Here is a 57,671-nt window from a genome sequence, read left to right as displayed (position 1 = left end):
TGTCGTCGGGAGAAGTCGGACTGAGTTACCGCGAGTTGGACGAGCGGTCGAACCGGCTGGCGCACCGGCTGCGCGAACTCGGCGTCGGCGCCGAGTCGCCGGTCGCGGTGCTGATGGAACGGTCCGTGGACCTGGTGGTGGCGATTCTGGCCGTCCTCAAGGCCGGCGGATGCTACCTCCCGCTGCACAGCGCGTACCCGCTGCAGCGCAAGCAGTGGATTCTGGAGCACTGCGCGGCGCCGGTACTGCTGGCCGACGAGGCGATGCGCGGCCGGGGTCTGCCCGAGGGCGCCGAGGTGGTCGTCGTCGAGGGCGAGAAGGGACTGTCCGACTACCCCTCGCACAGCCCGGCCGTCGACGACGACCCCGCCCGGCTCGCCTACGTGATCCACACCTCCGGGTCGACCGGAGTGCCGAAGGGCGTCGCGATCACCCACCGGGACGTGCTGGGCCTCGCGTTGGACTCGATCTGGGCGGACGGCCGGCACCAGCGCGTGCTGATGGTGGCGCCCTACGCCTTCAACGTCTCCACCTACGAGCTCTGGGTGCCGCTGCTGCACGGCGGGCGGATCGTGGTGGGCCCGGCCGGGGACCTCGACGTGCACACCCTGCACCGGCTCATCGCCGAGGAGCGGATCACCGGCATCCACCTCACCGCCGGACTCTTCCGGGTGCTGGCGGAGGAGGACCCGGGCTGTCTCGCCGGGGTGCGCGAGGTGCTCACCGGCGGCGACGTGATCGCGCCCGCCGCCGTCCAGCGGGTGCTGGAGCACAATCCCGGCCTGGTGGTCCGGGCGATGTACGGCGCGACCGAGGCGACGCTGTTCAGCACCAGCGCGCCGATGACCGCCCCCTACCGGGCGGCCGGACCGGTGGCGGTGGGGCGCCCGATGGACGGCGTCCGGCTGCACGTCCTGGACGCCGACCTGCGGCCCGTGCGGGCCGGGGCGCCGGGCGAGCTCTACCTCTCCGGACGCGGCCTGGCCCGCGGGTACTTCGGCCGGCCGGACCTCACCGCCGAGCGCTTCGTCGCCGACCCGTTCGGTGCGCCGGGCGAGCGGATGTACCGCACCGGGGACCTGGTCCGCACGGGCCAGGACGGCGGACTGGAGTACCTCGGCAGGGCCAACGACCAGCTCAAGGTGATGGGCTTCCGGGTGGAGCCGGCCGAGGTGGAGGCGGCGCTGGCGCAGTACCCGGGCCTGGCCCATGTCGCCGTGGTGGCACGGGAGTCGGAGGCCGGGGAGAAGCGCCTGGTGGCGTACTACGTCCCGGAGTCCGGCGAGGTCGAGGCGGGCGCCCTGCGTGCGCACGCCGTGGAGCTGCTCCCCGCGTACATGGTGCCGACGGCCTTCGTGGCCGTCCCGGCGCTGCCGCTGACCCCCAACGGCAAGCTGGACCGGCGGGCGCTGCCCGAGCCGGTGGCGGGCTCGACCCGCCGGGCGCCGCTGACCGAGCGGCAGCGGACGCTCCGGGCGCTGTTCGTCGAGGTGCTGGAGACACCCGAGATCGGCATCGACGACAGCTTCTTCGAGCTCGGCGGCCAGTCCCTGGCGGCGATGCGGCTGGTCAGCCGGATCCGGACGCTGATGGACGTCGACCTGACGATCACCCACTTCTTCGACGCCCCGACGGTGGCGGGCCTCGACGGCCTGCTGGGCCGGCTGGAGGGAGAGCAGGGATGACCAACCCCTTCGACACCGCGGACGCGGCGTTCTCGGTCCTGGAGAACGCGGCCGGCCAGTTCTCGCTCTGGCCGGCCACCGCCGAGGTACCGGCGGGCTGGACGGCCGTCCACGGCCCGTCCGACCGCGACACGGCCCTCGGCTACGTGAACGAGCACTGGACCGACCTGCGGCCGGGCGGCCGCGCCGGGCGCCGGCCGAGGCAACCGGACAACTGACGGCACTGACGGTACGTCAAGAGAGGAGAATCGGCATGGGCCAGGAGACCTTCGACGGGATGATCGTCGACCACATCGCCTGCTACGTCGCCGATCTGGCGGCCACCACCGCGTGGCTGGTCCACGGCTACGGCCTGGAGGTGTACGCCGGATCGCCGCCGAAGGCGCCGGACCTGCGCTCGGTGGCACTGGGCCGCAACGGCATCCGGGTGCTGCTCAGCCAGCCGCTGGTCGGCGACCACCCGGGGGCGGCGTACGTCGACAAGCACGGCGACGGCGTGGCCGACATCGCACTGCGGGTCCCGGACGCCCGGGCCGCCTTCGCCGAGGCGGTGCGGCGCGGCGCCCGGCCCGTCACGCGCCCGGCCGAGCACGGTGAGCTGGTCACCGCGACCGTCATGGGAGTCGGCGACATCGCCCACACCTTCGTCCAGCGGCCGGCCCGGGCGGACGAGCGGCTGCTTCCCGGCCTGGCCCCGATCCAGGCCGGCCCGGCCGGGGAGGACTGCGGCCTCCAGGAGGTCGACCACTTCGCGATCTGCGTCGAGCCCGGGCAGATCGACGCGACGGTCGCCTTCTACCGGGAGGTCCTCGACTTCGAACTGGTCTTCACGGAGCGGGTCGAGGCCAACGGGCAGGCGATGATCACCAAGGTGGTCCAGAACGGCGCGGTCATCCTCACGCTGATCGAGCCGGACCAGGCCGAGGTCAGCGGGCACCTGGACGAGTTCCTCAAGGACCACGGCGGGCCCGGGGTGCAGCACATCGCCCTCACCACGCCCGACATCGTCGCCTCGGTGGGCGCGGTGGCCGGCCGGGGCGTGGAGTTCCTGACGACCCCGGAGGCGTACTACCGGCTGCTCTCCAACCGGCTCACCCCGCTGCGGCACTCGGAGCCGGAGCTGGAACGGCTGAACATCCTGATCGACGAGGACCACGACGGGCAGCTGTTCCAGATCTTCGCCCGGTCCGTGCACCCGCGCAACACCCTGTTCCTGGAGATCATCGAGCGGCGGGGCGCCCGTTCGTTCGGCAGCGGCAACATCAAGGCGCTCTACCAGGCCATCGAGCACCAGAAGGGCAGGGGGCCGGCCGATGACGCGTGACGCGGTCTCCGACGAGCGGTTCCGGGCGGCGGTGGAGCGGCTGCGGGTGCCCGGCATGGGCACCGAGGTGGTGGCGCCGACCCTCGCCCACCTGATCCACCTGACCCGGCCCCGCCGGGTGCTGGAGGTCGGGATGGGCTACACCACGCCGTTCCTGGCGAAGGCGCTGGCCGAGACCGAGGCGCTGGCCGAGTCCGAGGCCGCGGCCCTGGCCCGCAAGACCCTGCCGTACCTCGCGGACGGCCGGGAGCTCGACGAGGCGTGGATCGACAGCGAGCCCGCCCTGCTGCTGCCGGCCGCCTACCGCGAGCCCTACCGGCCCCGGCTGGTGGCGATCGACGACCTCTCCGACACCGGCTCCTCGGCGGCCGAGGTCGGGAAGGTGCTGGCCGAGCTCGGCCTCGACGGACGCGTCTCCGTCGTCAACTCCGACATGCGCGGCGCCGTCGGCCGCCTCCCGGAGGAGTTCCGGCCGATCGACTTCGCCTGGGTGGACGCCTGGGACTGCCTCTACTTCTTCGAGAACTTCTGGGAGCTGATCGACCCCGACGGCGGGATCGTCGTCATGCACTACCTGATGACCTACCCGGAGGGCGAGGCGATCCTCCAGTACATCGCCGACACCCAGCGGCTGCGGCCCGGCGAGTTCGAGCTGCTGAACCTGCTGGAGAGCCGGAAGCTGCGGCAGAACAGCATCACCGTGCTGCGCCGCACCAGCGGCACCGCACCCCGGCGGTACTCCGACACCGGCCAGCGGCCCCGGATCGGCGACCAGGTGCGTGCGGACGCCGCCGCGCTGGCCCGGTCGCTCGGCGAGTCCGGCCCGGCCTGAACCGGGCGGGAGCTTGAGGACGGACCCCGGGTCGCGGCCGTCCGCCGCGGTCCCGGAAATCCGGGCCCGGCGGGGCCGCGGCACTTCGAGCCCGGCGGTGCCGGTGAAACGCCTGGGCAATATGGAAGATGACGGGCCGTCAGTGCCTGGATAGATTGAAAATCATCCGCTGCGAGCCTTTTGCGATCAGAGGGGATCCACCGAATGGGAACACTCTCCGAGGACCCGGACGTCGTCAAGTTCGTCTACTGGGAAAACCTCACCTACGCGCCGCCCGGATCGCGCCGACCGGAGGAGTGGGACCCGAAGCTCGGGGCCCGGCTCTACGAGAGCTACCTCGACCACTGCGTCGAGGCGGAGGAGCTCGGCTACGCCGGCCTCAGCGTGCCGGAGCACTTCGGCCCGTCGTCGATCTCCCCGCACCCGAACATCATGTTGGCCGCGCTCGCCGTGCGGACGACCAGGGCGCGGATCGTCTCCGGGGTGAACCTCGCCCTGCTGCACCACCCCCTGCACCTCGCCGAACAGTTCGCCATGGTCGACGTGCTCTCCGGCGGCCGGCTGGAGGTCGGCGTCGGGCGCCGCGGGGACCGCGCCGCGTTCGAGCACGCCGTCGACCTCATCGAGGGCGGCCTCAACCGGATCGACCACCCGGTGGCGAAGGCCGACCTCACCCCGACCTCGGCGGGCTTCCTCCAGGACGTCGAGACCGCGAAGGTCACGGTGTGGCCCCGGCCGGTCCAGGAGCGCGTACCGGTGTGGGTGGCGGCGGAGTCGGACGGCTCCCTCGCCACCGCGGCGCGTCGCGGCTGGGACGTGTTCACCGGGCTGAACCTCGACCCGGCGGCCGGGGGCATGTCCAAGGTCAGCGTCGAGGAGATGGTCGCGCGGCTGCGGCGCTATCAGGAGATCGGTGCGGAGAACGGGCACGAACTTTCGATGGCGAATGTCGCCGCGAGCTGTTTCACCGTCGTCGCCGACACCGATCGGGAGGCCGCCGAGATCGTTCGCAAGGGCTTTGTCTCGCACATCGAATCGGCTTCGGGATATCTGGCGCGGATGGCCGGGGCCGTTCCCGGCGACACCCCGCTGGAGGAGCTGGCGAAGGACGGCAGCACCGGTGTGCAGGGCGTGTTCGACGCGACGGCCGAGTCCTACCTCAGGAACCCGTTCGCCCTGGTCGGCTCGGTCGAGACCGTCAAGGCGAAGCTGGACGCGCTGGTGACGGCCGGATTCCGGCGGTTCGTGCTGCTCTGCGGCGGCGTCGGCAACGCGCACGAGGTCGGCTGGCAATCGGCGACGGCCATGGCCCACGACGTGGCACCCGAGCTGTTCGCCGCCGGGAAGGCCGGCCTGTAGGGGCCGTCCGGTCGACGGTCGCGCCAGGGGGGCGCAAGGGGGATGTCCGGCGGCGGTGCCGGACCGGGCGGCGGGCGGCTCTGAAGCCGGCCGCCGCCTCCCGCTTGGGGGCGGCGGTGTCGCCCCGCCCGCCCTCCGGGGCGGCCGACCACACCGCAATCCACGAGATGTGGCGCTCGGCCGGGCCATGCGAAGGTCTGGTGCGGCAGAGGCCCCAGGAGGGACGAACGAGCATGGCTGACACGAGCGTTGATTCGACCGGGCCGGTGGTGATCAGGCCCGGGGACCGGCGGTACGAGAACCTCGTCCAGGGCTACAACCACCGCTTCGTCGGACAACCCGGCCAGGTCCGTGTGGTGACCACCACCGAGGAGGTGGTGGCCGCCGTCGACGCGGCGGTGGCGGCGGGCCTGCGGATCGCGGTCCGCAGCGGCGGGCACTGCTTCGAGGACTTCACCGCCTCACCCGACATCGAGGTGCTGCTGGACCTGTCCCAGCTCGACGGCATCTCCCACGATCCCGGGCTGCGCGCGATCGGGGTCGGCCCCGGCGCCCTGCTCGGCGACGTCTACGGCACCCTGTTCAAGCGCTGGGGCGTGACCGTCCCCGGCGGCACCTGCCTCGACGTCGGCGCCGGCGGCCACATCGCGGGCGGCGGCTACGGCCCCCTCTCGCGCCGTGACGGCCTGGTCGTCGACCACCTGTACGCCGTCGAGGTCGTGGTGGTCGACGAGTCCGGCCGGGCCCGCGCCGTCGTGGCGACCTCCGACGCCGACGATCCGCACCGCGAGCTCTGGTGGGCCCACACCGGTGGCGGCGGCGGCAACTTCGGTGTGGTGACCAGGTACTGGCTGCGCACCCCGGGTGCGGACTCCGAAGACCCCGCCGACCTGCTGCCCAGGGCGCCGGCCCGGGTGTGGAAGCGGACGGTCATGTGGCCCTGGGCCGCGATGACCGAGCAGTCCCTCGGCACGCTGCTGCGCAACTACGGCACCTGGTACGAGAACAACGACGACGCCGACGCACCGGCCGCCGGCCTGTGGAGCAACCTCATCGTCACCCACCGCAGCTCCGAGCTGTTCGGGATGACCGTGGTCATCGACCACGAAGGGCCGGACGCCGAGAAGGTGTTCGCCGAGCACTACGAGTCCGTCACCGCCGGGGTCGGGGTGGAGCCCGCGGTGCACACCGCCGAGGTCGTCCCCTGGTACAGCTCCTGGCTGCCCTCGTACAGCTTCCCGAACGATCCGAAGGGGCGCTACAAGGACAAGGCGGGCTACCTGCGGAGGGGCTTCTCCGCTCACCAGCTCGGCGTGATCTGGGAGTACCTGAGCGACCCGGAGCACACCAACCCGATGTCGTGCCTGGTGCTGGCCGGCTTCGGCGGGAGGGTCAACACCGTCGCCCCCGACGCCACCGCCACGGTCCAGCGGGACTCGGTCCTCAAGGCCCTCTACTGCGCCGGCCTCTGGCAGTCCGCGGACCAGGACGAGGCGAGCATCGCCTGGGTCCGGGACTTCTACCGCGACGTGTACGCCGGGAGCGGCGGGGTGCCCGTCCCCGGTGACGCCGCCGACGGCACCTACATCGGCTACCCCGACAGCGACCTGGCCGACCCCGCCCGGAACACCTCGGGGGTGCCCTGGTCGACGCTCTACTACGGCGCCAACTACCCGCGCCTGCAGCAGGTCAAGCAGGCGTACGACCCGCGGAACGTGTTCCGCCACGCACTGTCGATCGAACTTCCGCACGGTCACAACGATTCGATGGAGGCTCAGGATGCTTGAGAACAAGGTCGTCGTGGTCTCGGGGGCGGGCCCCGGCCTCGGGCGGGCGGTCGCCCTGCGCTCCGCGCAGTCGGGGGCGGACGTGGTGCTCGCCGCCCGGACCGAGTCCCGGCTCGCGGAGATCGCCGCGGAGGTCGAGCGGACCGGGCGGCGGGCACTGGTGGTGCCGACCGACATCACCGACGACGCCTCGGCCGCCGCCCTGGTCAAGGCCGCGACGGACACCTTCGGCCGGGTGGACGCGCTGGTCAACAACGCCTTCGCGGTGCCCCCGATGGTCGAGCTCGGCGAGGTCGACTTCGCGGCCGTGCGGGCCGGCTTCGAGACCGACGTGTTCGCCGCACTGCGGCTCACCCGGCTGTTCACGCCCGCGCTGGCGGAGAGCCAGGGATCCGTCGTCATGGTCAACTCGGCGGTGCTGCACCACTCCAGGCGGCCGTTCGGCGCCTACAAGATGAGCAAGACCGCCCTGCTGTCGCTGGCGCAGAGCCTGGCCACCGAGCTCGGCCCGCAGGGCATCCGGGTGAACACCGTGGCCCCGAACTACATCTGGGCGGACGCACTGCGCGAGGGCTTCGGCCACTGGGCCGCGCAGCGCGGAGTCACCGTCCAGGACATCTACGACGAGATCGCGGCCGGCCTCGACCTCGGCCGGCTGCCCGAGCCGGACGAGGTGGCCGACACGGTGCTCTTCCTCGTCTCCCCGCTGGCCCGCGCCGTCACCGGGCACTGCCTGGACGTCAACGCCGGTGAATACCACCACTGAACCTACTGCGAAACGAAAGTCGAGGATCAGCGGGTGACAGAGAACACGGACCGGTCCGGTGGCGTGACCACCGGACCGAGGCGCACCGAACCCGGTACCAAGGCGACCGCGAGCGCACCGAGCTGGTGGCAGAGCCCATGGGTGACAGCACTGGCCGTCATCGTCGTCTTCAATCTGGTGTACGCCTTCCCACGCTACCTGACAGGAGATCAGCACCAGGCCCGTATCCCGCTCGACCCGGGCTTCCCGGCGCACTACGCGGTCCTCGTGGCGCACGTCGTGTTCGGCAACATCTCGCTGGTGACGGTCTTCCTCCAGGTGCTGCCGTGGATCCGCCGGCACTACCCGGCGGTGCACCGGATGAGCGGCCGGGTGTACATCTACGCCGGAGTGCTTCCCGGCGGCCTGCTGGCCCTGGTGCTGCTGCCCTACTCCACCGCCCCGTTCGGCCAGATGGGCCTGGCCATGATGGGACTGCTCTGGCTGGTCACCACCGCACTCGGGTTCCGGGCCGCGCTCCAGCGGCGGTACGTCGACCACCGCCGCTGGATGGTCTACAGCTTCGCGATGGCCCTCGGCACCACCTGGGGCCGGGTGATGAGCGAGCTGATGCAGGCCTACCCCGGCCTGGGGATCGACGTCATGGCGCTCGTCGAGGTGGCCAACTGGACCGGGTGGGTGATCAACCTGCTGGCCGCCCACTGGTGGCTGGAGCGGACCGCCCCGCGGGCCGCCCAACTCGTCCGCTGACAACGTCGACCGAGCGGCCGGCCGTGGAACCCCACGGCCGGCCGCTTCCGTTCGCCCTCCTCGCCCGTGCGCCCTCCAGTCCTGAGCCGGACCGGACCGGCCCGGCCCGGCCCGGCCCGGCCCGGCCCGGCCCGGCCGGCCGGCGGCAATTCCCGGAAATCCGCGGCCGGGGATGTCGAGAACGGGTCGCCGACTCCGACGTCTCCTGTGCAGGGCCCCGAGCTGCCCCGGGGCCTCACGGCCGCAAGGAGTAGGAATCATGAAGTACATGCTGGTCATGCACATGAACCCGGTGCTCTGGAACGGCCTGTCCGAGGACGAGCAGCTGGCGGTCCACTCCGGCCACAACGACTACACGAAGCTGCTCAGGGAGTCGGGCGAGCTGGTCACCACCCAGGCGCTGGCGGAGCCGGCGAGGAGCACGACCGTCAAGGTGCGCGACGGCGCCCCGGTGCTGAGCGGCGGTCCGTACCTGGAGAGCAAGGAGTTCGTCTGCGGCTTCTACCTGGTGGACGTCGAGACCAGGGAGCGGGCGATCGAACTGGCCGCGCTGCTCCCGGACGCCAGGCACACCGGGGTCGAGGTCCGGCAGGTGATGTTCGAGCAGGGGCTGGAGATGTGACCGTGCAGGCCGCCACGGACGCAGCGGCGGTGGGCCGGGCTGGAGGACAGCCCGACCCACCGCCGTGTGGGGGTGATCAGCCGGCGAGCGCCGCAGGCCGGAGCACTGCGGCCGGGGTGACGTCAGGCATAGCTGACGACCGCACGGAACCGCGCCTCACCCCGGTCGACCCGGTCGAACGCCTCGTCGACCCGCTCCTTGGGATAGGTCTCGACCAGCGGTGTGACGGCACCGGAGGCGACCAGGTCCAGCGCCTCGGTGAGCCGGTCGAGGCCGTTGTGGGTGGCGCCGACGACCTGCTGGCGCTGTGCCCAGAACGGGCTGCCGGGCGGGATGGTGAAGGAGTTGACCGGGTCGATCGAGGCCAGCACGATCCGGCCGTGCGGACGCAGGCCCTGCAGGGTCTCGCCGGCCGCCCGGTAGGAGGTGCCGGTCACCAGGATGACGTCGGCGCCGCCGGCCGCGAGCAACTGCTCGCCGTCGGCGACCACCTCGTCCGCACCGAGGCTCCGGGCCAGCGGGTGCTTGTCCGGCGAGCGGGTGACGGCGACGGTCTCGAAGCCGCCGGCGTGGGAGAACTGCAGCGCCAGGTGGCCGAGTCCGCCGATGCCGAGGACGGCCACCCGCTCGTGCGGCTTGGGATCGGCCGCCCGCAGCGCGCTCCACGCGGTGTACCCGGCGCACAGCACCGGGGCGGCGAGCTCGTACGGGAGGGAGTCCGGCAGCAGCACCGTGCTCCCGGCCGCCACCGCGACGTACTCCGCGTGACCGCCCTGGGCGGTGAGGCCGGTCATCACCGACTCCGGGCAGTTCATCCCGGACTGCCCGGTGAGCGGGAGGTTGAGCCGGCAGTACGCGCACCGGCCGCAGGTCGACTGCACCCAGGTGGTGCCCACCCGGTCGCCGACCCGGCGGCTGGTCACCCCGGGACCGACCTCGACGACCTCGCCGGCGGCCTCGTGCCCGAGTACCACCGGGTCGAGCGGTGGGAAGGGGAAGACGCCCTGGCTGACCCAGAGGTCGTTGTGGCACAGCCCGCAGGCGTGGACCCGGACCAGCACCTGGCCGGGGCCGGCCGTCGGGGTGGGGATCTCGCTCAGCTCCCAGCGGGCCTTCACCGAGGGGACGACTGCTGCCTTCATCCGCGGAACCACCCTCTCCACTCAGCCGGCCTGCGGCGTCAGCCGCACCGGCAGGGTCTGGACGCCGTTCATGATGAAGGTCACCTGCGGTGCCAACTCCTCGGCCGACACGGCGAGTGCGAGGTCGGGGAACCGCTCGAACAGCGCCGAGAGGGTGACCTCGGCCTCCATCCGGGCCAGCGGCATGCCGATGCAGCGGTAGATGCCGTGGCCGAAGGAGAGGTGCTCCTTGTTCGGCCGGGCGGCGTCGAAGGAGTCCGCGCTCTCGCCGTGGACGGTGCGGTCGCGGCCCGCCGCCGCGAAGTTGATCAGGACCGGATCGCCCTTGGCGATGGTGACCCCGCCCATCTCGATGTCCTCCACCGCGAACCGGAACGGGAGATGGGCGACGGGGGCCTCGGCGCGCAGCGTCTCCTCGATCACGTCCGACCAGGAGACCGCGCCGCTCCGGACCAGGGCGAGCTGGGTGGGGTGGGTGAGCAGCGCCCGGATGGCGTTGCCGAGCAGGTTCATCACCGGCTCCGTCCCGGTGGCGAGCAACAGGTGCAGGGTGCCGACCAGTTCGGAGTCGGTCAGCCGGGAGCCGTCCTCCTCCTGGGCCTGGACCAGGTCGCTGGTGAGGTCGTCCCCGGGGCTGCGGCGCTTGGCGTCGACGAACTCCTCCATCTCCCGGTGCCACTGCGCGACGTTGGCGGCCGACTCCTCCGGGGTGATGGTGGTGTCGATGTTCACCTCGCCACCGCGCAGCAGCTGGGCTCGCTCCTCGGCCGGCACCCCGAACAGGTCGCAGATCACCCGGGCCGGGACGGGACGGGCGAACCGCGTCTTGAGGTCCACCACCTCGCCGGGCTCGCAGGTGTCGAGCTCGTCCAGCAGGTCGGCGACGGCCTTCTCGACGAGGGTCCGCATGGCCTCGACCCGGCGCGGGGTGAAGGCGCTGGAGGTCAGCCGGCGCAGCCGGGTGTGGTCGGCTCCGAAACTGGTGGTCAGGTTGTCCATCAGGACCCAGCCGATGAGCGGGAAGTCCTCGCCGATGCGGCCCTCGGCGAAGTCGGTCCAGTGCTTGCGCGGGTCCTTGGAGAAGCGGTGGTCGGCCAGGGCCTGCCGGGCGAGCGCGTGGTCGGTGATCGACCAGGCGAGAGTGCCGCCGGGCAGTTCGATCCGGGACACCGGGCCGTTCGCCCGGATCCGGGCGGCCTCGGCGTGGATGTCGCATCCAGCGCGGTCGATGACGACAGGGGCATGGGGTTCCACGGGTGTCCTCCGGGGGTCGGTCGGGAGCGGGAGTGGGAGCTGGTTCGGGAGCGGGCAGGCGGGTGGGCAGGGCCGACGGGGGTGCGACCCTGCCCACACAGGTGCCCTCTACAGGTAGAGCGTGTTGGGTTCGAGCCCGCAGGCGATCCGCCCGTAGAGCTCCAGGTTGGTGTTCGGGTGCAGGATGGAGTGCAGGTTGAGCGTCTGGACGTCCCGCTCGATGCGCTGGATCGGCACCGTGGTGTAGACGGAGGAGCCGCCGCTGGCGGTGTTGAGGATGTCCACCGCCTCCTTGGTGCGCTGGCAGACCGCGCCGAGGTCGAGCCGGATCCGGGCGCGCTCCTCCAGCGTCCAGGCCTCGCCGGTCGGGCCCTTGGTGTCGAGCAGGGCGGCCGCGCGGTGGGCGTGGAACTCCGCCTCGTCGATCCTGGTCACGGCGTCGGCCACCTGGAGGTGCGTCAGCGGCGCCTCGGCCTGGCTCTCGTAGGAGGTGTAGCTGATCTTCCGGCCGGGGAGGCGCTCGAAGAACGCCTGCTTGGCGGCCTTCGCCAGCCCGAGGGCCGGAGCGCTGATGGTGGCGCACGCGGTGGGCATGAACGGCGCCCGGTAGATGGGGGAGTCGGCGTTCGCGACGGAGCGGTGCTGCCCCATCAGGACGGGCACCATCGGCAGCACCCGCGGCTCGGGGACGAACAGGTCGGCGGCGACGGTCGTCACGCTCCCGGAGCCGCGAAGGCCGGTGGTGTGCCAGTCGTCGATGATCTCCAGGTCGGCCAGCGGGACGGCCACCATGATCGGCTGCGGCCCGTCCGGCGTCATCAGCACCGCCGCGTTGGTGTTCCAGGAGCTCTGCAGAGCACCGGAGTTGAAGGACCACTTGCCGTTCAGCACGACGCCGCCCTCGGTGGGGACGGCGACCGCGGTCGGGCTCAGGATGCCGCTCACCCGCACGTTGGGGGCGGCGAAGATCTCGTCCTGCACCGCGTCCGGGAACAGGCCGGCCATCCAGGAACTGATCGCCCAGACCGCCATGACCCAGGCCGTGGATCCGTCGCCACGGCCCAGTTCGGCGATCACGTCGACCACCGTGCGCATGTCGGACTCGTAACCGCCGTAGCGGGTGGGGACCCGGAGCTTGAGCAGTCCGGACTCCTCCAGTGCCGCTACGGTCTCCGGGGACAGTCGGCGGTGCCGCTCGTGCCAGTGCGCGTTCTTCTCCAGAACCGGCACCAACTCGACGGCCCGGTTGACGAGTTCTTCCCTCGACGGGGATTCCTTGGACGTCATCGGGGCTCCTCGGGAACGGGTGGCCCGGCAGCGCGGCCGACCGTCCGGGCCGCAGTCATTGATCGGCCCTGTCGAGGCTGGCAGTCGTGCGCGGTGCCCGCATCTCCGGGATTGCGGCGTGGCCCGGCCGCCCGGCCAGGCGGCCCGCCCAGCGCAATCGGGGAGATGCAGGGTGCGGGGGGCCGGTGTGAGGCTGAGCGTCACCTGGCCACTGCCATCCGCGGCCGTGGACCGTCGGAGAAGGAGAAAGCCATGTCCGCCACTCCCTCGTCCCCCTCGTCTCCCTCGCCGAGCACCGTCGAAGCCCTGCGAGCCGTCCCCGAACTCATCGTCGCCGCCTGGGCGGAGCACGATGCCGACCGGTTCGCCCAGACCTTCACCGAGGACGGGACGCTGATCCTCCCCGGGGACGTCTTCCTCACCGGCCGCGAGGAGATCCGCGCCTTCATGGCCCGCGCGTTCGCCGGCCCCTTCAAGGGGACCAGGGTCACCGGTCGGCCGGTCTCGCTGCGGTCGCTGGCCGACGGCGTGGCCGTGGTGGTCACCCGGGGCGGCGTGCTGGCCCCCGGCGACACCGAAGTGACGGCCGAGCGGGCGATCCGGGCGACCTGGGTGCTGGCCAAGGAGGGGGCCGACTGGCGGATCGCCTCCTACCAGAACACCCCCATAGCCGCCTGATCCCGAGCCACGAGAGGAGGTGCCGGCGATGGGTACCCACGTCGGAGACCGTGCGGTCGTCCTCGGCGGCAGCATGGCGGGGCTGCTGGCCGCCACCGTGCTCGCCGAGTCGTTCCCGGAGGTCCTGGTCGTCGACCGGGACGAACTGAGCGGAGTCGCCGGCCCCCGGCGCGGCGTCCCGCACGGTCGGCACGCGCACGGCCTGGTGGCCCGCGGCCAGCAGGTCATGGAGGGCCTCTACCCCGGTCTGACCGAGGAGTTGAGGGCGGCGGGCGTCCGGCCGGGCGACTTCAGCAGCGACATCCGCTGGTACTTCAACGGCTACCGGCTCGCCTCCGGGCACACCGGGCTGCTGTCCGTGCCGGCGACCCGCCCGGTGCTGGAGTACCACGTCCGCCGCCGGGTCCAGGCGATACCCGGGATCACCTTCCTGGAGCAGCACGACATCCTCGGGCTGGAGACCACCGCCGACCGGCGCCGGGTGACCGGCGCCCGGGTCCAGCGCCAGGGCTCCGGCTCGCCCGAGGTGCTGCACGCGGACCTGGTGCTCGACATCACCGGCCGCGGCTCGCGCACCCCGGTCTGGCTGGAGGAACTGGGCTACCAGCGCCCGGAGGAGACCCGGGTCAGGATCGACCTGGCCTACACCACCCGGCACTTCCAGCTGGACACCGACCCGTTCGGCGACGATCTGGCGATCATCCCGGTGGCCACCCCCGCACACCCGCGCGGGGCGTTCTTCTACCGGCTGCCCGGAGAGGACAACCGGGTCGAGCTGTCGCTCACCGGCGTCCTCGGCGACCACCCGCCCACCGACCCCGAAGGCTTCCTGGCCTACGCGAAGTCGCTTCCGGTCCCCGACATCCACCGGGCGATCCGGGACGCCGAGCCCATCGACGACGCGGTGATGTTCAAGTACCCGGCCAGCGTGCGGCGCCACTACGAGCGGCTGCCCCGGTTCCCCGAGGGGTTCCTGGTGCTGGGCGACGCGGTGTGCAGCTTCAACCCGGTGTACGGGCAGGGGATGACCGTCGCCGGGCTCGAAGCGCTCGCCCTGCGCGACCGGCTGCGCCTCGGCGCGCTGCCGGACGCGCGGCAGTTCTTCACCGAGATCTCCACCGTCATCGACGCCCCCTGGGACTTCGCGGCCGGTGCCGACCTCGGCTACCGCGGGGTCGAGGGCCGCCGGACGCCCAAGGTCCGGCTGGCCAACGCCTATGTGAACCGGCTGCACCACGCGGCCACCCATGACGCCGAACTGACCGCGGCCTTCATCCGTGCCGCCGGGCTGGTCGACACCCCCGAGTCGCTGATGCGGCCGGGCACCCTGCTGCGCGTCCTGCGGCACTCCCTGCGCCGTCCGGTGGGCGCGCCGTCCGCCGTCCCGGCACCGGCCCGGTCCGGTGAACTGTCCAGCTGAGAGGAATCGCCCATGCGTCCCTTCCGTATCGATGTCCCGCAGGAAGCCCTCGACGACCTGCACCGCAGGCTCGCGGCCACCCGCTGGCCCGGCGAACTCCCCGGCACCGGCTGGCAACGCGGTGTCCCGCTGGGGTATCTCAAGGAGCTGGCGGAGTACTGGCGCACCGGGTTCGACTGGCGCAAGACCGAGGAACACCTCAACTCCTTCCCGCAGTTCCTGACCGAGATCGACGGGGTGGACATCCACTTCGTGCACGTGCGCTCACCCGAGCCGGACGCCGTGCCGTTGATCCTCACCCACGGCTGGCCGGGCTCCTTCGTCGAATTCCTCGACGTGGTCGGCCCGTTGACCGACCCGAGGGCCCACGGCGGCGACCCCGCCGACGCGTTCCACCTGGTGATCCCCTCGCTGCCGGGCTACGGGTTCTCCGGCCGCCCGCAGGAGACCGGCTGGGACACCGCCCGGGTCGCCCGCGCCTGGGCCGAGTTGATGCACCGGCTCGGCTACGGGCGGTACGTGGTGCAGGGCGGCGACTGGGGCATGCCGATCTCCCTGCAGCTCGGTCTGGCGGATCCGGCGCACGTCGCGGGCGTGCACCTCAACATGCTCGCCACCTTCCCGCCGCAGGACGAGGCCGCGCTGGCGCAGCTGGACGAGGCGGACCACGCCCGGCTGGCGTTCGCCATGCACTTCGAGCAGGACGGGGCCGGCTGGCGGAAGATCCAGTCCACCCGGCCGCAGACCCTCGCCTACGGCCTGACCGACTCGCCGGTCGGGCAACTCGCGTGGATCGTGGAGAAGTTCAAGGAGTGGACGGCGGCGGAGTCGACTCCCGAGGACGTGGTGAGCCGCGACCGGCTGCTGACCAACGTCGCGCTCTACTGGTTCACCGCCTCGGCCGGGTCCAGCGCCCAGCTCTACTACGAGTCCAACCGCCTCGACTCCGAGTTCATCCGGACCTGGGCCGGCCCCTGGCCGCTGGCCGCGCCGGTCGGGGTCGCCGTGTTCCCCGAGGACGCGGTCCGGCCGGTCCGCCGGTGGGCCGAGGGGATCCTCCCGACGCTCAGCCACTGGTCGGAGTTCGACCGCGGCGGGCACTTCGCCGCGCTGGAACAGCCCGAGCTGTTCGTCGGCGACGTCCGGTCCTTCGCCCGCCAGGTGCGCTGATTCCCGAGCCGATCCGACCTGACCGATCCGATCTGACCGGCCCGATTCGGTCCGGTCGGACCTGACGCCGATCCCGACCCGACCGGCGGGACGTCCGTGCGGTGCGCGAGCACCCCGGCGGACGCCCGCCGGCAGGCGTCGTGGCCCGGTCCGACGCCACCCTTCCCGACAGCCCGGCGCCGACCGACGGCGCAGGGCGGAAACGGAGTTGATGTGATCGTCAGCAAGTTCCCGAACGCCCGGCCGCGGGTGCGGCGCAAACGCCTCACAGCCGGCCGGATCGCGCTCACGGCGGTGGCTGTGCTCTCACTGGTGGTCGGCCCGGCCATCGCCGAGGTGCGCCCGTCGGCCGCCGAGGCCGCCGACTTCGGGCGGAACCCGCGCGACTGGGCCCTGTCCAACGGTGATCTGGCCAACACCAGGGCCACCACCCGGACTCCGATCAACTCCCACAACGTCAAGGACCTCAAGGTCAAGTGGCGGCTGCCGCTGGAGGGCAAGCCCACCTTCGCCGGCCACATGGCCTCCAACCCGATCGTGGTCGGCGACACCGTCTACCTGATCACCCTCGACTCGGCCGTCTCCGCGGTGGACAAGGAGACCGGGAAGCTCCGCTGGAAGCACGAGTTCAACAGCCCCTCGGTCGGGCCGAACGGCGTGGCCTACGCGAACGGCCTGCTCTTCGGGACGACGTTCACCGGTGCCTTCGCGCTGGACCCGAAGACCGGCCGGACGGTGTGGTCACGGGAGCTGATCGCCGCCGGCCAGGGCGGTATCGACGTCGCCCCCCAGGTCTACAACGGCACCGTCGTGGTCAGCACCGTCCCGAGCACCTTCGGCAGGTACGTGCCGGGTGCGATGGGGACGGTCTATGCGCTGGACGCCGCGACCGGCGCGCCCAAGTGGGACTTCAACACGGTCAAGGACGGCGACCTGTGGGGCCACCCGGAGATCAACAACGGCGGTGGCCTCTGGTACGCGCCGGCCGTCGACAGCCACGGCCGGATCTTCCTCTCCGTCGGCAACCCCGCGCCGATGCCCGGTACCCCCGAGTACCCCAACGGCAGCAGCCGCCCGGGCCCCAACCTCTACACCAACTGCCTGGTGGTGCTCGACAGCAGTACCGGGAAGGTGCTCTGGTACCAGGAGACGGCCCCGCACGACCTGCGTGACTACGACCTCCAGGACTCCCCGATCATCACCACCGCCAAGGTCGGCGGGGTGCGCACGGAGATCGTCCTCGTGGCGGGCAAGATGGGCAAGGCCTTCGCGTACCGGGCCGACGACGGCAAGCCGCTGTGGACCCTTTCGGTCGGCACCCACCTGAACGACGAGGGCCCGCTGCCGAACGAGCCCGTCACCGTGCTGCCGGGCGTCCTCGGCGGTGTGGAGACCCCGATGGCGCTCGCGGACGGGCGGCTCTTCGTCCCGTGGGTCGACCAGCCCAGCACGCTCAGCGCCACCGGCGGGCTGGGGTACCCCGACGTCGCCAAGGGCCGGGGCGGCCTCACCGCGGCCGACGCGACCACCGGCAAGGTGCTCTGGCAGCGCAACCTGCCGCAGATGGCCCTCGGCGCGGCCACCGTGGCCAACGACGTGGTCTTCACCGCCACCTACGACGGCCAGATCTTCGGCTTCCGCACCTCCACCGGTGAACTCCTCTGGAAGGCCACCGCGCAGGCGGGCATCAACGCCTTCCCGGCCGTGAGCGGCAACCTCCTGCTGGTCGGCGCGGGGGCTCCCGTGCTCTCGGGTACCGCGGTACCCGAGCTGATCGCCTACTCCCTCTGACCCCACCGCTCCTCCTTCCTCCCTCCGCCCTGCGCACCGGTCCCGCGACCGATCCCCGGACTGATCCCCTGGACTGATCCCCTGGGCTGATCCGGTGGACCGCTCGCGCGACCGATCCCACGACGACGGCCACCGGCCCGGCATCCCATGCCGTGCCGGTGGCCGTCGTGCGTGCGTCCCCGGGCGTTCGGTGCCGCCGGAGAATTTCCCGGGCTCCCGGCCCGGGGGGATGTCGATTCCGTGCGCTCGGCGCCGACTACCCAGTGCCGGACCGAAAAGCCGGCGTCGAGGCACCCCCGTAACCTCGACGGCTCGCGGTCGCCGGGGAGGGAGTGGATGCCCGCCCCGGCGACCGTCTGCCAACCGTCGGAGAGGAGACCGCCGGGGACTACAGAGCGTGACAGAAAAGCGGACCGGCTGAACTCCGGACCACCCGCGACGCCTGCCTCGTCGGCCGCGGGCAGCTCTGTCACGTCCCCGCCGCCGCAGCGCGCGAGCGCCTCCGGCTTCTCTCGCCGTGCGGTGTAGCCGGGCCGTTCCGTGCCCCGTCACGCGGGCTCCCCGGGGTCGATCTGCCCCGTCCGACCTGCGAGTTCATCTGCCGCCCCGGTGATCGTCCGGCCACTGTCGGAGCCCCGGGCGGTTCTTGACCATGCTTCGTGGACACTGCTACACATCCACCGTCGCCGACCGTCGCGGACGACGGACGGATTCCTGTGGGCAGTTCTGTGGAGGGGTCATGACATTATCACCGAACGTAGTGGCCGATGGGCTGGACTTTCCGACCAGCCTGGCCTTCGACGACGCGGGAGGGGTGTACCTGGCCGAGTCCGGACTGCCCTTCGGTGGCGCCGCTCCGGGCGGGCGGATCTGGCGGCTGACCCCCGGCGCCGGCACCCCGGAACGGGTACTGCTGGCCGACGGTCTGGCCGCCCCGGTGACCGGACTGCTCTGGCACCAGGGGTACCTCTACGCCTCCGAGGGCGGGGCCGGCCGGATCACCCGGATCGGCCCGGACGGGGAGCGGCGGACCATCGTCGACGGCATGCCGGGGCCCGGAAACTACCACCTCGACATGGCCGCCGCCGGCCCCGACGGCAAGCTGTACTTCGCCCAGGGGGCGATGTCCAACCTCGGGATCATCGGGCTGGACGCCTACGAGATCGGCTGGCTGGGGCGCCTCCCGCACTCGTACGACATCCCCGGCCTGGACGTGGTGCTGACCGGCGTCAACGTCACCACCGACGACCCGCTGGCCGGCACGCCCGGCGCGCGGACCACCACCGGCGCCTTCGTCCCGTTCGGCACCGCGACCACGCCCGGCCAGCAGGTGCCGGCCGGGCTGCCGTGTACCGCGGCGGTGATGCGCTGCGATCTCGACGGCGGCAACCTGGAGCTGGTGGCCTGGGGGCTGCGCAACGCGTTCGGCCTGGGATTCCTCCCGGACGGGCGGCTGCTCGCGGTCGACCAGGGCGCCGACGACCGGGGGAGCCGGCCGATCGGCAACGCCCCCGACCTGCTGTTCGAGGTCCGCCAGGGCGCCTGGTACGGGTGGCCGGACTTCGTCGGCGGTGTCCCGGTGACCGACCCGGTGTTCCGGCCCGAGCGCGGCCCGCAGCCCTCCTTCCTGCTGGCCGACCACGACCGGCTCCCGGCGCCCGAGAAGCCCGTCCTCGACTTCGAGTCCCATGTGGCGGCCACCAAGTTCGCCGTCGCGCCGCCGAGTTCGCCGCTCGCCGGGCGGCTGGTGGTCACGCTGTTCGGCGACGAGGCCCCGATGACCATGCCGTCCGGCGGCCCGCAGCTCGGACGCGACCTGCTGCTGGTCGACCCGGCCGACTGGTCCACCGACGGCCTGCCGGCCGGTCCGCAGCTGCACCGGCCGATCGACGTCGGCTTCGCGGCCGGCGACGGCGCGCTGCTGGTCCTGGACTTCGGCGAGTTCGAGATGACCGACCACGGTGTCGAGGCCAAGGCGGGCACCGGACGGCTCTGGCGCTGGGAGGGCTGGGACCGCCCGGCCACCGGCTGACACCGCCCGCCACACCACCTCTGACACGAAGGAGTTGCAGAATGGCAGGCAGAACCGGACTGTGGCTGATCGGGGCACGGGGGTCCGTCGCCACCACCGCCGTCTGCGGTCTCGCCGCCTTCCGGGCCGGGCTCGTCCCGGCCACCGGCTGCGTGAGCGAGCGGCTCGGCCTCGACGAGACGGTCTTCCCCGGCTGGTCCGACCTGGTGACCGGCGGCCACGACATCGTCGCCACCCCGCTCGCCAAGCGGGCCGAGGACCTCGCCGACGCCGGTGTGCTGCCCGGATGGCTCCCCGCGGCGGTCGCCGAGGACCTCCGGGCGGCCGACCGGGAGATCCGCCCCGGCTTCGACCCGGCCGAGGGAGCGGGCACCCAGGCCGACGCGGTCGGGCAACTCGTCTCCGACATCGAGGACTTCCGGCGCAACCGGAACCTGGAGCGGGTCGTGGTGGTCAACGTCTCGTCCACCGAGCCGCCGATCACGCCGCTGCCCGAGCACGCCGACCCGGCCGCGCTGGAGCGCGCCCTCGCCGAGCCGGGCCGACGGGTGCTCCCCGCCGGTGCGCTGGCCGCCTACGCGGCCTTCTCGGCGGGCTGTCCGTACGTCGACTTCACCCCCTCGCCCGGTCTGCGGATCCCGGCGGTCACCGAACTCGCCGACCGCCGGGGTCTGCCGTATGCGGGCTGCGACGGCAAGACCGGCGAGACCCTGCTCCGCAGCGCGCTGGCACCGATGTTCCTGTCCCGCGACCTGCGCGTCCGGTCCTGGTCCGGCACCAACCTGCTCGGCGGCGGCGACGGCGCCAACCTGGGCCGGGACGGCCGCGCCCAGGGCAAGCTGGAGTCCAAGACCCGGGGCCTGGCCGCCCTGCTCGGCACCGAGGCCACCGCGCCGCTGCACATCGACCACGTACCCGACCTCGGCGAACGCAAGGTCGCCTGGGACTACGTCTCCTTCGAGGGCTTCCTCGGCGCCCGGATGAGCCTCCAACTCACCTGGGACGGCTACGACTCGGCCCTCGCCGCGCCACTGGTCCTCGACCTGGCCCGGCTGGTGGCGGGCGCCCACCGGGCCGGGGAGTCCGGACCGCTCGGCGCACTCGCCTTCTTCTTCAAGGACCCGCTCGGCAGCGGCGAGCACCGGCTCGCCCAGCAGGAGCAGCAACTGGCCGCCTGGGCGGACCGGATCGCGGTGGCCCGATGAGTGCCGCGCCCGGCCGGGGCACCCCGGGTGCCTGGGCCGAGCTGCTCCGGGCGCCGGCCGCGCTCACCGTCCTCGGCGACACCGCGGCCGGAGCGGCGGCGGCCGGCCGGCCGCTGCGGGGCCGCCGGCTCGCCCTGCCGCTCGCCTCGGTCGCGCTGTACTGGTCCGGGATGGCCCTGAACGACTGGGCCGACCGGGCGGTCGACGCGGCCGAGCGGCCCGAGCGCCCGATCCCCTCCGGCCGGATCGCACCGGGGGCGGCCCTCACGGCCGCCGCCGCGCTCAGCGGCGCCGGGCTGGCGCTGGCCGCCCTCGCGGGCGGCTCCGACGCGCTGCGGATCGCCGTCCCGCTCGCCGGGGCGGTCTGGGCCTACAACACCGTGCTGAAGCCGACCCCGGCCGCGCCGGCCGCGATGGCGGCCTGCCGGGCCCTGGACGTGCTGCTCGGCGCCGGAGCCGGGCGCTGGACGGCGGCCCGCACACCGGCCCTCGCCCTGGGCGCGCACACCTTCGGGGTGACCGCGCTGTCCCGGGGCGAGGTGCACGGCGGACGCCGCGCCGACAGCCGGCTGGCGCTCGCCACCACCCTCGCCGCCACCACCCTGACCTGCGCGGGCCGGGCGCCCTCCGGTCTGCACCGCGCGGCGGCCGGGCTCTGCGCGCTCGGCTACGCGGGCACCACCGGCCGGGCGCAACTCGCCGCGGACGCCGAGCCGTCCACGGCCGCGGCCGTCCGCGCCGCCACCGTCGCCGGGATCCACGGCATGGTGCCGCTGCAGGCCGCCCTGTGCGCGCGGCGCGGATCGCTGGCGGCCGCCGCGCTGGTGCTGTCCGCACTGGCACCGGCCCGCCGCCTCTCCACCCGCCGGAGCCCGACATGACCGCGCCCGCCCTCGGCTACGGCACCAACGGATTCTCCAACCACCGGCTCACCGACGCGCTGCGGGTGATCGCCGACCTCGGGTACACCGCGACCGGCCTCACCCTCGACCACCACCACCTGGACCCCTACGGGCCCGACCTGGCCCGGGAGACCGAGCAGATCGGCGGGCTGCTCGCCGCGCTCGGCCTGCGCTGCGTTGTCGAGACCGGCGCGCGCTACCTGCTCGACCCGCACCGCAAGCACCACCCCACGCTGGTCTCGGAGTCGGCCCGGCCACGGATCGACTTCCTGCTGCGCGCCGTCCGGATCGCCGAGTCGCTCGGCGCCGACTGCGTGTCCTTCTGGTCGGGCAACGGCGAACCGGGCGCCGACCCGCACACCAACCGCCGCCGGATGATCGACCATCTCGACCCGGTCCTGGACGAGGCGCGGCGCCGCGGCGTCCGGCTCGGCCTCGAACCGGAACCCGGGATGGTCGTCCAGCGGCTCGACCAGGCCCTCGACCTGCGCCGGGAGCTCGGCGACCCCGACCAGCTCGGCATCACCCTGGACGTCGGGCACTGCGTCGCCGTGGAGCCGGTCGACGCCGCCGCCTGCATCCGCCGGGCGGGCCGGCTCCTGGTCAACGTCCAACTGGACGACATGCGCCCGGGCATCCACGAACACCTGGAGTTCGGGCAGGGGCAGCTCGACCTCGCGGCCACCCTGGCCGCCCTCGACGACACCGGTTACACGGGCGTCGCGGCCGTCGAACTGCCCCGGCACAGCCACGCCGCACCACAGACCGCACAGCGGGCCATGGCGGCACTGCGCCGGGCCCGGGAGACCGTTTCCGTTCAGCAGGTGCATACGGGTGCACCGCTGTCATCCACGATCGGAGACCGTTGATCATGGCGTACCGAGAGGACCACCCCTGGCTTGCCGCCGGCGCCCACGGAGGGAGCCCGGTGGCGATCGTCCACAGCCTGGAGAGCAGGTGGCTGGCCGGAGCCGAGCGGCGCATCCGGCAGCGCCCCGCCGCCATCCACGACGACTTCCCGCTGGTCGGCCGAGCGGTCGGCCGGGTACCGGTCCGGCCGGAGACCGACCCGCAGGGCCTGGTGTTCGGCACCGTCGACGACGAGGCCCGCGCCCGGCTGCTCGCGGTGCTCTCCGAGGTGCTGGTCGCCGACGCCCTGGAGGCCGAGGTCGGACGGCTCTACCGGCACGGCGACGACGCCGAACGGCGCGGCGTCCTGCGCGCGCTCCCGCTGCTGCCGGGATCCCTGGTCGACCTCGGCCTGGAGCTGGTCGCCGACGCGCTGCGCACCAACGACCCGCGTCTGATCGCCGCGGCGATGGGCCGGTTCGCGGCCGACCACCTCGACCAGGCGCAGTGGCGCCAGGGCGTGGTGAAGTGCCTGTTCACCGGTGTGACGCTGCCCGCGGTCGCCGACCTGGTCGCCCGCACCGACTCCGAACTGCTGCGGATGGCACGCGACCTGGCCGAGGAACGGCTCGCCGCGGGGCGGGAGATCACCCCCGACCTGCGCGCGCTGCTCGGCATGACGGTGCTGATGGCCCTCGTACCGCCGCGGGCCGAGGACGGCCGGCGATGAGGATCTTCGACCCGCACATCCACATGACCTCCCGGACCACCGACGACTACCGGAACATGTACGAGGCCGGCGTCCGGGCCGTCGTCGAACCCGCCTTCTGGCTCGGCCAGCCCCGCACCGGCCTGAGCTCCTTCACCGACTACTTCGACAGCCTGATCGGCTGGGAGCGCTTCCGGGCCTCCCAGTTCGGCATCAGCCACAACTGCACGATCGCCCTCAACCCCAAGGAGGCCAACGACCCCCGCTGCGCCGGGGTACTGGACGTCCTGCCGCGCTACCTCGGCAAGGACGGTGTGGTCGCGGTCGGCGAGATCGGCTACGACTCGATGACCAGGGCCGAGGACGAGGCGTTCGGACGGCAGCTGCAGCTCGCGGTGGAACACGGCCTCCCGGTGCTGGTGCACACCCCGCACCGGGACAAGAAGGCCGGCACCGCCCGCACCCTCGACGTGCTCCGGGAGTCCGGCACCGACCCCGGGACCGTCCTGGTGGACCACCTCAACGAGGTCACCGCGCCGATGGTCGCCGACGCCGGCTGCTGGCTGGGCTTCTCCATCTATCCGGACACCAAGATGGACGAACAGCGGATGGTCGCCCTGCTCAGGAAGTACGGCACGGCCCGCATCCTGGTCAACTCGGCGGCCGACTGGGGCCGTTCGGACCCGCTCAGCCCGTACCGGGTCGGCCGGGCGATGCTGGCGGCCGGCTTCACCCCGGCCGAGGTGGACACCGTGCTCTGGCAGAACCCCGTCGAGTTCTACCGCCGCAGCGGGCACCTGGTGCTCGACGAGCCCGCCCCCGCCGCCGACGCGGTCTCCGCCGCGGGCAACTCCGTCCTACGGGGCGGATCATGACCCGGCTCTGCTACTCGACCAACGTCCACCCGGCGGAGGACCTGCCCGGCATCCTCCGCCAACTGGACACCTACGCGGAGCCGATCCGCGAGCGCACCGGCTTCGACCGGCTCGGCCTCGGCCTCTGGCTGGCGGCCGGGACGGCGGCCGAGCTCGCCGCCGACCCGGCCCTGCTCCGCCGGCTGCGAGCCGAGCTGACAGCCCGGGACCTCGCCGCCCTGACCCTGAACGCCTTCCCCTACGGGGGGTTCCACCAGCCGGTGGTCAAACACGCGGTGTACCGCCCCGACTGGACCGACCCCGCCCGGGAGCGCTACACCGCCGACTGCGCCACCGTGCTGGCCGGACTGCTGCCCGACGACGCCGAGGACGGCAGCCTCTCCACCCTGCCGCTGGCCTGGCGCCGCCCCTGGTCCACCGACGCCGACCGGGCCGCCGAACAGGCGCTGCGGCGGACCGCGCAGACCCTGCGCACGGTCTCGGCGCGGGCCGGCCGGCCGATCCGCCTGGCCGTCGAGCCCGAACCGGGCTGCGTGCTCGACACCGTCGCCGACGCGGTGCGCTGGCTCGCACCCCGGGTCGACCCCGAGTACGTCGGCCTCTGCCTGGACACCTGCCACCTGGCCGTCTCCTTCGCCGACCCGGCGCGGACGGTGGCCGCGATCGAACGGGCCGGCCTCGCCGTGGTCAAGGTCCAGGCGTCGGCGGCGCTGCACGTCGACGACCCCGCCGACCCGGCCGCGCGCCGCGTGCTCGCCGACTACGCCGAACCGCGCTACCTGCACCAGGTCAGGGAGTCGGACGGCGCCGGGCAGGTGCTCGCCGCGGACGACCTGCCGCAGGCACTGGACGCGCTGCCCGCCCGCGGCCCCTGGCGGGTGCACTTCCACGTCCCGCTGCACACCGCACCGCCGGCCCCGCTGCGCGGCACGACCGACGTGCTCCGCGCGGCAGTGGCCGCCGTCCGCGACGTCCGCGACCGGACGGTGATCGAGGTGGAGACCTACACCTGGCCCGTCCTGCCCGGCGCCGAAACCGACATCGTCGCCGGAATCGCCGGGGAACTCCTCTGGGCAGAACGCGAGTTGGCGGACCAGCGCGAGCCGGCCTCCGGCCGGGCGGACAGGAAGGTGACCCGGTGAAGCCGGTGATCGTGCTGGACGTGGTCGGACTGACGCCCCGGCTGCTCCCGCACCTGCCGAACCTCTCCCGGCTGGCCCGGCGCACCGGCCACGCACCGCTGCGCACCGTCCTGCCCGCCGTCACCTGCAGCGTGCAGTCCACCCTGCTCACCGGCAGGCTGCCGGCCGAGCACGGAATCGTCGGGAACGGCTGGTACTTCCGGGAGCTCGGCGAGATCCACCTGTGGCGCCAGCACAACCGGCTGGTCACCGCGCCGAAGGTGTGGGAGACCGCCCGGGCCCGGCAGCCCGGCTACCGGACGGCCAACATCTGCTGGTGGTACGCCATGGGCGCCTCGACCGAACTCCTGGTCACCCCGCGCCCGGTGTACCACGCCGACGGCCGGAAGTCGCCCGACTGCTACACCCGGCCACCGGAGCTGCGCGACCGGCTCACCGAGGAGCTCGGACCGTTCCCGCTGTTCCAGTACTGGGGACCGACCGCCGGGATCGCCTCCAGCCGGTGGATCGTCGCCGCCGCCCGCCGGGTCCTGCGCACGGAGCGGCCCGACCTCCTGCTGGTCTACGTCCCGCACCTGGACTACGACCTGCAGCGCTTCGGCCCGGACTCCCGGCAGGCGCTGGCCGCCGCCCGGGCGGTGGATGCCGAACTGGCCCCGCTGCTGGACCAGGCCGAGGCGGAGGGCGCCACCGTGGTCGTGCTCAGCGAGTACGGCATCACCCCGGCGAGCTGGCCGGTGGACATCAACCGCGAGCTGCGCCGGGAGGGCTGGCTCGACGTGTACACCCAGGCGGGGATGGAGTACCTGGACCCGTGGGCCTCGCGGGCCTTCGCCGTCGCCGACCACCAGATCGCCCACGTCTACGTCCCCGACGAGGCGGACCTGCCGAAGGTGCGCGACCACCTGCTCCGGCTGCCGGGCGTGGACGAGGTCCTGGACCGGGCGGAGCAGGCCCGGTACGGCCTCGACCACCCGCGCTCCGGCGAACTGGTGGCCGTGGCGGAGCCCGACGCCTGGTTCACCTACTACTACTGGCTGGACGGCACGCGCGCTCCCGACTTCGCACGGTCCGTCGAGATCCACCGCAAGCCCGGCTACGACCCGGCCGAGCTGTTCTTCGACCCGGCGGACCCGCTGGCCAAGGCCAGGGCGGCGGTCGGACTGGCCCGCAAGAAGCTCGGCCTGCGCCACACCATGAACGTGGTCCCGCTGGACCCGTCCTGGGTCCGCGGTTCGCATGGCCGCCTCCCGGACTCGGCAGCCGACGGCCCCCTGCTGATCTGCAGCGATCCGGCCTGGGAGGCCGCCCTCGACGCCACCGGCGCGATCAGCGCCAGCGACGTCGCGGGGCTGCTGCTCCGACTCCAGGGGCTGGACGGCTGACGGTCCGCCACCGCACTCCCCGCCGTGCTTCGGCCCGGCCCTCCGGACAACGGCGTCCGCGAGGGACGGGCCCGCTGTCGGCACCCCGCACCCGGGACGACTTCATCGGGCTGTCATCGGCCGCTGCCACTGTCATCAGGTGAACTCGGCCGACCGCGTACGCATCGAAGGGCGCACGCGTGGGCCGACTGCGTGGGGAGAGAACGAATGCGAGCACGAAGGATCGCGGCCGCGTCAGCCGGACTCCTGCTGACGGTCGCGCTGACGGCGGCGCAGGGCGCCACGGCCCAGGGGGCCGCGGCACGCGTGACGGCCCCGTGCGAGGGCACCTACACGATCGTTGTCGGGGGCACCGGCAGCTCGTGGAACAACGACGGCTTCTACGGCAACATCCAGCAGCACGTCGGCTATCCCACCCAGATCCCCAACGGCGCGAGCGCGCGGGCGGGCGTCAACGAGCTGAACCGGCTGGTCCGGGACCAGCGCGCCGCGTGCCCGGGCCAGCACGTCAAGATGGCCGGGTACTCCCTGGGCGCCGGCGTGGTGCACATCTGGGTCACCGAGAACTGGCAGACGTTCGACAACGTCAACGCCATCCTCGTCGCGGACCCCAAGCGCCAGGGTCCTCCCGGTGCCAACGGCGGAGCCGTGCCGTTCGGCGGCATCATCGGCGCTCCGCTCGCCGGTGCCGACAGGTTCTTCGGCAACGTGCCCGTCAAGACGATCTGTCACTGGGACTACGTCTGCGACGAGTCCGCCGGGATCTGGACCTACCCGAACAACCACGTCAGGAACTACCCCGAAGACTTCAACATGGACCACCACAACGACAGCGCCAGCGAGCAGTGGTACAACGGCGCCTGGTACGCCTGGTAACCACGGGACGCCCGTCGGCGTCGGCCGAGCCGGTGCCGACCCCCTCACCACCTGTCAGCGGCCGGGACCACCCGGCCGCTGACAGGTGGTGAACCGTCTGTGCCGCACCGGCGAGCAGCTCGCGGCCGTGCCGCGCACACCCCGGCGTCCACCCCGCGTCGGGCCGGTCAACGGGCGGCTCCGGTGACACCCAGGCCGGCCTCGTCCCCGCGCAGGATCATCTGGCAGGTCTGCCGCAGCATCCGACTCGGCGGAACCCCCAGGTCGTCGGCCAGCCGGCGGCGGGCGCGGGCGAACACGGCCAGCGCGTCGGCCTGCCGGCCGCTGCGGTACAGCGCACGCATCAGCATCGCGGCCAGCAGTTCGTTCAGCGGGTGCTCCGCGGACAGGGCGAACAGCTCGGCGACCGCCTCGGAGTACTGGCCCAGCCGCAGCTGCCACTCCACCTTGCGCTGGGCGACGGCGATCCTGCGCTCGGCGAGCCGCAGCCGCTCCAACTCCGCGAGCGGGCCGGGCAGCCCGGCCAGCAGCTCCCCGCGGAACAGCTCCAGCGCCCGGGAACAGAGGCGGACCGCCTCGCCCGGGTCGCCCGCCCGGTGCGCCGTCCCGGCGTCGGTGACCAGCCCCTCCATACGCGCCAGGTCCACTTCGGCCGCACCGGGGACCAGGCGGTAGCCGCACCTGTCGTGCTCGATCACCGAGTCCGGGCTGTCCCCGATGCGCAGGGTCTTGCGGAGCCGGTAGATGTGGACCGGCACCACGTTCGTCACCGGCGGCTCCATCCCCCACACCCCGTCGAGCAGTTCCTGCTGGCTGACCGTCCGCCCCCCGTGCAGCGCCAGCGCCGCCAGCACGGCCTGCTGGCGCAGGTGCCCCAGGTCCAGGGCCCGCCCGTCCTGCCACGCCCGCAGCGGCCCGAGCACGGAGATCTGCACCTTCGGCCCGGCCGCCCGGCCGGCGGCGCCGCGCCGCACCGGGCTCGACGGCTGCGAGCGGGGGCCGCAGCCGGGGGCGACCAGCCCGCAGTCGAAGGCGTGGACGATGGCGGCGGCCCGGTCGCGCAGCCCGAGCTTCACGAGGATCCGCGCGAGGTGCCCGGCCGCGGCGTCCTCGGAGATGGCGAGGGCGGCGGCGATCTCGTCGTCCCGCAGACCGCAGCCGACCGCGTGGAGCACCTTGCGCTCCTGGTCCCCGAGCACGGCGGCGCCCGGCCGGCGGGCGGTGGCGGTCGTCGGCATCGCTGCTCCCTGGACTCCGGGCCGCCGGGTGTGGCGGACGCCGTCGACAAGGTAGTGAGGGGAGCGCGGGGCGGGGTATCCGGAACGATCCGGAGTAACCTGCGCCGGTCCCCGCCGGACCGGCGCACGCGTGCGGGTGCTCCGCCCCGGCGGCGGTCAGGGGCAGCGGAGGAGGGCGGGGCGGTCCTTGGTACGGACGGCGGGGAGCCAGGCGGTGGTGGGTCCGGGGAGGTGGACGCGGTACCAGAGGGTGGAGGTGAGGTCCTCCTCGTTGATGACGGGGAGGCCGGTGGGGAGCTGGCAGTCCGCGTCGAGGGTGTCGCCGTGCCAGACGCGGGTGGGGACGACGTTCTCGGCGACGTACGGGCGCAGCGGGTCGACGGCGAGGCCGAGGCTGCACCGGGGGTCGCGGTCGGTGCGGTCCTGGCAGCCGCGTTCGGCGTTGAAGACCCGGATGCGGAAGGGGTGTTCGGCCGGGTCGGGGTGCGGCCAGAGAGCGGTGGCGGTGGCGGTGACGGCGGCCGTGGCGCAGGTGGCGAGGGCGAGCAGGACGGTGCGCGGCCGCGGGCGGCGCGTGCGGCGGCCGGACCGGTGGACGCGGATGCGGGCGAGCAGGCTCTCGGCGCTGTGCGGGGAGCGGGCGGCGTGGGTGGGGGCGAGGCAGTCGGCGGCGAGGGCGCGCCAGAACGGGGGGACGCTGGGGGCCAGGCGCAGGGCGGCGCGGCCTTCGGCGTACTGCTGGGCGGCAGCGCTGCGGGAGGTGGGGGTGGTGCCGGGGAAGGGCGGGACGCCGGCGGTGAACACCTCGTGGATCACGATCCCGAGCGCCCAGATGTCCGCGGTGGTACGGACCTTGATGCCGTGTTCGCCGAGCGGCTCCCTCCAGCGCTCCGGCGGGAGGTAGTCGGGGGTGCCGATCGGGGCGGAGTGGCCGTGGGTGCCGGTGAGTTCGATGGCGAGCCCGAAGTCGGAGATGCGGACCTCGCCGTCCCGGCCGATCAGGACGTTCTCGGGCTTGAGGTCGGCGTGGACCCAGCCGGAGCGGTGCAGGTGGGCCAGGCCCTCGCAGATGCCGGCGATGATCCGGCCGCCCCGGGCCTCGTCGACACCGGTGGCGAGCAGGTCGCGCAGGGTGCCCTCGGCGCGTTCCATCACCAGGACGATCGCGCCGTCGAGCGCGGGGTGGTCGGGGGCGGCCAGGGTCAGGGTGTCGAACAGGCGGACCAGCCGGGGGTGCGGGGCGGTGCGGGCCAACTCGGCTTCGCGGCGGGCGGCTTCGGCGACGTGGCGGGCCTGGCGGGGGGCGAGCGCGGCGGTCGGCAGCACCTTGAGGGCGACCGTGCCGTCCACCCCGCCCGGGTGCTCCGGTCCGGCGGCGTCCCCGGTCCGGCGGGCGGCGTAGACGGTTGCCCAGCCGCCCTCGCCGATGGGCCCGGTGACGGTCCACCCGCCGACCCGGTGACCGGGCGGCAGCACCTCCTCGCCGTCCCCGCGGAGGGCCGGGTCGTGCACCATCGGCGCCCCTCCCTACCGTCCGGGCTCGCCGGCTTCGGGGCGCGGCAGGAGCGCGAGGTGCTCCTCGCGGACGATGCCGAACTTCAGCGCGAGTCCCACCACGGCCTCGCGCTTGCCGCTGCGGCGGTCCGCGCGGCCCGCGCCGTCGGGCATGTCGATCCGGAGCTTCTCGTCGGCGAGGTAGTCGAGGTGCGAGCTGACCGCGCGGGCGGTGAGCCGGGCGCAGGCGGGGTGGCCGCGCAGCCGCGCGACCACCTGGGGGGTGGTGGGCACGGCGGCGGGGGAGCGGTCGCGCAGCCACGGCTCGCAGAGCGCGACCAGGACCAGGAAGTAGGTGGCGGTCTCGTCCAGCGAGTACGCCGTCATGGTGCGGCTCTCCCAGGAGCCGGCGCCGCGGGCGTGCGGGTCCAGGTAGACGTGGTCGGGCGCGAACACCTGGAAGGACAGCGGTGTTTCGCGCCGCGAGGGCAGCACCACCCGGGAGAACTCGAACGGGATCGGCGCGCCGATCCGCCGCGGCGGCACCCGCAGGTACTCGCCGGCGCCCTCCGGGTTCTCCACCAGGTAGGTGTGGGTGTGGCTGAGGTTGCTCAACTGCCAGTGGTCGTCGGTCGCGTGGATCTCGCCGGCGAGCCGGGAGACCGTCTCGTCGCCGAGTCGGAGCTCCACCGGCGTGCCGGCGGAGCCGCGGCCGAAGCGCGCCCGCTCGCCCGGACCGAGCCGCAGCGTCACCGCGTCCTCGCCGTTCCCCTCCGGCAGGTGGACGAGAATCCCGCTCACCGTTCCCCCGTCCCGCGCACCGCTCCCCCGCTTCGCATGCCTACCCCCCGTTTCGCATGCCGACCGTTGTCGGACGGACGAACGTTACCTCTTTGCGCATGACAATAAACCGCAAGGTGGCGCAGGCCACCTGACGGGGAAACGGGGAAACGGGGGAGCGGGGAGCGGGGGAGGGGCGCGCGGTCAGATCATCGGCGCCCCCGAGCGCAGCGGCGCCACCGGGCGGTCGCCGAAGGCGGCCCACGGCCGCCAGCCGCCGCCCGGCCGGTCCTGGACCCGGGTGCGCAGCCGGCCGTCCTCGGCCACCGCGAAGACGTGCAGCCGTCCGGTGGGGTCGGCCGCGGCGGAGGGCGGCGCGGCGAGCACCAGGCCCGGTTCGCCGAAGTCCTCGCCGAGCACGCCGTCCGGGGCCCAGGCTCCGGCGGGCTCCACCTGCCAGCGGTGGGCGAGCCGCGCGCCGCCGGGGGCGAGGGTGAACGCCTCCAGCCGGCCGTCCGCGCCGGGGACCGACAGCGGGGAGCCGGTGGACCAGCCCAGCAGCGCCTGCCATTCGTCCCAGCCCCCGCTGGGCACCGACTGGCGGCGCTGGAAGGCCGCGGTGCCGGACGGGGCGATCGCGGTGACGTTCAGCCGCCCGGTGCCGTCGAGGGCCACCCGCGGCGCGGCGCCGGCGGGCGTGCCGAAACGCTCCCAGGCGGACCAGGCGCCACCGGGCGAGGTCTGCCAGCGGTGCAGCAGCGCCGCGCCGCCGGGCGCCAGCACGAACACCTCCAGCCGGCCGTCGGCGTTGGCGGCGACGACCGGCGGAGCGCCCGCCGGGCCGCTGAAGCCCGCGTCCCAGGCGTCCCAGGTGGGGGAGCCGGGCGACCGCTGGCGGCGGCGGGCGATCAGGGTGCCGCCCGGGCCGAGCGCGAACACCTCCAGGCGGCCGTCGGCGTTGCGGGCGACGGCGGGGGCGGCGCCGGCCGGGCCGCCGAACTCCTCCCACTCCGACCAGCCGCCGTCCGCCCGCTGGACGCGGTGGTGCAGGTTGGCGCCGCCGGGGGCGAGCGAGAAGACCTCCAGCCGGCCGTCGGCGTTGCGGCCCAGCGCGGGCACGGCGCCGGCCGGGCCGCCGAACTCCTCCCAGTCCGACCAGGTGTCGGCGGCCGGGTCGAGCTGGACCCGGCGCAGCATCGACCGGTCGGCCGCGTCGAGGGCGAACACGTTCAGCCGGCCCTGTGCGTCCGGGGAGGCGACCGGGTTGTCCGGGCTCTGGAAGGGCGGCGGGGTCGGCTGCCAGCTCAGCGGGGCCAGGTACAGGCCGTGCCGGAACCAGCCGGCGGCGCTCGCCCACCACTGCGGCCCGTCGGTGACCACCTCCACCGCGTGGCCCGGCACATGGCCGGCGCGGCCGTCGAGGGTGAAGCGGAACGGGTCCTGGGAGGCGAGGACGTCGGTGCCGTCGTAGCCGTTCCGCGGTCCGACGAACAGGTAGTACCAGCCGTCCCGGGCCACCACGAAGGGCGACTCGGTGACCGAGACGCCGTCCGCCGAGGTGGCCTGGTCGGTGAAGGCGGCGCCGGGAGGGCCCCAGGTCAGCAGGTCGGTGGAACGCCGGTAGCAGACCTGGTGCCGGCCGTCGACGGCGGACAGCTCGGTGTAGTACATCACCCACTCGCCGCCGATCCGCAACACCATCGGATCCCGGGCGTCGTGCCCGCGGAACAGCGGACCGGACGGCAGCCGCGTCCAGGTGAACAGGTCGGTGGAGGTGGCGGCGTTGATCGCCGCCCCGGCGAGCCCGCCCGCGGCGTAGAACATCCAGTGCACGCCGTCCGACTCGACGACGTGCGGGGCCCACAGGTGCTTCTCCCCGAAGTACGAGGTGTCGACGGTCAGCGCGTCCGGGTGGCCGGTCCACGGCCCGGACGGGTCGGGCGCCGAGGCGTGCGCGAGCGACACCTCGGCCGAACTGTCGGGGGCCTGCCCGGGCGGCGCGCTGTCGCCGACGATGCTGAACAGGTGCCAGCGCCCGCCGGCCCGGACCAGCGTGTGGTCGTTGAGGTAGCGGCGGCGCGCGGCGGACGGGTCGTAGACGTGGTCGAACGGGCCGGCGCCGACCCACAGGTGGGGCGTGGTGGCGCCGGCCGCGGCGGTGGCGGTACGGCCCGCGAGCGGGAGCACGAGTGCTCCCGCTCCGGCCGCCCGCAGCAGGCTCCGCCTGCTGATCTGGGACATGGTTGTGCTCCGTCACGGTGCTACCGGCGCGGTCAGGGGAGGGCGGGTCCGGCGGTGGTGTTGAGCCAGGCCCACTCGGACCAGGTGGAGAACCCGGTCTGCCACCTGTGGTAGACGCCGGCGCTGCTGGTGCCGAAGACCTCGATCCGGCCGTCGGCGTTGGCCGCCGCGACGATCTCGGTACCGGCGCCGCCGAAGGTGTCCCACGGGCCGTACGGCGCGTTGACGCCGCTCTGCCAGGCGTGCTGCGCCGTGCTGCCGTTGATCGCGAACACCTCCACCCGGCCGTCGGGCGAACGCTCGCTGGTGAGTTGGGAGTCGGCGGGGCCGCCGGCGGGTTCCCAGGCGGACCAGGTGGTGGGGTTGGTCTGGTAGCGGTGGAAGATGCCGACGGGGCCGGAGGCGAAGACTTCGAGGCGGCCGTCCTGGTTGTGGTCGACGGTGAGGTCGTGGCCGCCGCCGCCGAAGTCCTCCCAGGTGGACCAGTTTCCGTTGACGGCGGTCTGCCACTGGTGTTGGAAGGTGGCGTTGTTGAGGGCGAAGACCTCGAGTCGGCCGTCGGGGGCCTTGCCGAGGGCGATGGTGCTGTCGGCGGGGCCGCCGCCGGCGGATTCCCAGGGGGACCAGCCGCTGTTGGGGGCGTTCTGGTAGGTGTGGTAGACGCCGGTGGGGTTGGAGGCGAAGACTTCGAGGCGGCCGTCCTGGTTGGTGCCGACGGCGATGTCGTGGCCGCCGCCGCCGAAGGTCTCCCAGTTCGACCAGCCGCCGGAGGGCTGGAGTTGGTAGCGGTGCTGGAAGGTGCTGCCGTTGATGGCGAACATCTCCAGGCGTCCGTCGGCGTTCTGACCGATCGCCAGTTTCGCTCCACCCGGGCCGCCGAGGGTCTCCCAGTCCGACCAGGCGCCGCTGACGGCCGTCTGCCAGGCGTGCGAGACGCCGTTCGCGCCGGCCGCGAAGACCTCGAGCCGGCCGTCCGCCGACCGCGCGGACACCACCCGGCCGGACTGCGCCGGGTACACCAACGGCGCCGGACCGGGCCCGTGGTGGCCGAGCCGGTCCGCGGCGGCCTGCGCCTCGCCCATGTGCCGCAGGTGCGCGCCCTGGTTGAAGGTCGACCAGGGCTCCCAGTTGGTACCGCCGTTGGAGATGCGGAAGGCCGCGTCGGCGTTGCACTGGGCGTCGTAGGCGCAGGCGTCGGTGACCTCGGAGTGCCAGTAGCTGTTGATCTCCCACAGGCCGCGGTCGGTGGACGGCGGCGTGTTGTTCTGGACGTTGGACGCCAGCGGGTTGCAGCTGGATTCGGCGAGGCCGACGGCGATCGCGACCACCAGGGCGTCGCCCCGGAAACCCGCGTTGTAGCCGACCTCGGCGCACAGGTCGCTGCCGGTGGCGGCCGGTGCGGGCGTGGCGCCGGCCATCAGGCCCGCCGTCGCGCCCAGCGAGACGAGTGCGGACAGCAGGACGCGCTGGGGCGCCCGGCGGGCGCGTGGGGTGCTGGTCACGTGATGGCTCCTCAACTGACGGCGGGTCCGGCGGTGGTGTTGAGCCAGGCCCACTCGGACCAGGTGGAGAATCCGGTCTGCCACTTGTGGTGGACGCCGGCGCTGCTGGTGCCGAAGACCTCGATCCGGCCGTCGGCGTTGGCCGTCGCGACGATCTCGGTGCCGGCGCCGCCGAAGGTGTCCCACGGGCCGTACGGGGCGTTCAGGTTGGTCTGCCAGGTGTGCTGGGCGGTGCTGCCGTTGATGGCGAACAGCTCGATGCGGCCGTCCGCGGTCGGCTGGCTGGTGAGTTGGGAGTCGGCGGGGCCGCCGGCGGGTTCCCAGGCGGACCAGGTGGTGGGGTTGGTCTGGTAGCGGTGGAAGATGCCGACGGGGCCGGAGGCGAAGACTTCGAGGCGGCCGTCCTGGTTGTGGTCGACGGTGAGGTCGTGGCCGCCGCCGCCGAAGTCCTCCCAGGTGGACCAGTTTCCGTTGACGGCGGTCTGCCACTGGTGTTGGAAGGTGGCGTTGTTGAGGGCGAAGACCTCGAGTCGGCCGTCGGGGGCCTTGCCGAGGGCGATGGTGCTGTCGGCGGGGCCGCCGCCGGCGGATTCCCAGGGGGACCAGCCGCTGTTGGGGGCGTTCTGGTAGGTGTGGTAGACGCCGGTGGGGTTGGAGGCGAAGACTTCGAGGCGGCCGTCCTGGTTGGTGCCGACGGCGATGTCGTGGCCGCCGCCGCCGAAGGTCTCCCAGTTCGACCAGCCGCCGGAGGGCTGGAGTTGGTAGCGGTGCTGGAAGGTGCTGCCGTTGATGGCGAACGCCTCCAGGCGTCCGTCGGCGTTCTGACCGATCGCCAGTTTCGCTCCACCCGGGCCGCCGAGGGACTCCCAGTCCGACCAGGCGCCGCTGACGGCCGTCTGCCAGGCGTGCGAGACGCCGTTCGCGCCGGCCGCGAACACCTCGAGCCGGCCGTCCGCCGACCGCGTCGACACCACCCGGCCGGACTGCGCCGGGTACACCAACGGCGCCGGATGGGGGCCGCTCCCCGGGGTGCAGGGCATGGCGATGCCGCGCTCCGCGAGGTAGGGAATCGGGTCGGTGCGCACGGTCGCGTTGGAGTCGGCCCAGACCCGCAGGTGCAGGTGCGGACCGCTGGAGGTGCCCTCGCTGCCCATCTGCGCGATCAGTTGACCGGCCGTCACATGGTCGCCGGTGGCCACGTCCCGCTCGCGCATGTGCCCGTACTCGGTGATGGTCCCGTCCGGGTGCAGGATGCGGATCCACTGGCCGTAGCCCTGTGCCGGGCCGGAGACCAGCACCTGGCCGTCGCCGACCGCGTAGATCGGGGTGCCGTAGTCGTTGGCGATGTCGATGCCGTTGTGCTCCGGGGTGTAGCCCTGGGAGATGTAGCCGCCGGCCGGGCAGGACGCGGCGAACCCGGCGGCCGCGGCGGGGGCGGCCGGCACGGTGACCGGCAGCAGCAGGGCGGCCGCGGCCAGCACCAGGCGCGCGGCGCGGCGGGAGAGGGGTGCGCGGCGGGAGGCGGAGTCGCGGCGGGAGGAGGTGGGGAACACCGGGGCGCCCCTCACGCCTGGTGCAGGCGGTCGGTGGTGCCGTCGGTGCCGAGCCGCATCGCGGCGGGCCCGGGGATGCTCCTGAGGGTGGGGTGATGCGCGGTCAACGTGACCTCCTGAGGGCGCGTGCGGCGGTCTGTCCGGACCGCCGGGTGTCCAGCGGTTGGGACTGTAACCACGCGCCGCGCGGCGCATAACCCGGAACCATACGGACTGACAGGAGGCGGACCGGCCGCCGAGACTGTTCTCCTTCCGGGGCGGGGCCACCCCCGAGCCGTGCGAAGAGGGCGCTGTGCCCGCGCGCGCCGACCGCGTGTACCCCGGCGGCCGGAGGCGCGCCACCGGGGCGGCCCGTCGAACGGCCCCGGCCCGGGCGGCAGTCGCGGCCCACTCCGAAGGGTCATAGGGTGAACACCCGGCGTAGTTCTGTCGCCATGGCTTGATGTCCACGAAAGAGGAAATCATGACCGGCAAGGCCAGCATCGTCTTCGCCCACGGGCTCTGGGCCGACGGGTCGTGCTTCAACAAGCTCATCCCCACGCTCCAGGCCGAAGGACACGAGGTCCTCAGCTCGCAGCACGGCCTCGATTCACTCGAGGGCGACGTCGCGTGCGTGACCCGCGCCATCAACCACGTGCCCGGCCCGGTCGTGCTCGTCGGCCACTCCTACGGCGGCACCCTGATCACCAAGGCCGGAGTCCACGACCGCGTGGGCGCCCTGGTCTACATCGCCGCGCTCGCCCCCGACGAGGGCGAGACCTCGCAGGACCAGCAGGACAAGTTCCCCGCCATGCCCGTCTTCGGGCACATCGACGTCACCGACGGCCGCATCTGGCTCCTGGAGTCGGGCATCGGCGACTTCTGCGGCGACCTGCCGGCGGCCGAGCAGAAGCTCGTCCTCGCGACGGGCGCCGTCCCCGTCCCTGACCTGTTCAACCAGCAGGTTCCCGGCACCGCCTGGCGCACGAAGCCGAGTTGGTACATCGTCGCGAACGACGACCGCACCGTGAACCCGGATCTGGAGCGGGCCGCCGCCGAGCGCATCGGCGCGAAGACCTTCGCCGTCGACAGCAGCCACGTGCCGATGCTCTCGCACCCCGACCTCGTCCTCGACGTCATCCGCGAGGCCGCGAAGACCCTTGGGGGTTAGGCCCGTTGCCGAGCGGCGGGCCGCCGTGCCGGAACGCTCCGGCACGGCGGCTTCCGGCATGCGTCTAGACTTCCGGCCTGTGACCAGCCGCTCCGTGACCCTGCTCGACGTCGCCCGGGCCGCCGGAGTGTCCAAGAGCACCGCCTCCGACGCGCTGCAGGGCTCCGGCCGCGTCGCCGACGCCACCCGGGAACGGGTCCAGGCGGCAGCCCGGGAGCTCGGCTACCGGCCGAACACGGCAGCGCGCAGCCTGCGCCGCTCCAGCACCGGCGCCGTCGGCCTGCACCTGCCGCGGACGGCCACCCGGCTCGACTACTACATGAACCTGGCGTTCGGCGCGGTCGAGCGGGCCAGGGCGGACGGGTTGGACCTCGTCCTGCTGGCTCCCGGGACGGCGTCCGGCGGCGGACTCGCCTCCCGGGTGGACGGCCTGCTGGTGATCGACCCCGAGGTCGACGACCCGGAGGTCCCGGACCTGCTGGGCGCGGGCGTGCCGGTGGTCACCGGCGAGCGCTACCTCGGCGGCGGAGTCGCGCCGAGCGGTGCCGTGGTCTGCGACAACGCCGCCTCGCTGGCCGCGCTGCTGGACCACCTCGCCCAGCGCGGCGCGCGGCGCCCGGCCCTGCTCGTGCCGGGCCCGGGCTCCGACTGGGCCGCCGCGCTGCACGCGGCGGCCGACGCCTGGAGCCGCCGCCGGGGCGTCGGGGTCGCGGTGCGGACGGTCCCGTTCGCGGCCACGCCGGCCGAGGCCGAGGCGGCCACGGCGGATCTGATCGGTGGCGTCCCCGGCCTGGACGCGGTGGTGTGCGCGCCCGACGGCGCGGTCAACGGCGTCCTCGCGGGGGCGGCGCGGGCGGGCCTCCGGGTGGGGTCGGACCTGCTGGTGGCCGCCTGCGTCGACGGCGCGGCCGCGTGGGGATCCAGCCCGCAGGTCACCGCGGTCGACCTGCGGGCCGCGGAGTACGGGCGGGCCTGCGCCGCCCTGCTGAGCGACCTGTTGTCGGGGGTCGCCGAGCCCGGTGTGGTGCGGCGCCACGAGTGGGCGCTGAACGTGCGGGAGTCGACGGCCGGGCGGGTCTGACGCCGGAGCGTTCTGCACCGGTGCGGGGGGAGGGTGCCCCGGCGCGTCGGCACCGGGGCACCTGCTCAGACGGTGGTGCGGTCGGCCGCGGCGAGCGGGCCGTACAGCTCGGGGCGACGGGTCCGCAGGAGGCCGAACTCCCGCCAGTCCCGGCACTGGTCGAGGTCGAGATCCGCGACGAGGACGGCCGGCCGGTCCCGCGGGGCACGGAGCATGATCCGGCCGTACGGGTCGGAGATGAACGAGGAGCCGTAGAAGGTCGACCGGCCCTCCGTCCCGATCCGGTTGGGCACGATCATGAAGAGCGCGTTGGCGAGGCCGTTGGCGCTGATCGCGTGCTCCCACATGGGCCGGGTGTCGAAGTCCGGGAGGTCCACCTCGGAGCCGATGGCGGTGGGGTGGACCAGCACCTCGGCGCCGTTCAGCGCGTAGGCGCGGGCGAGCTCGGGAAACCACTCGTCCCAGCAGGTCGGGAAGCCGAAGCCGGCGCCCTGGTGGGCCACGACGGGGAACCCGCTGTCGCCGGGGCGGAAGCAGAGGTCCTCGCGGTACCCGGGAAAGGCCGGGATGTGGTTCTTCCGCGTCCGGGCGACGAGCCTGCCCTCGGCGTCCACGCAGACGGCGGTGTTGTAGCCGAGGCCGCCGTCGTCGGCGCGCTCGTACAGCGAGGCGTGGACGCTGATGCCCAGCTCCGTGGCCAGCTCGGCGGCGAGACGGACGGTGGGCCCGGTCCCGACCTCCTCCAGGTAGCGGGCGGCACCGTCCGCCATCGGGTCGTCGGTGTTGCAGAAGTACGGACTGCGGGTCAGCTCGGGCAGGCACACCACGGTCGCACCCTGCTCCGCGGCGAGGGCGACGCCTTCGCGCAGCCGGTCGTCGTGCTCACTCGGGTCGGCGTACCAGCGCATCTGGACGAGTCCGACACGCAGCGGTTCGCGCTCGGCCGGCGCGCTGCGGCCGGGAGAGCCGAGGGGAGAGCCGAAGGAGGTGAGGAGGGCGTAGGCGGTCACGGGCGGACCGCCCTCGACAGCCGGCGCGACGCCCGGCGGGCGCCGGGGCCGGGACCTGCGCCGGCCGCCCGGCCGGTCGTGGTGGACGTGATCATGGGGCGATTCCTTCTGTTCTCGGTGCTGACGCAGCAACCCGCATGACTGAAATTTCAGTCAGCCTTGCTGGCGTGATGAGGAATGTAGCTCGTGCCGGAACGTTCCGGCAAGGGTGGACCGCGAGGTGGAACCGCTGGAGGGCGCGGCCGGAGACGTCCGGCTGGGTCCACCCGCGCACGGTCGATGTCTCCACCCGGGCCCGGGAGGTAGGGCCATGGTGCGTCGCTGTCGGCCGCTCGTACGCTCCGTGTTGATCACCGGGAACGTGCCCGGCCGTGAGGGTGAGATCGGGGAGTCTGTGATGCGTGCGCGAAGGCGAAGGGCTCTCGCCGCCGTGACGACGGCGCTGGCGATCGCCGGGACGCTGACCGGGGGACAGGTGTCGGCCGCCGCGTCCGACACCGCCGGCGCCCGGCCGGACGGACCGGCCCGGTACCACGGGCAGTCGATCGTGTGGCACGACTGCCGGACCGGTCCCGATGACGTGCTCGGCGCGGCCTTGGCCGGCGCCGGGGCGCAGTGCGGCGACATCACTGTCCCGCTGGACTACAGGAGGCCGAACGGGCCGACCATCAAGGTCGCGATGTCCCTGGTCAAGGCCACCGATCCCGCGCACCGGCGGGGCGTCCTGTTCATCAACCCGGGTGGCCCGGGCGGCCCCGGAATGGAGCAGGTGCTTCTCGGTGAGTACATGCCCGAGGTCGCCGCCCGCTACGACCTGGTCGGCATGGACCCGCGGTTCATCGGGCGCAGTACGCCGCTGCAGTGCCGATGGAGTACGGACACGTTCCTGCGCTCGGCCGGCCCGGACCGGAGCAGCTTCGCCGAGAGCGTCGGTTTCGCCAGGGGTCTGGCGGCCGGTTGCACCCAGGAGGACCGGGACAAGCTGCCGTACGCGTCCACCCGGAACACCGCGCGCGACATGGACGTCGTCCGGGCCGCGCTGGGCGAGGACAGGATCTCCTACTACGGTGTCTCGTACGGCACTTACCTGGGCGCCGCCTATCTGCAGATGTACGGCCGGCGGGCCGACCGGTTCGTCCTGGACAGCGCGGTGGACCCGGGCCTGGCCGGACCCGGCATATTCCCCCACCAGGGCCCGGCCCTGGCTGCGGCGCTCGCCAACTGGGCGGCGTTCGCGGCCCGCCACTCCGCTCGGTACGGCCTGGGGGCGACCACGGCCGAGGTCCTGGTGACCGTGGACCGGATCAACGAGGCCGCCACCCGTCGCGGCCTGCAGATCGGCCGGTACCGGATCGACGCCCATGAGCTGCCTCTCGTCCTGGCCGCCCGGCTCGCCGACGACAGCGAGGGGGCGTACGCCGACCTGTCCGCCGACGTCCGGGTCCTCGCCGACGCGTCCCGCGGCTCCGAGGTCGTCCCGACGGCGTTCCTGGAGCAGTTCCTCACCGGGTTGTTCACCGGAGCGGGCCCGGCCACCGACCGGGCCGGGACGCCGATCCTCTGCGCCGACCGTGCCGTCTCCCCGGATCCCGAGACCTACTTCCGGGACATCGAGGCGCACCGCGCCGACGAGCCCCTCTTCGGGCCGCTGACCCGCAACGTCACACCCTGCGCGTTCTGGCCGATCAAGCCGGCCGAGCCGGCTCTCGACATCCGCAACCACGCCCGGGTGCTGATGGTGGGGGCGACCGGAGACCCGCTGACTCCCTTCGCGGGCCAGCAGGCCATGCACCGGGCCCTCTCGGGATCCCGCATGGTCACCCTGCGCGGCGCGTTCCGGCACGGCGTCTACCTCACCGCCGCGAACACCTGCATCGACACGGCCGTGAGCGGCTACCTGGTCGGCGGTGTCCTGCCCGAGGGCGACGCCGCCTGTGACGCGACGCCCGGTAAGGGTTCGTAAGGCTCACGACTCCCGGGCGGTCCCGCGCCTCCCGAACACGCCCGAGGGCGTTCACTGCTCCAGGAGTTCGGCGAAGCGGTCCAGTGCGCGGTCGGTTCGGTGGCGGTCGCCGGTGGTGGTGAGGTCGAACAGCAGGCCCCGGACGACGGCCATGACCAGCGTGGGCGTGACGGTGTCGTCAGGACCGGTGGAGACGTCGCGGAACATGGCGCCGAGAGTGTCGAACCAGCCCGTGATCGCCTCGCCCTGGTCGGGGTAGTTCTCGGGGTGGACCAGGCCGTCGGCGTGCACCTCGAAGAACAGCCGGACGAGCGGCGCGCGTTCGTCCGCGCTCATCCACGCCCAGATGCCGCGCAGCCGCTCCCGCACGGAGTCCGTGTCCGCCGGGACGTGGCCGCCCAGGCGCACCGCACCCCGGCGGCGGGCCTCGGCGAGGACCGCCGCGACCAGCTCCTGTTTGCTGCCGAAGTCGTAGAGCAGCATCCGCGGGCTGGTGCCGAGGGCCTCGGCCAGTGGCCGCAGGCTCAGCCCGGCCAGGCCGTGCGCCAGCACGTAGTCGGTGGCCCGCGCCAGTGTGCGCTCGCGGCGGCCGGGATCTGCGGGGCGCCCCACGGTGGATCTCCGCTCAGCAGCTCGGAATTGAAGCAGTGTCAGGGAGTATATGGTACGACTGTTTCAATAACGAGGGGAGACCGTCATGCACACCATCGACCGAGCGCTCGTCCTGGGCCCCGGAGGTCCCGTCGGCACGGCCTGGATGGCCGGACTGGCCCACGGGTTGCGCCGCGACGGCGTGGATCCGGGCGAGGCCGACCTGATCGTCGGTACGTCGGCCGGCGCGATCGTCGCAGCGCTGCTCGCCACCGGGCAGGACCTCGGGCGGCTCGCCTTCTCGACCCGCGCGGCGGCTCACCGGGTCGAGGCGGCCCCTGAGCGGACGGGCGCGGTGTTCGCCGTGCTCGGCGACCGCGGCCTGGAGCCCGGGGAGGCCAGGCGCCGGGTCGGCCGCCTCGCGCTCGACGGCACCGACCCCTCGGCCGAGGAGGCGCTGATCGCGGGGCGCGCCGCCCTGATCGGCGCGGACGCGTGGCCGGACGGACGGCTGCTGATCGCCGCCGTCTGCGCGACCACCGGTGAGCCCGTGGTGTGGGACCGCGACAGCGGCGTGCCGTTGGTGCGCGCGGTGGCGGCGAGCAGCGCCTTCCCCGGGGCCGCGCCGCCGGTCGACGTCGACGGCCTGCGGTACATGGACGGTGCCCTGCGGGCGGGCGCCAACGCCGATCTCGCGGCCGGAGCCCGCACGGTGGTCGTGATCGAGCCGATGGCGCACCTGTTTCCCCGCGAGTCGCTCGACCGGCAGCTGGCGGAGGTGGGGGCGGACACCGTGGTGACCATCGGCCCCGATCCGGCCTCGGTGCGCGCCTTCGGCTCGGACCTGGGCGACCTGGCGGCCTGGGAGCCGGCCTACCAGGCGGGTCTTCGCCAGGCCGGCGACGTCCTCGCGCAGTTCCGCTCGGCGTGGAGGGCGGAAGCCGGCGCGCTCTGACCGCCGAGCAGCTCGGGCCGTCCGCCCGCCCGCCCGGGCGGGCCCGCGCCGCATAGCCCGAGGGCGTGCGGCGGTGGCGGGGTCGGATTGCGGCCGGCTGGGGTGGGTCCGGGTGCCGGCCGGCGCCGATGGCAGTCGGTGCCGGCCGGAGTCCGGGCGCCGCGGGACCGGGACCGGGGGTGGGCGCGAGGGGTCCGAAGCCCGACCCGGGGTCGACCGGTCCGGCGACGTGAGAGGAATAGTATCTGATATACGAAAGTTGGGCCAGGGTCTCTCTAGGCGGCCCGCCCAACGATCTCCGCAAACCATGACAAGTTTGGTATACGAATTCTCTCGATGGGCGGGAATCCTTCGCCTGCGCTTCACGGCCGGTACACGTGGGCGGCATGGGATCGGGACTGCCGTTCGCAGCACCGGCGACGGCGGCCCGCACCGCCGTGGCGGAGCGGGCACACGGCAACTCGACAGGAGGAGACCCTGTGCGCAAGCTCCTGCACCGCACATCGGCGCTCGCTGCGGCGCTCTTGGCAGCTCTCGGTCCGGGGATCGTCCCCGCTGCGGCGGACAGCCGCTCCGGCGGGATCCCGGTGGTGACCGCGACCGTCGAGACCCCCTCGCTCTTCGACGACGAGCAGGGTGGGAACGCGAACGCGGACGACCCCGCGATCTGGCGCAACGACGCGAACCCGGACCGCAGCCTGGTCATCGCCACCGCCAAGCAGGGCGGCCTGCGGGTCTACGACCTGGACGGCCGACAGGTGCAGTCGCTCCCCGCGCCGGCCGCGCCCCGACCGGGCGACAAGCCCGGCCGCTTCAACAACGTCGACCTGGTGACCGGACTGCGGTTCCCGGACGGCAGCCGCCACGACGTGGCGGTGGTCTCGGACCGCGGTGGCGACCGGATCCGGATCTACCGCATCGACGGCTCGAACACGACCGGCCCGCTGACGGACGTCACCGACGAGGCCCGTGCGCCGCTGGTGTTCTCCGCCGACCAGGACGAGGTCGGCGACCAGCGCACCGCGTACGGCCTGGCGACCTGGACCGACCACGACAACGGGCGTTCCTACGCGGTCACCAGCCGCCGCCACGGCACCGAACTGGCCCTGGCCGAGCTCGTCGCCACCTCCGCCGGACGCATCGGCTACCGGGTGGTGCGCACGATCGCCCTGCCCTCGGCCTTCAAGCTGCCCGACGGCACGACCTGGAGCCCGTGCGCCGAGCCGGGTGAACTCCCGCAGATCGAGGGCATGGTGGTGGACCCGGACAGCGAGGACCTGTACGTCGGGCAGGAGGACGTCGGCATCTGGAAGCTCGACGCGGACCTCGACGTCGACGTGACGGACGACGACGACCTCGAACTCGTCGAGAAGGTCCGCTCCTTCGGGCGGCCCGCGACGTACGACCCGGCGAGCGAGACGTGCGTCGAGGGCGCGGACCCGGGCTTCGGCGGCCAGCACATCAGCGCCGACGTCGAGGGCCTGACCATCTGGCGCGACCCCGAGGACCCGAAGGACGACGGCTACCTGCTCGTCTCCAGCCAGGGTGACAACACCTTCGCGGTCTTCTCCCGGGACGACGACAACGAGTTCGTGCGGACCTTCCGGGTCGGCGCCGGCACCGCCGCGGGCTCGCCGGACGGCTCCGAGGAGTGCGACGGCGCGGCGGTGACCAGTGCGCCGCTCGGCCGGCGGTTCCCGCACGGCCTGCTCGTGGTCCAGGACGGCCACAACACCCCGGCCGGCAGCGGCGCGGGCGGCGGGGAGCGGACGGACACCGACTTCAAGTTCGTCGACTGGAAGAAGGTCGAGGACAAGGCGGACCTCTGAGGCTGCGCCCGCGGGAACCGGCGCTGCCCCCGCCTCGCCCCGCCTCGCCTCGCCCCGGCCGTGCCCGGCGGGGGCGAGGCGAGGCGGGGATCGGCTGCCCGCCCGAGCTGGCCGTGCTGGCCGCCGATCCGGGCGTGGCCGCGGCCCTGCGGGAACGGCTAGCCGACTCCGACGCGGACGTGCGGGCCTACGCGCGGCTGGCCCTGCGCCGGGACGGCGGGACGGCGGGAGGGAGCGGGGCGAAGGCCGAACGGGGCCTGACACCGTGGTGTCCGCGGCGATGTGACGCTGCGTGGGCTTTCCCGACCCGCCCCCGGAGCGGACCGGATCCCTGGAAGAATCACGCGGGCAGACATCGGACCCTCATGAATTCGACAGGACCAGTACGCATGGAACCCCTCAAGGCCGGAGATCCGCAGCAGGTGGGCCCGTACCGCCTGCTGGGGCGGCTCGGCCGCGGCGGGATGGGCCTGGTGTTCGCCGGCCGGTCGCGCGGCGGCCGCGTGGTCGCGGTGAAGCTGGTCCACCCCGAGATCGCCGGCGACCCGCAGTTCCGCCGACGCTTCGCCCAGGAGGTCGCCGCCGCGCGGCGGGTGGGTGGCTTCTACACCGCCCAGGTGGTCGACGCGGATCCCGACGGCGATCCTCCGTGGCTGGTCACCGCCTACGTTCCGGGCCCGTCCCTGCAGCAGGCGATCGACGCGTACGGGCCGTTACCGGCCGCGGCCGTCGCCGCCCTGGGAGCCGGACTGGCGGAGGCGCTGACCGCGATCCACGGCGCGGGTCTGGTGCACCGGGACCTCAAGCCCGGCAACATCATCCTCGCCGGCGACGGCCCCCGGGTGATCGACTTCGGCATCTCCCGTGCGCTGGACGCGACGCACGTCTCGACCACCATCGTCGGGACCCCCGGATTCATGTGCCCCGAGCAGGTGAAGGGGGTGGACGTCGGGCCGGCCGGTGACGTCTTCGCGCTGGGAGCGGTGCTCGCCTTCGCGGCGCTCGGGCGCGGCCCGTTCGGCGCGGGGTCGCTCGAATCGATCGTCTACCGGATCGTGCACGTCGAGCCCGACCTGGCCGGGCTCCCGGCGCCGCTCGCCGAGCTGATCGGGTCCTGCCTGGCCAAGGACCCGGCACGCCGGCCCGGCCTGGCCGACCTCCTGAACCGGTTGGCAGCGCCCTCCGCAACGGCCGGTTCGTGGTTCCCGCCCGCCGTCGCCAGGATGATCGCCGAGCGGGAGAGCGAACTGTCGGACCGTCCGGACACGCTCCCGGTGACGGTGACCGCTCCGGACCGGTCGGCCGTCCGGACCACGACTCCGGGGCATGTCCCCTACCCCTACCCCCCGACCGTGGCAGCCCCGACCCTGGTACCCCCGACCCTGGTACCCCCGATCGTGCCACCCCCGCCGCACCGGCCACGCCGTACGGCCCTGCTCGCCGCGGCCGCGGTGTGCGCCGTGACGCTCGCCGCCGGTGCGGTGCTGGGCATCCGGAGCGCGACGGACCACCGGGGCGACCCGCCCCAGGGCAGCGGCACCGCAGCCCAACAGCCGCAGAACCCCGGTCCGTTGACGAGCTCACCCGCCGACAGCCCCGTCATGCCGTCCAAGTCCGCACCGCACACCCAGGCGCCGCTGCCGAACGCCCCGGCGAGCAGCGCTGCCACACCGCCGGCCGCCGCCCCGGTGCCGATCACCAACGCCTTCAGCGGCCTGTGCCTCGACACCGACGGCCCGCAGCGGGCCGACCTGCCCGTGCGCATCAGTGACTGCGGGCACTACAGCGGCCAGATCTGGAGCTACAGCCCGTCCGGCCGCTACCTCGTCAATCCGCCCAGCGGCCTGTGCCTCGACACCGCCGGACCCCCGGTCAGCGGCGTCGCCGTGGTTGTGAGACCGTGCGGAAACTTCACCGGCCAGCAATGGGAGTACGACGCCGCCACCCACCGGTTCACCAATCCGTCGAGCGGCCTCTGCCTGGACACGGCCGGCCCTCCGGCCGACTTCGTCAAGCTGGTGCTCGGCCCCTGCGGAAACGGCACCGGTCAGGACTGGCGGATGTGAGGGCGGACTCGGCATGTGCCGGGTCCGCGGGATGCCTCAGGAGGTGCTGTTCTCGGGCGGCACATCGCGGTAGGGGTTCCGCGGCTTCGGCACGGCACGGACCTCCAGGACGTCGAGCACCGGAGACGCGGTGGCGGGCGCGCCCGGCGCCGGCTTCCACACGCCGGTCACCTCGACCCAGCTGTCGGTGGCAGGCTCCGGGCCCGTGCCGTGGGCCTGGACCCGGAGGCGGCGGGCGTCGGCGGCGCAGCAGCTGACGAGGAGGCGGTTCAGGTACCACTCACCCGGCTTGGCCCCGGGTGCGGCGAAGCCCAGGAGGCGGACCCTGCGGCCCTCCAGGCTGTGGTTGGGGTCGTGGCTGCGGCCGATGAACTCGGTCAGCGACATCGCGGTGGTCGGCTGGTCGGCGGTCAGCCCCGCGTACGAGGCCTGCTCGACGGCGGCCGTGGTGCCCTCGCGGTCGGCGGTGTACGCGCCGAGGGCCGGCGGTGCGAAGAACAGCAGGGCGACGGCCGGGACGGCGAGCAGCCCGGCGACCCGCGGCACGCTGCCGTGCCCGTGCTCGTGATGGCCGTGTCCGTGTCCGTGGCTGCGGTCGTGGTCGTGGTCGTGGTCCGCGGATCCGGTGCTGTGCCACTGGGCGCTGCCGTCGGCGGTCCGGGTGAAGGCGAGAACGGGCTCGCGCCGCGGCAGCAGGCGGTGTACGGCGTTGCCGGTGCCCAGCAGGACCAGCAGGACGCCGGAGAGGACCAGCGGAACGTGCAGTCCCTCCTTGACGTACTGGAGGTAGAGGTCGCTGCCGAGCGTGATGCGCAGCAGGGCGCAGCCCAGCAGGACGACCAGCAGCGGCGGGGTGAGGGCTCGGACGCGGCTCACAGCAGGACTCCTCCGATGGCGATGCTGCTCAGGACGGCGACGAGGAAGGTGACGGCGGGGAAGCGGGCGGCGAAAGCCCGCCCGAAGGCTCCGGACTGCAGGGCGATCAGTTTGAGGTCGACCATCGGCCCGACCACCAGGAACGCGAGCCGGGCGGTCGGGGAGAACCCGGTCAACGACGCGGCGACGAAGGCGTCCGCCTCCGAGCAGACCGCCAGCAGCACCGCGAGCACGCCGAGCGCCAGCACCTGCAGCCAGGGGGTGTCGGCGAACAGCTGGAGCACCGAGGGCGGTACGAGGACGTTGAACGTGGCGGCGGCCATCGCGCCGACCACCAGGAAGCCGCCGGCGTGCAGGAAGTCGTGCTGCAGTCCGCGGCCGAACCGCTCCCACGGGCCGGCGTCGTCGGCGAGGCCGTCGGGTGCCTTCGGCAGGCGCAGCCACTCCTCCCTGCCGAGCCTCACCCAGAGCCAGCCCATGACCACCGAGGTGAGCAGCGAGGCCGTCAGCCGGGCGAGCACCATCTCGGGCCTGCCGGGGAAGGCGATGGCGGTGGAGACCAGGACGACCGGGTTGATCGCGGGCGCGGAGAGCAGGAAGGCCAACGCCGCCGCCGGAGCCACCCCGCGCCGCATCAGGCTGCCCGCCACCGGCACCGAGGCGCACTCGCAGCCCGGCAGCACCGCACCCGCCGCCGCCGCGACCGGAACGGCCAGCGCCGGGCGGCGCGGCAGCAGCCGGCCGAAGAGGTCGGGCGGTACGAAGGCGCCGATCGCGGCCGACACCACGGTGCCCAGCAGCAGGAACGGCACGCCCTGGACGACGATGGCCATCAGGACGGTGCGCCAGGTGGCGAGCGCGGGCGCGTTCGACCAGCCGAGGAAGCCGGTGCCGAGCAGCAGCGCCGCCGTGCCGGTGGCCGCGGCGAGTACGACGGCCGGGATCCGACGGGTGCCCGGGCTCGACAGTGCGCTGTGCCGGGGTGACGCGTCGGAGGTTCTGGTGAGTACTGCGGCTGCGTGGGTCTGTTCGCCCATGGTCCCGCCCCTTGACGGCCGGCTGCCCTCGGCAGAATTCGCGTGGCCGCACCCGTGCCGGAGCGCGGTCGCGGCAGCGCAGGGCGGCGCCGACTCGACTCCGGTGCGAGCGGCGGGGCCAGACTAGCGCTGATAATCATTCTCATCTAGAGACCCGGGGGCGCCATCTTGAGGTGAGCAGGTCACTTCGGTCGGCGATCGCCGCCGGGCGGCGGAGCGGCAGGGCTTCGACCGGGCTCAGAGCGCCTCGGCGTCGATCACCGACATGGTCCTCGAAGCCATGTTGGCGACGTAGACGTGGCGACTGTCCGGGCTGACCGCCAGCCCCCAGGGGCTGAGGCCGACGGTGACCCGCGCGGTCACCTTGTTCGTCCCGGCGTCGATCACCGACACCGTCTGGGAGTGGAGGTTGGTGACGTAGACGCGGCGGTTGTCCGGGGCCACCGCCACCCCGATGGGATTGTCGTCGACCGGGATGGTGGCCAGCACCTGGTCGTTGTCGGTGGCGATGACGGACACGTTGTTCGAGCCCCCGTTGGTGACGTACACGTGCTTCCCGTCCGGGGACGCCGCCACGGCGGTGGGGTTCTTGCCGACGGTGATGCTGCGGAGCACCTGGTTGGTACCGGTGTCGATGATGGAGACCGAGCCCGCGACGATGACGGTGACGTAGAGTCGGCGGCCGTCCGGGGTGACCGCCACCCCGCTGGGGGTGACCCCGACCTGGATGGTGGTCGTGAGCTGGCCCGTCGTGGTGTCGACCACGAACACGCTCTGCGCACCGGCGGCATAGGCGTGCTTCCCGTCCGGGGCCGCCGCGACGGTGACCGGGGTGTCGACCGTCGTGGTGAGGACGACCTTGCCGGTGGCCGTGTCGATCGCCGACACCGAGCTCGTGAGAGTGGGCCCGATCCTGCCGGCGTTGGCGACGTATAGCCGGTGGCCGTCCAGGGCCGTCGCCAGCGCCCAGCAGTTGCTGCCGGCGGCGATGGTCTCCGCCACCCGGTAGGTGGCGGTGTCGCCGATCACCGACACCGTGTTCGCCCCGACGTTGGTGACGTAGACGTGCCGGCTGTCCGGGGCCGCGGCCGCGCCGAGCGGGCCGCTGCCGACCTTGATGGTGGTGGCCACCTGGTTCGTCCCGGTGTCGATGACGGACACGTTGTTCGAGCCGGCGTTGGTGACGTAGACGCGGCGGCCGTCCGGGGTCGGTGCGACGCCCGCCGGGTTGCTGCCCACCGCGACGGTCCGGACGACCTGGTTCGTCCCGGTGTCGATGACGGACACGTTGTCCGAACCGGCGTTGGTGACATAGGCGTGGAGGCCGTCCGGGCTCGGTGCGACGCCCGTCGGATTGGCGCCCACCGCGACGGTCCCGACGACCTGGGCGGTCCAGGTGTCGATCAGTGCCACGGAGCCCGCCTCCGGGATGGTGACGAGGACCCGCCGACTGTCCGGGCTCACCGCCAGGCCGCGCGGGCCGGCGTCCAGGGTGACGGTCACGGTCACCTGGCCGGTGACGGTGCTGATCACCGACACGGTGTGCGACCCGGTGTCGGCGACGTAGACGTGCAGCCCGTCCGGTGCCACCGCGATCCCCGTGGGGTTGGTGCCGACGGTGATGGTGCCGGTGACCTGGGCCGTCGCGGTGTCGATCACCGAGACGGTGCCCGAGCCGGAGTTCGAGACGTACGCACGGCTGCCGTTCGGCATGAGGGCCACCCCGCGCGGACCGCTGCCGACCGGGACGGTGGCCGTCACCAGGCCGCCGGCGGTGTCGATCACCGAGACCGTGTCCGCACCCGAGTTCGCGACGTACGCGCGGTGGCCGTCCGACGTGAGGGCCACCCCGCGCGGGCCGGTGCCCACCGCGATCGTGGTGCCCGAGCCCTCACCGCCGACGACCTCGACCACCGAGAGGAGGTCCGCCTCGGCCTCCGCCAGGTAGACGCGGCGGCCGTCGCTGGACACCGCCACCCCGCGCGGCCGGAAAAGGATCCCGAGCGTGGCGGCGGCCGGCACCGGCGGCGGCGCCGTCGGTCCGGTGCCTGGTGTGCCCATGGCTGTCTCCGATTCGTTCGGCTTCCCCGCAGCGCCGGCGCGGGTACGACGGTCCCGCCCCTCCGGAGCGGCCCCACTTCTCCGGAACACCCTGTTTTCCCAGCATGGCCGCCCCCGGCAGCGCCCGCAATCGGCGCCCGGCCCACCCGCGCGGGCACCGCTCAGGGCGCCCCCCGGTACAGGAGCACCACCGACTGCCCCTCGGCCAGTGCCGCCTCCAGCTTTCCCTGCAGCGTGCTGACCGGCGCGGGCCACCGGGCCGGGTTGTCGGGGAAGTAGCCGGTGGAGATCAGGCCGTCCGGGCTCGCCGCCCAGAGCAGCTCGCCGTCCGATCCGATGAGCTCGGCACCCCGGCCCGATCGGCCGAAGACCGCCGACCGGACCAGCACGGCGTGGACGTAGTCCCCGTACACCGAGCGGAACTTCGTGGTGATCTCCGCGCGCAGCGCGGCGTCCGCGGGGGCGGTCGACCCGAGCATCGCCAGGTACCGCGCCCGGTCCAGGCCGTACGCCTCGGCGATACCGAGCCGCTGCGCCCACTTCCACGCCTCGTCGGGGTAGTTGGCCCGGCCCAGGACGTGCCGGTAGAAGTGCTCGTGCAGGTTCTGCGGATCCCAGCGGAACGCCGCGAGCTCCGGGACGGCCGCACCGAGCCGGCGGAAGTCCGCGGCGCGCGACTGCAGGGTGTTGAACGTGGTGATGTGGGCGCGCAGCCGCACGGGCTGGGTCTCCAGGAACCTGGCCAGCTCCGTCATGCTGCCGCCGTCGCCGAGGAAGGTCCGCAGCGCCCTGAGATCGGCTCCGCCCGGGCGCAGCGTGGCGAGGACCAGGGCCCGCTGCTCCTCGCTGAGGCCGTCGAAGGAGGCGTTGATCCGCCACGCCGCCTGGGGGGAGAGGGCTGCCGCCTCCGCGGCGGCGGCCGGGTCGCCGGCCAGCCCGAGCCGGGCCGCCACGCCGTCGGTCTGCCGGCGGCGGAAGGCCGCCCGGTCCAGGGCGAACTCGGCGTCCGGGAAGGGCGGCAGCGCCGGGCCCGGCGCCACGGCGAGCCGCACCGAGGGCCGGCGGTCCGTACCGGGGAGCCGTCCCGCGGCGTTCCGGGCCGCCCCGGCGGCGATCGCCTTGGCGGTACCGCGCATCGACACCACGGTCAGCAGTCCGCTGACGGCCGCCCGGGCCAGCACGCCGAGGATCCGGGTGAGGCGCTCGGTGTCGAACCGGCGCCGGCCCTCCTCCGGGCCGAACTGCCGCTGCAGCTGCGCCAGCGCCCCCGCGCCCATCGCCGCGTCGATGTCCCGCAGCTGGACGTAGGTGTCGTAGGACAGCAGGATCGAGTCGGACAGGTGCGCCCCCAGGTCGACGTAGAGGACGGCGTGCTGGAACTTCAGCAGTCCGTTCAGCCGTCCGGCCGTCTCGATGGTCAGCGGGGCCCCGGAGGCGATCGGCCGGCTCATGCCCGCGGCGGCCCCGCGGGCGACCGCGCCGCCCACCGAGGCGAACGCGGTGGCCAGGGAGACCAGGTCCACGGCGGTCTCCCGGTCCCATTCGAAGGCGTCCTGGTGCACCCGCTCGGCGAGGTTGACGGCGCTGAGCGCGCCTCCGAGCACGGCCCCGGTGAGGACGATCGCGCCGACGACGGCCGAGGTGGGCGGGAACGCCAGCGCGGCCGCGACGCCGACCACGGCCAGCCCGGCGGCGATCGCGGACAGCCACTCCCAGGCCGTGCGCTGGTAGCTCTCGGTGTTCGTGGCGAAGTCGAAGGGCTTCAGGTGCAGCCGGTCCATGCCGGGCCACTCGATCCGGGTCAGGATCCGGCCGGGCGGGTAGTTGCCGCGGAAGGACGTCCGGGCGTCCTCGAACGCGGCCCGCAGCGCCGCCTCGGGGCTGGGCCCGGTGCCCCGGTAGGTCCGGTAGAACGCGGGGTAGGTGAGGTCGATCAGCAGCCAGGTGTGCCCCGGGCCCTCCGGCACGGTGGCCGGCCCGACGAACAGCGAGATCGGCCGGGACTGGGCGGTGCGGCGGTCGGTGAACAGCGCCCGGACCGGGAACGGCCCGGAACTGGTCGGGCCGTCCAGTCGCTTCTCGAGACCCGCCACCGCGTCCCGCAGCTCGCGGACCAGCGCCTCGTTCGGGACAGGGGCGCGTTCGGCCTGGCGCAGCCTGGCGCGGGCCGCGTCGAGCAGCGCCTGCGCGCTGGTGGGCCAGACCGGTTCGCCGCCGGGGGCGCGGGCGGCCTGCTCCAGGGAGGCCAGCTCCAGCGCCATCTTCTCCTCCAGCCGCTGGACCCGGTCGGTCCTGCGCTCGGTCACCGGCAGCGGGGAGGCGTCCTCGTAGCTCAGCCGGACCTCGCACTCCACCTCGTACTCGCCGGGGCGGTCGTAGCGGTGGGTGAAGGTGGAGCGGGACGGCTGGGGGTGGTCCACCGGGATCCGCTGCCGCTCGCCGTGCCGGTCGTGCTCGATCCGGTAGACCTGCCAGTGGAACCGCACGAAGGCGTAGACCAGGGCCAGTTGGAACACCGGTGTCCAGCGGTCGGCCTCGTCCACCCGCCAGATCTCCACCTCGGCGAGGTAGACGGTGTCCGCGCCGACGGTGGCGCTGCCCTGGTCCGTCCGCTGGACGCGCAGCCGCGGCCACAGGTGGTGGCGCCGGGCCGCGTGCACGGTCACCTCCGCCACGTCCGTGTCCGGGACGGTGAAGTTCACGGTGAGGTCGAGGTCCTGCGGGTTGCCGAGGTCGTGGAGCCGGCGCGTTCCCCGGTAGAGCTGCCCCGGGCTGTGGGGGCGGGCGATGACGGTGTAGTCGCCGCTGGGCAGGTCCACGGGCTGCGGGCCGTCGGGCGCCCGTCGGGCGATCCGCAGCGCGCGCAGCGTCGGCCCCTCGCTGCTCGGGGCCAGGTAGTACAGGCGCGGGGTGCCCGCACCGGCCGCCGTGAGGTACGCGCCGTAGCGGACCCCCGCCGGGTCGGTCCAGCCGGCGAGGGGCCACCGGGACCGGATCAGGCCGCTGATCGCCGCGAGGCCCGGTCCCTGGGCGGGGACGCCGGCCCGATCGGTGTCGAGGTGGACGCCCTGACCGGCCGCCGCCGGGGCCGTTCCGGAGGCCGTTCCCTGGGCCGTTCCCGAGGCCGCTGCCGACGCCGAGGGCTCGGCGGGCTCGTGCGGTGCGGCCGGCGCCCCGGTGCGGTCGGACTTACCCGGGTCGGCCAGCGGGACCGCCACCGCTCGGCCCCGGTCGTCGTAGCCGGGCACGGCGTACGCGTCGGAGCCCGCCCGCCGGCCGCCGTCGAACCGCTCCCGGGGCCGCTCGCGCGGCCGGGGCGGCACCACCTCGCCGGGCGCGGCGGCCTCCACGGCGCGCCGCACCGCCTCGCGCACGGCCGCGGCCAGGCGCTCCCGCTCGTCCGGGGGCCCGTCCCCGGCCGCGCCACCGGGCAGGTGGTAGCGGCGGCTCACGGCGTGAACTCCACGATCCGCCCGCTGCCCGGCACGATGAACTCGTTCAGCTCCGGGATGAGCGAGCCCGGGAGCTGGAGCTGGTCGTGTCCGAACCGGACGTCCACGGTGCGCGGCCGGCCGGTGACCTCCCGCAGAGCGGGTGGGCGGGGCAGCGGGGTGGCCTGCTCCACCAGCGCCCCGGGCGGGCGGCCGGCCACGGGGGCGGGCACTCCCCGCTCGGGCACGGCCTGGCTGCGCAGGGCGCGGAACCAGCCCTCCTCGACCTCGAAGACCTTCAACTGGGCACCCGGCCGCGCCCGGAGCAGGAACTCCACGGCTCGCTCGAACACCCCGAAGTTGAGGTTGATCGCGCCGTCGCCGACCACCCGGGCGTTGTGGCCGGCATCGACCACGGTGCGCTCCCAACTCGCGGCCGGCAGGGTGCCGCCCTCCACCCGGAACACCACGCGGTTGCCGGTGCGGCTGCGGAAGATCGGCCGCACCAGCCGCTCCAGCAGCTCGGGGCGGTTCTGGAAGTGCGTGCCGGCGGGCAGCCGGATCCAGGTCTGCGCCCCGGCGCCCCCCGCGCCGGCCTCCAGCTGCTCCAGGGCCCGTTCGACGTCGGCCGGCGTGGGCAGCTCCGGTGAGCGCGTCGTCCCCCGGGCCGCCTCCGCCCGCGCCTCGGCGGCCCTGGAGCGGAGGCTCCCGGCCTCGGCCCGCAGCGCGTCGGCCTCGGCGCGCAGGGCGGCCGCGCGCCTGGCGTTGCCGGCCGCCTCGGCGACCCGGGCGTCCGCCAGCTTGCCGGCCAGCTGGCGCTCCAGCTCGGCGGCCTGCAGCTCCTGCCCGGCCGCGCCGATCCGCAGCGACGCGGCGAACTGCCGGCGCACCACCTGGGCCGGGCTGCCGGTCGGGACGGGATCGGCGGCCACGATGTCCAGCTCGGCGAGCACCCGCAGCACGGCCCGCTGCTCGGCGGCGGAGTACCGGGACAGCCGACCGAGGAAGGCGGCGAGGTCCCCGGTGGTGGCGAACGTCCCGGCGGCCAGCCGACGGGCCGCCGCCTGGTCGAGCGTGGCCAGCACCTCCAGCAGCCGCACGGTTCCCTCCGGGCTGGTCGCGAAGACCCGGGCGACGGCGTGCGCCCGTGCGGGGGCGACGGCCTCCAGCGCCGGGAGCAGCCGCGCCAGGCCGGCGCTCGCCGCACCCGTGAACCGGGCGCCGCTGAGTTCGAGGACGTGCCGGGCGATCTCGCGGCCGCCGAGTTCGGTGGCGACCCCGACCAGCCGGGCGGCGATCGCGGCGGCGAAGCCCCGGGCCGCCACCTCGCCCATGAAGGTGGCGAGCGTCGCCCGGAGGTTCGCCAGGGCCTCGGTCGACACCAGCACCCACTCCCGTGCGCCCCAGCCGGCGGCGCGCAGCCGCGAGGCCGTCCCGGCGGCCGTGGTCAGCGTGCCGCGCGCGCCGACGAGGACGGCCTGCAGCACGGGGGACAGCACGAACTCGGCGACGATCCCGATCACTGCGCCCAGCGCCATGTTCCGCACGTAGGTGTCGATGCCGGACCAGGAGCCCTCGCCGGTCGCGACGTTGACGACGTCGTGGGCGAAGGTGGTCAGCCCCGCCGACGCCGCCCCGCCCACGGATCCCTTGACCAGTGCCTGCAGCGCCCAGCCGGCGACGGCCTGCCGCAGGGTCGCGGTGCCCACGGCCTCGGCGATCCAGCGCGCGGGGAAGGCCGCGATCCGGAACCCCACCGCGAGCAGATAGCCGTCCAGGGCGGCCATCAGGAGGCCGCGCAGGCTCCACCGGGCGTCACCGAAGATCACCCGGTAGAAGTAGAAGAGCTCCGAGATGCCGATCGCGGTGAGGACCGACCCCGTCCCGCCGCCGATGCTCACCAGGGCGGCGACCAGCCCGACCTCCCAGGCCACGGCGACCGCGCCGATGACGGCGATGACGGTGCCGGCGGCCTGGTAGACCTCGCCGGCGCGGCCGAGCCGCCAGTAGACCAGGCGCTCGTCGAAGCCGCCCGCGGGCTCCCACACCGGCTCGCCGACGCTGGTCCAGCTCTTCTCGCCGACCACCCGCTCGACGAACTCGAACTGCACCTGGAACGAGGGCAGCCCGCCCTCCTCCTGCTGCCGGACGTCCAGCAGACGGATGCTGCGCTCGACGGTGACGTCCTGGAAGTCGTCCTTGGCCAGCCGCACCCGCTGGACGGCGCGGGTCAGCACCTCGCGGGCGAACCGCTCCGGGTCGTAGCTGCCGCGGTCCTCGCCGCGGGCGATCCGGCCGATCAGCGCGACCCGTTCGGCCTCCAGCGCCTCGCGCAGCTCGGTCACGCGGGCGGGGCGCAGCCGCTTGAGGTCGCGGCGGACGGTGTAGATCGAGTCGACCTCGCCGAGGACACCCTTCACCGCGACCGCCTTGCGTGGGTTGCGGTCCAACAGGATCCGGGCGGGGTCGGTCCGGTAGTCGTTGGGGGCGCCGGTGAGCCGTTCGGTGGTGAGCGACACGCGCAGCTTCACCACCTTGGGGTGGGTGGCCCAGGAGGTGGCCAGGCTGAGCCGGAGCACGCGGTACCGCAGCCCGAAGTGCCGGCTGGCCGCCACCGCGTCGTACAACCGGTCGAAGTCCCCGGCCAGTTCGGTGAGCACGTACTCGAAGAGGGTTCCGCCGGAGGGCCGCTCCGGCGGCGGGTCGCTCTCGAACTCGTGGCGCAGGAAGTCGTCCATCGCCCGCTGCCAGGACCGCTCGGTCGGGTCACCGGGCAGCAGGCCGCGCAGCCGGGCCGCGAGGTGGCGGGCGCGCGGCCGGTGCCGGGCGGCGCCGAGGCGCTCCTCGTCGACGGCCAGAACGGCCCTGGCGTACAGGCACCGCCGGCCGGCCTCCAGGGGGAACACGCCCGCCCGGTCGTCCAGTCGGCGGGTCGCCGGGTCGGACCAGCCGGCGGCCCGCTCCCGCAGCG

General features: G+C 73.8%; 44 protein-coding genes (2 of these 44 running past the window's edge). 28 read left to right on the top strand and 16 right to left on the bottom strand.

Annotated features, from left to right (window positions below; all coding sequences use genetic code 11):
* The 9 genes from ACFVVX_RS09670 to ACFVVX_RS09630 all read left to right on the top strand — a co-directional run.
* Positions 1–1,685 carry the 3' portion of an amino acid adenylation domain-containing protein gene (locus tag ACFVVX_RS09670; protein WP_387943401.1) on the top strand. 70 nt of this gene lie to the left of the window's left edge, so 1,685 of the gene's 1,755 nt are visible here — the last part of the coding sequence; the start codon falls outside the window, past its left edge; it ends in the stop codon at positions 1,683–1,685.
* Positions 1,682–1,903, top strand: coding sequence for an MbtH family protein (locus ACFVVX_RS09665; RefSeq protein WP_387943299.1), 222 nt, complete (start codon positions 1,682–1,684; stop codon positions 1,901–1,903). The genes ACFVVX_RS09670 and ACFVVX_RS09665 overlap by 4 nt, the downstream gene beginning before the upstream one ends.
* A 35-nt stretch (positions 1,904–1,938) precedes the next feature.
* Positions 1,939–3,009: a 4-hydroxyphenylpyruvate dioxygenase gene (hppD, locus tag ACFVVX_RS09660; RefSeq protein ID WP_387943297.1), complete on the top strand. Its 1,071-nt coding sequence runs from the start codon at positions 1,939–1,941 to the stop codon at positions 3,007–3,009.
* Complete coding sequence (locus tag ACFVVX_RS09655) at positions 2,999–3,841, top strand: hypothetical protein (protein WP_387943295.1); 843 nt, start codon at positions 2,999–3,001, stop codon at positions 3,839–3,841. The genes hppD and ACFVVX_RS09655 overlap by 11 nt, the downstream gene beginning before the upstream one ends.
* 204 nt (positions 3,842–4,045) lie before the next feature.
* Positions 4,046–5,200, top strand: a complete 1,155-nt coding sequence (locus ACFVVX_RS09650; protein WP_387943293.1) for an LLM class flavin-dependent oxidoreductase — start codon at positions 4,046–4,048, stop codon at positions 5,198–5,200.
* Positions 5,201–5,433: 233 nt separating this feature from the next.
* Complete coding sequence (locus ACFVVX_RS09645) at positions 5,434–6,987, top strand: FAD-binding protein (RefSeq protein WP_387943291.1); 1,554 nt, start codon at positions 5,434–5,436, stop codon at positions 6,985–6,987.
* Positions 6,980–7,753: an SDR family oxidoreductase gene (locus ACFVVX_RS09640; protein ID WP_387943289.1), complete on the top strand. Its 774-nt coding sequence runs from the start codon at positions 6,980–6,982 to the stop codon at positions 7,751–7,753. The genes ACFVVX_RS09645 and ACFVVX_RS09640 overlap by 8 nt, the downstream gene beginning before the upstream one ends.
* A gap of 33 nt (positions 7,754–7,786) precedes the next feature.
* Complete coding sequence (locus tag ACFVVX_RS09635) at positions 7,787–8,503, top strand: DUF2306 domain-containing protein (protein WP_387943287.1); 717 nt, start codon at positions 7,787–7,789, stop codon at positions 8,501–8,503.
* A 259-nt stretch (positions 8,504–8,762) separates the two neighbouring features.
* Positions 8,763–9,125, top strand: coding sequence for a YciI family protein (locus tag ACFVVX_RS09630; protein WP_387943285.1), 363 nt, complete (start codon positions 8,763–8,765; stop codon positions 9,123–9,125).
* 122 nt (positions 9,126–9,247) lie between these two features.
* Here ACFVVX_RS09630 and ACFVVX_RS09625 read toward each other — a convergent pair whose 3' ends face one another.
* The 3 genes from ACFVVX_RS09625 to ACFVVX_RS09615 all read right to left on the bottom strand — a co-directional run bounded on the left by ACFVVX_RS09625 (position 9,248) and on the right by ACFVVX_RS09615 (position 12,808).
* Positions 9,248–10,267 (bottom strand): alcohol dehydrogenase catalytic domain-containing protein, encoded by a 1,020-nt coding sequence (locus tag ACFVVX_RS09625; RefSeq protein ID WP_387943283.1) that lies wholly within the window; start codon positions 10,265–10,267, stop codon positions 9,248–9,250.
* Positions 10,268–10,288: 21 nt separating this feature from the next.
* Entirely contained in the window at positions 10,289–11,521 is a 1,233-nt protein-coding gene (locus ACFVVX_RS09620; protein ID WP_387943281.1) for a cytochrome P450, read from the bottom strand.
* A gap of 108 nt (positions 11,522–11,629) precedes the next feature.
* Positions 11,630–12,808, bottom strand: a complete 1,179-nt coding sequence (locus tag ACFVVX_RS09615; RefSeq protein ID WP_387943279.1) for an acyl-CoA dehydrogenase family protein — start codon at positions 12,806–12,808, stop codon at positions 11,630–11,632.
* Positions 12,809–13,060: 252 nt separating this feature from the next.
* On the opposite strand from ACFVVX_RS09615, the gene ACFVVX_RS09610 reads away from it, so the two are divergent.
* From ACFVVX_RS09610 to ACFVVX_RS09550, 13 genes are all read left to right on the top strand, one after another.
* Positions 13,061–13,486: an SgcJ/EcaC family oxidoreductase gene (locus tag ACFVVX_RS09610; protein ID WP_387943277.1), complete on the top strand. Its 426-nt coding sequence runs from the start codon at positions 13,061–13,063 to the stop codon at positions 13,484–13,486.
* 28 nt (positions 13,487–13,514) lie between these two features.
* Positions 13,515–14,906: an NAD(P)/FAD-dependent oxidoreductase gene (locus tag ACFVVX_RS09605; RefSeq protein ID WP_387943275.1), complete on the top strand. Its 1,392-nt coding sequence runs from the start codon at positions 13,515–13,517 to the stop codon at positions 14,904–14,906.
* Positions 14,907–14,918: 12 nt separating this feature from the next.
* Entirely contained in the window at positions 14,919–16,076 is a 1,158-nt protein-coding gene (locus ACFVVX_RS09600; RefSeq protein ID WP_387943273.1) for an epoxide hydrolase family protein, read from the top strand.
* Positions 16,077–16,289: 213 nt separating this feature from the next.
* A complete protein-coding gene (locus tag ACFVVX_RS09595) occupies positions 16,290–17,867 on the top strand; it encodes a PQQ-binding-like beta-propeller repeat protein (RefSeq protein ID WP_387943271.1) in 1,578 nt (525 codons plus the stop codon).
* A 760-nt stretch (positions 17,868–18,627) separates the two neighbouring features.
* A complete protein-coding gene (locus tag ACFVVX_RS09590; protein WP_387943269.1) occupies positions 18,628–19,899 on the top strand; it encodes a PQQ-dependent sugar dehydrogenase in 1,272 nt (423 codons plus the stop codon).
* Between the two features lie 41 nt (positions 19,900–19,940).
* Positions 19,941–21,104, top strand: a complete 1,164-nt coding sequence (locus tag ACFVVX_RS09585; protein ID WP_387943267.1) for an inositol-3-phosphate synthase — start codon at positions 19,941–19,943, stop codon at positions 21,102–21,104.
* A complete protein-coding gene (locus ACFVVX_RS09580) occupies positions 21,101–21,985 on the top strand; it encodes an SCO3242 family prenyltransferase (RefSeq protein WP_387943265.1) in 885 nt (294 codons plus the stop codon). The genes ACFVVX_RS09585 and ACFVVX_RS09580 overlap by 4 nt, the downstream gene beginning before the upstream one ends.
* Positions 21,982–22,875 (top strand): sugar phosphate isomerase/epimerase family protein, encoded by an 894-nt coding sequence (locus ACFVVX_RS09575; protein WP_387943263.1) that lies wholly within the window; start codon positions 21,982–21,984, stop codon positions 22,873–22,875. Before ACFVVX_RS09580 ends, ACFVVX_RS09575 begins: the two co-directional genes overlap by 4 nt.
* 2 nt (positions 22,876–22,877) lie before the next feature.
* Complete coding sequence (locus ACFVVX_RS09570; RefSeq protein WP_387943261.1) at positions 22,878–23,585, top strand: EboA domain-containing protein; 708 nt, start codon at positions 22,878–22,880, stop codon at positions 23,583–23,585.
* Positions 23,582–24,439: a TatD family hydrolase gene (locus ACFVVX_RS09565; RefSeq protein WP_387943259.1), complete on the top strand. Its 858-nt coding sequence runs from the start codon at positions 23,582–23,584 to the stop codon at positions 24,437–24,439. Before ACFVVX_RS09570 ends, ACFVVX_RS09565 begins: the two co-directional genes overlap by 4 nt.
* A complete protein-coding gene (gene eboE, locus ACFVVX_RS09560) occupies positions 24,436–25,581 on the top strand; it encodes a metabolite traffic protein EboE (RefSeq protein WP_387943257.1) in 1,146 nt (381 codons plus the stop codon). The genes ACFVVX_RS09565 and eboE overlap by 4 nt, the downstream gene beginning before the upstream one ends.
* A complete protein-coding gene (locus tag ACFVVX_RS09555) occupies positions 25,578–26,966 on the top strand; it encodes an alkaline phosphatase family protein (RefSeq protein ID WP_387943255.1) in 1,389 nt (462 codons plus the stop codon). Before eboE ends, ACFVVX_RS09555 begins: the two co-directional genes overlap by 4 nt.
* Positions 26,967–27,173: 207 nt before the next feature.
* Complete coding sequence (locus tag ACFVVX_RS09550) at positions 27,174–27,842, top strand: cutinase family protein (RefSeq protein WP_387943253.1); 669 nt, start codon at positions 27,174–27,176, stop codon at positions 27,840–27,842.
* A 167-nt stretch (positions 27,843–28,009) separates the two neighbouring features.
* Here ACFVVX_RS09550 and ACFVVX_RS09545 read toward each other — a convergent pair whose 3' ends face one another.
* The 6 genes from ACFVVX_RS09545 to ACFVVX_RS09520 form a co-directional block, all read right to left on the bottom strand.
* Positions 28,010–29,080 (bottom strand): BTAD domain-containing putative transcriptional regulator, encoded by a 1,071-nt coding sequence (locus ACFVVX_RS09545; RefSeq protein WP_387943251.1) that lies wholly within the window; start codon positions 29,078–29,080, stop codon positions 28,010–28,012.
* 156 nt (positions 29,081–29,236) lie between these two features.
* The gene (locus tag ACFVVX_RS09540) at positions 29,237–30,595 is read right to left on the bottom strand and encodes a serine/threonine-protein kinase (protein ID WP_387943249.1); all 1,359 of its coding nucleotides are present in this window, start codon (positions 30,593–30,595) and stop codon (positions 29,237–29,239) included.
* A gap of 12 nt (positions 30,596–30,607) precedes the next feature.
* Complete coding sequence (locus tag ACFVVX_RS09535) at positions 30,608–31,375, bottom strand: serine/threonine protein kinase (protein WP_387943247.1); 768 nt, start codon at positions 31,373–31,375, stop codon at positions 30,608–30,610.
* 183 nt (positions 31,376–31,558) lie between these two features.
* The gene (locus ACFVVX_RS09530; RefSeq protein WP_387943245.1) at positions 31,559–33,595 is read right to left on the bottom strand and encodes a glycosyl hydrolase family 32; all 2,037 of its coding nucleotides are present in this window, start codon (positions 33,593–33,595) and stop codon (positions 31,559–31,561) included.
* Between the two features lie 32 nt (positions 33,596–33,627).
* Positions 33,628–35,013 carry a hypothetical protein gene (locus tag ACFVVX_RS09525; RefSeq protein ID WP_387943399.1) on the bottom strand — a complete coding sequence of 462 codons (1,386 nt, stop codon included), beginning with the start codon at positions 35,011–35,013 and terminating at the stop codon, positions 33,628–33,630.
* A gap of 95 nt (positions 35,014–35,108) precedes the next feature.
* Entirely contained in the window at positions 35,109–36,650 is a 1,542-nt protein-coding gene (locus ACFVVX_RS09520; RefSeq protein WP_387943243.1) for a peptidoglycan DD-metalloendopeptidase family protein, read from the bottom strand.
* 463 nt (positions 36,651–37,113) lie between these two features.
* Between ACFVVX_RS09520 and ACFVVX_RS09515 the strand changes: the two genes are divergently transcribed.
* Both ACFVVX_RS09515 and ACFVVX_RS09510 read left to right on the top strand, forming a co-directional pair.
* On the top strand, positions 37,114–37,800 hold the full coding sequence (locus ACFVVX_RS09515; RefSeq protein ID WP_387943241.1) for an alpha/beta fold hydrolase: 687 nt from the start codon (positions 37,114–37,116) through the stop codon (positions 37,798–37,800).
* 79 nt (positions 37,801–37,879) lie between these two features.
* On the top strand, positions 37,880–38,881 hold the full coding sequence (locus tag ACFVVX_RS09510; protein ID WP_387943239.1) for a LacI family DNA-binding transcriptional regulator: 1,002 nt from the start codon (positions 37,880–37,882) through the stop codon (positions 38,879–38,881).
* Positions 38,882–38,946: 65 nt separating this feature from the next.
* Here ACFVVX_RS09510 and ACFVVX_RS09505 read toward each other — a convergent pair whose 3' ends face one another.
* On the bottom strand, positions 38,947–39,891 hold the full coding sequence (locus ACFVVX_RS09505) for a nitrilase-related carbon-nitrogen hydrolase (RefSeq protein WP_387943237.1): 945 nt from the start codon (positions 39,889–39,891) through the stop codon (positions 38,947–38,949).
* 430 nt (positions 39,892–40,321) lie between these two features.
* Between ACFVVX_RS09505 and ACFVVX_RS09500 the strand changes: the two genes are divergently transcribed.
* Positions 40,322–41,854, top strand: coding sequence for an alpha/beta hydrolase (locus tag ACFVVX_RS09500; RefSeq protein WP_387943235.1), 1,533 nt, complete (start codon positions 40,322–40,324; stop codon positions 41,852–41,854).
* Positions 41,855–41,905: 51 nt separating this feature from the next.
* Here ACFVVX_RS09500 and ACFVVX_RS09495 read toward each other — a convergent pair whose 3' ends face one another.
* Positions 41,906–42,466, bottom strand: coding sequence for a TetR family transcriptional regulator (locus tag ACFVVX_RS09495; RefSeq protein WP_387943233.1), 561 nt, complete (start codon positions 42,464–42,466; stop codon positions 41,906–41,908).
* A gap of 85 nt (positions 42,467–42,551) precedes the next feature.
* On the opposite strand from ACFVVX_RS09495, the gene ACFVVX_RS09490 reads away from it, so the two are divergent.
* The 3 genes from ACFVVX_RS09490 (at position 42,552) to ACFVVX_RS09480 (ending at position 47,295) form a co-directional block, all read left to right on the top strand.
* The gene (locus ACFVVX_RS09490) at positions 42,552–43,400 is read left to right on the top strand and encodes a patatin-like phospholipase family protein (protein ID WP_387943231.1); all 849 of its coding nucleotides are present in this window, start codon (positions 42,552–42,554) and stop codon (positions 43,398–43,400) included.
* A 479-nt stretch (positions 43,401–43,879) separates the two neighbouring features.
* Entirely contained in the window at positions 43,880–45,229 is a 1,350-nt protein-coding gene (locus tag ACFVVX_RS09485; protein ID WP_387943229.1) for a phytase, read from the top strand.
* A 389-nt stretch (positions 45,230–45,618) separates the two neighbouring features.
* Positions 45,619–47,295, top strand: coding sequence for a serine/threonine protein kinase (locus ACFVVX_RS09480; RefSeq protein WP_387943227.1), 1,677 nt, complete (start codon positions 45,619–45,621; stop codon positions 47,293–47,295).
* A 36-nt stretch (positions 47,296–47,331) separates the two neighbouring features.
* Here the strand turns inward: ACFVVX_RS09480 and ACFVVX_RS09475 are convergent, their stop codons facing one another.
* The 5 genes from ACFVVX_RS09475 to ACFVVX_RS09455 form a co-directional block, all read right to left on the bottom strand.
* Complete coding sequence (locus tag ACFVVX_RS09475; RefSeq protein WP_387943225.1) at positions 47,332–48,171, bottom strand: TIGR03943 family putative permease subunit; 840 nt, start codon at positions 48,169–48,171, stop codon at positions 47,332–47,334.
* On the bottom strand, positions 48,168–49,208 hold the full coding sequence (locus ACFVVX_RS09470; RefSeq protein WP_387943223.1) for a permease: 1,041 nt from the start codon (positions 49,206–49,208) through the stop codon (positions 48,168–48,170). Before ACFVVX_RS09470 ends, ACFVVX_RS09475 begins: the two co-directional genes overlap by 4 nt.
* Before the next feature lie 237 nt (positions 49,209–49,445).
* Positions 49,446–51,269: a beta-propeller fold lactonase family protein gene (locus ACFVVX_RS09465; RefSeq protein WP_387943221.1), complete on the bottom strand. Its 1,824-nt coding sequence runs from the start codon at positions 51,267–51,269 to the stop codon at positions 49,446–49,448.
* Positions 51,270–51,430: 161 nt separating this feature from the next.
* Positions 51,431–54,721 (bottom strand): hypothetical protein, encoded by a 3,291-nt coding sequence (locus ACFVVX_RS09460; protein WP_387943219.1) that lies wholly within the window; start codon positions 54,719–54,721, stop codon positions 51,431–51,433.
* Positions 54,718–57,671, bottom strand: partial view of a hypothetical protein gene (locus ACFVVX_RS09455; RefSeq protein ID WP_387943217.1) — the 3' portion only. 1,033 nt of this gene lie beyond the right edge of the window; 2,954 of the gene's 3,987 nt are visible here — the last part of the coding sequence; its start codon lies beyond the right edge, outside the window; the stop codon is at positions 54,718–54,720. The genes ACFVVX_RS09460 and ACFVVX_RS09455 overlap by 4 nt, the downstream gene beginning before the upstream one ends.

The organism is Kitasatospora sp. NPDC058170, from assembly GCF_042883905.1.
GTDB lineage: Bacteria > Actinomycetota > Actinomycetes > Streptomycetales > Streptomycetaceae > Kitasatospora.
Note: the sequence above shows the minus strand (reverse complement) of the source record. Positions and strands in the feature narration are given on the sequence as shown.

Coding starts and splice junctions, on each gene's coding strand:
- ACFVVX_RS09665 (WP_387943299.1), top strand. CDS start 1,682: ATGACCAACCCCTTCGACACCGCGGACGCGGCGTTCTCGGTCCTGGAG.
- hppD (WP_387943297.1), top strand. CDS start 1,939: ATGGGCCAGGAGACCTTCGACGGGATGATCGTCGACCACATCGCCTGC.
- ACFVVX_RS09655 (WP_387943295.1), top strand. CDS start 2,999: ATGACGCGTGACGCGGTCTCCGACGAGCGGTTCCGGGCGGCGGTGGAG.
- ACFVVX_RS09650 (WP_387943293.1), top strand. CDS start 4,046: ATGGGAACACTCTCCGAGGACCCGGACGTCGTCAAGTTCGTCTACTGG.
- ACFVVX_RS09645 (WP_387943291.1), top strand. CDS start 5,434: ATGGCTGACACGAGCGTTGATTCGACCGGGCCGGTGGTGATCAGGCCC.
- ACFVVX_RS09640 (WP_387943289.1), top strand. CDS start 6,980: ATGCTTGAGAACAAGGTCGTCGTGGTCTCGGGGGCGGGCCCCGGCCTC.
- ACFVVX_RS09630 (WP_387943285.1), top strand. CDS start 8,763: ATGAAGTACATGCTGGTCATGCACATGAACCCGGTGCTCTGGAACGGC.
- ACFVVX_RS09625 (WP_387943283.1), bottom strand. CDS start 10,267: ATGAAGGCAGCAGTCGTCCCCTCGGTGAAGGCCCGCTGGGAGCTGAGC.
- ACFVVX_RS09615 (WP_387943279.1), bottom strand. CDS start 12,808: ATGACGTCCAAGGAATCCCCGTCGAGGGAAGAACTCGTCAACCGGGCC.
- ACFVVX_RS09610 (WP_387943277.1), top strand. CDS start 13,061: ATGTCCGCCACTCCCTCGTCCCCCTCGTCTCCCTCGCCGAGCACCGTC.
- ACFVVX_RS09605 (WP_387943275.1), top strand. CDS start 13,515: ATGGGTACCCACGTCGGAGACCGTGCGGTCGTCCTCGGCGGCAGCATG.
- ACFVVX_RS09600 (WP_387943273.1), top strand. CDS start 14,919: ATGCGTCCCTTCCGTATCGATGTCCCGCAGGAAGCCCTCGACGACCTG.
- ACFVVX_RS09585 (WP_387943267.1), top strand. CDS start 19,941: ATGGCAGGCAGAACCGGACTGTGGCTGATCGGGGCACGGGGGTCCGTC.
- ACFVVX_RS09580 (WP_387943265.1), top strand. CDS start 21,101: ATGAGTGCCGCGCCCGGCCGGGGCACCCCGGGTGCCTGGGCCGAGCTG.
- ACFVVX_RS09575 (WP_387943263.1), top strand. CDS start 21,982: ATGACCGCGCCCGCCCTCGGCTACGGCACCAACGGATTCTCCAACCAC.
- ACFVVX_RS09570 (WP_387943261.1), top strand. CDS start 22,878: ATGGCGTACCGAGAGGACCACCCCTGGCTTGCCGCCGGCGCCCACGGA.
- ACFVVX_RS09565 (WP_387943259.1), top strand. CDS start 23,582: ATGAGGATCTTCGACCCGCACATCCACATGACCTCCCGGACCACCGAC.
- eboE (WP_387943257.1), top strand. CDS start 24,436: ATGACCCGGCTCTGCTACTCGACCAACGTCCACCCGGCGGAGGACCTG.
- ACFVVX_RS09550 (WP_387943253.1), top strand. CDS start 27,174: ATGCGAGCACGAAGGATCGCGGCCGCGTCAGCCGGACTCCTGCTGACG.
- ACFVVX_RS09545 (WP_387943251.1), bottom strand. CDS start 29,080: ATGCCGACGACCGCCACCGCCCGCCGGCCGGGCGCCGCCGTGCTCGGG.
- ACFVVX_RS09540 (WP_387943249.1), bottom strand. CDS start 30,595: ATGGTGCACGACCCGGCCCTCCGCGGGGACGGCGAGGAGGTGCTGCCG.
- ACFVVX_RS09530 (WP_387943245.1), bottom strand. CDS start 33,595: ATGTCCCAGATCAGCAGGCGGAGCCTGCTGCGGGCGGCCGGAGCGGGA.
- ACFVVX_RS09525 (WP_387943399.1), bottom strand. CDS start 35,013: ATGGCCGGCGCCACGCCCGCACCGGCCGCCACCGGCAGCGACCTGTGC.
- ACFVVX_RS09515 (WP_387943241.1), top strand. CDS start 37,114: ATGACCGGCAAGGCCAGCATCGTCTTCGCCCACGGGCTCTGGGCCGAC.
- ACFVVX_RS09490 (WP_387943231.1), top strand. CDS start 42,552: ATGCACACCATCGACCGAGCGCTCGTCCTGGGCCCCGGAGGTCCCGTC.
- ACFVVX_RS09480 (WP_387943227.1), top strand. CDS start 45,619: ATGGAACCCCTCAAGGCCGGAGATCCGCAGCAGGTGGGCCCGTACCGC.
- ACFVVX_RS09470 (WP_387943223.1), bottom strand. CDS start 49,208: ATGGGCGAACAGACCCACGCAGCCGCAGTACTCACCAGAACCTCCGAC.
- ACFVVX_RS09465 (WP_387943221.1), bottom strand. CDS start 51,269: ATGGGCACACCAGGCACCGGACCGACGGCGCCGCCGCCGGTGCCGGCC.